Origin of the sequence: Sphingomonas sp., assembly GCF_035714405.1 — a bacterium.
In the GTDB taxonomy this organism is placed as follows: Bacteria; Pseudomonadota; Alphaproteobacteria; order Sphingomonadales; family Sphingomonadaceae; genus Sphingomonas.
In genome coordinates this window covers 1-51,250 of record NZ_DASTMA010000027.1, presented here as the reverse complement: position 1 = coordinate 51,250, position 51,250 = coordinate 1, and the positions used below count along the sequence as shown (strand labels likewise).

The window sequence follows — 51,250 nt, the reverse complement described above, 5'->3', positions numbered from 1 at the left end:
GAGCATTTCACCTATCGCGCCGAGGGGCACTCGACCTCGGACGATCCGACCGCCTATCGCTCGGCCGGTGAGCCCACCGCCTGGCCGCTCGGCGACCCCATCCAGCGGTTGAAGGATCACCTGGTGGCGCTCGGCGAATGGGACGATGCCCGCCACGCCGCGCAGGATCTGGAACTCGCCGAGATGGTGCGCGCGGCGCAGAAGGAGGCGGAGAAGAACGGCGTGCTCGGCCACGGCCTCCACCACCACCCGTTCGAGACGATGTTCGAGGGCGTGTTCGAGGAGATGCCCTGGCATCTGAAGGAACAACAGGCGCAGATGCTCGCCGAGCGCAAGGCGGCGGGTCTCTGATGGCGCGCATGAACATGATCCAGGCGATCAACTCCGCGCTCGACGTGATGATGGAGCGCGATGCGACCGTCACCGTGATGGGCGAGGACGTCGGCTATTTCGGCGGGGTGTTCCGCGCGACGGCGGGATTGCAGAAGAAATACGGCAAGACCCGCGTGTTCGACACGCCGATCACCGAAACCGGCATCATCGGCGTCGCGATCGGGATGGGCGCCTATGGCCTCAGGCCGGTGCCGGAAATCCAGTTCGCGGATTATATCTATCCGGCACTCGACCAGTTGGTGAGCGAGGCCGCACGGCTGCGCTATCGCTCGGCGGGCGAGTTTACGGCACCCATCACCGTGCGATCGCCGTTCGGCGGCGGCATCTTCGGCGGTCAGACGCACAGCCAGTCGCCCGAAGGCATCTTCACCCACGTGTCGGGCATCAAGACGGTCATCCCGTCCACGCCATACGACGCCAAGGGGCTGTTGATCGCCGCGATCGAGGACAATGACCCGGTTCTCTTCTTCGAACCCAAGCGCATCTATAATGGCCCATTCGACGGCCACTACGACCGGCCCGCGCGCAACTGGTCGCAGCATCCCGCCGGCGAGGTGCCCGAGGGTCACTATCGCGTCGATCTGGGGACGGCGGCGGTCGCGCGGGCAGGCGAGGCGCTGACGATCCTCGCTTATGGCACGATGGTGCATGTCGCGGCCGCGACCGTCGAGGAGATGGGCATCGACGCCGAAATCCTCGACCTGCGCACGCTGGTGCCACTCGACATCCAGGCGATCGAGGCATCCGTGAAGAAAACCGGCCGCTGTATCGTGATACACGAGGCGACGCGCACCAGCGGCTTTGGCGCGGAGTTGGTCGCGCAGGTGCAGGAACGCTGCTTCCATCACCTCGAGGCGCCGATCGAGCGCGTCACCGGCTTCGACACGCCCTATCCCCATAGCCTCGAATGGGCCTATTTTCCCGGTCCCGTCCGCATCGGCGAGGCCCTCAAGAAGCTCATGAAGGACTGATCGCGTGGCTCGTTTTACGTTCAAGCTGCCCGACATCGGCGAAGGCATCGCCGAGGCCGAGATCGTCGCCTGGCATGTCGCCGTCGGCGACCGGATCGAAGAAGACCAGAACGTCGCCGACATGATGACCGACAAGGCGACGGTCGAGATGGAGTCGCCCGTTTCGGGCATCGTCGTCGAGCTGGCCGGCGAAGTCGGCGACCAGGTCGCGATCGGCGCCGCACTGGTGGTGATCGAGACGGATGCAGTCGCTGAGGACAACGCGACGAGGCCGACGGAGCCCTCGCTGGCGGACGAGGTGGCCGAGCAGCTCGGGGTCGAGGGCGAGGCGGAGTTCGAGGCGGAAAACCCGGGGGTGGAGGAGGTCACGGAAGCTTCCCTCCCGCTTGCGGGAGGGGTTGGGGGAGGGGATGTGGAGCGATCCGCCTCCGTGCCGACAACCCCTCCCCGAACCCCTCCCGCAGGCGGGAGGGGAGATCACAACCCCGTCCTCGCCTCCCCCGCCGTCCGCCAGCGCGCCAAGGAACTCGGCGTCGACCTCGCCCAGGTGAAGACCGACGCCGACCGCGTCCGCCACGCCGACCTCGACGCGTTCCTCCGCTACGGCGCCGGCCAGGGCTATCATGCCCCGCACGCCAGCCGCGCGCGCGCCGACGAGCAGGTCCGCGTCATAGGCATGCGCCGCCGCATTGCCGAGAACATGGCCGCGTCCAAGCGCCGCATCCCGCATTTCACCTATGTCGACGAGATCGACGTGACCGAGCTGGAGCGCGTCCGCGCCGATCTGAACGACAACCGGGGGCAGCGGCCGAAGCTGACCATGCTGCCGCTGCTGATCGTCGCAATCTGCCGTTCGCTGCCGGAGTTTCCGATGCTCAACGCGCGTTACGACGACGAGGCGGGCGTGGTGACGCGCTCCGGTCGCGTCCATCTCGGCATGGCCGCGCAGACCGAGGCCGGACTGACCGTTCCCGTCATCCGCGACGCGCAGGACATGAACGTCTGGCAGCTCGCGACCGAGATCGGGCGGCTGGCGGACGCGGCGCGCGCCAACAAGCTCAAGCCCGATGAGCTGGGCAGCGGCACCATCACCGTCACCTCACTGGGGCCGCTCGGCGGCATCGCGACGACGCCGGTCATCAACCGCCCGGAAGTCGCGATCATCGGCCCGAACAAGATTGTCGAGCGCCCTGTCTTCACCGGCCGGGGAGACGAGATCCGCCGCGCCAAGCTGATGAACCTGTCGATCAGCTGCGACCACCGTGTCGTCGACGGCTGGGACGCGGCGAGCTACGTCCAGGCGCTCAAGAAGCTGCTGGAAACGCCGGTGCTGCTGTTCGCGGACTAAGGTAGCAGGTAGCAGGTAGCAGGCGGAAGGAAGCATCTTCCCCGGCGAAGGCCGGGGTCCAGTTGCGAGATGCTGAGTGCGTTAAGGTTGACCTTCACCACGCAATCCGTGGCAACTGGACCCCGGCCATGCGCCGGGGAAGATGCCGTACCCGCCCCTACCCCTTCCGCGCCTTCTGCAGCGATCCGGCAATGCGCCGCGCCAGCGCGCGGGGCGTGAAGCGGATCGACTCTGCCATCACCGCGTTCATCGCGCCCGAGATCTTCACCGCCTGATTGGCCTTGAGCGCCGCGAGGCCGTCGCGCACCACCGCCTCGGGGCCGCTCGCCAGCTTCGTGAACAGCGGCATGTCGGTCATGCCGGCGCGGCCGGCGAACTCGGTGTTGGTGGGGCCTGGGCAGAGCGCGGCGACGTGGATGCCGTGTTCGCGCACCTCTTCGTGCAGCGCCTCGGAGAAGCTGAGCACGAACGCCTTGGACGCATAATAGACCGCCATCCACGGCCCTGGCTGAAACGCGGCGGTCGACGCCACGTTGAGGATGCCGCCGCCTTTTCGTGCGATCATGCCGGGCAGCACCGCGCGGGCGAGCGCCACCAGCGCCCGGCAGTTGATGTCGATCACGCCGAGCTGCGCGTCCGGGTCGAGCGCGGCGACCGGTCCGCGCAAGCCATAGCCGGCGTTGTTGATCAGCGTGTCGACGGTGAGCCCGGCGGCGGCGATGTCCGCGATCAGCCGGGCGGGGGCCGCGGGCTCAGTCAGGTCGGCAGCGATTATGTGACTGGCGGTGCCGTGCTTCCCGCGCAGCTCTGCGGCGAGCGCCTCCAGCCGGTCGGCACGACGCGCGGTGAGGATCAGGTCGCTTCCGTCCGCCGCAAGCGCCCGGGCAAAGCCTTCACCCAGTCCCGCGGAGGCGCCGGTAATGAGGGCGGTGGTCATGCTTGGCTCTCCCATCGCCATCCTACGCTTGCCCGCCGGCTTGTCACCCGCAAAGGCTGGCACATGACCTCCGCTTCGACCAAGACCGGCCTGCTCCAGGGGATCGCCGCCTATCTGATCTGGGGGCTGCTGCCGTTATACTTCCAGCTGCTGCGTGAAGTGCCGGCGGCGCAGGTGGTCGGGCATCGCGTCCTTTGGTCGGTGCTGCTGCTGATCGGGCTGGTGGTGACGTTGGGTCGCGTGGCCGCGATCCGGGCGGCGGCGAACCGGCGCACGCTGCTGCTGCTCGGCGTCAGTGCGCTGCTCATCTCGATCAACTGGATCGTGTACGTCTGGGCGGTCGCCAATGCGCATGTGCTGGAGGCGAGCTTGGGCTATTTCATCAATCCGCTGGTCAACGTGGCGCTAGGCGCCGCGGTGCTGCGCGAGCGGGTGCGGCCGGTACAGATGGCCGCGGTCGGACTGGCCGCAGCGGGCGTACTGGCGATGGCGACGGGCGGGGGCGCGCTGTGGATCTCGCTGACCTTGGCACTGAGCTTCGGCAGTTATGGGCTGATCCGCAAGGTGGTGGCGATCGACGCGTTGGGCGGACTGACGATCGAGACGCTGCTGCTGGCGCCGTTCGCGGCGGCGGTGCTGGCATGGAGCTGGACGAACGGCGCGGCGGCTTGGGGCGAGAGCTGGGCGACCGACGTGCTGCTCGCGGTGGCGGGGGTGATCACCGCGGTCCCGCTGCTGCTGTTCGCGTCCGCCGCGCGCCGGCTGCGCTACGCGACGCTGGGCCTGCTCCAGTATCTGGCGCCGTCGCTGGTCTTCCTGCAGGCGGTGTTCCTGTTCGGCGAGCCGCTGCGCACCGTTCACCTCGTCACCTTCGGCCTGATCTGGGCCGGGTGTGCGGTGTATGCGTGGGATTCGGTGCGGGCGGCGCGGGAAGAGGGCGCCGGCAAAGCCGCCACCTGACGTCGAGCGGGCTTTGCCCGCCGGCCGGGCTGGCGCGTCTCGCGGCCTGCCACGCTGCCCGCGTGCGCCCGGCGCCTCACACCAGCTCGAACAGTCCCGCCGCGCCCATGCCGCCGGCCGTGCACATCGAGACGACGACCCAGCGCACCCCGCGCTTGCGGCCTTCGATCAAAGCATGGCCGACCAGCCGGCTGCCGGTCATGCCGAAGGGATGGCCGACCGCGATCGCGCCGCCATTGACGTTGTACTTGTCGGGGTCGATGCCGAGCTTGTCCCGGCAGTACAGGCACTGCGACGCGAACGCTTCGTTCAGCTCCCACAGGCCGATGTCGGCGACCGACAGGCGAGCGCGCTCGAGCAGCTTGGGGATCGCAAAGATCGGGCCGATGCCCATCTCTTCCGGGCCGCAGCCCGCGGCCTGGAAACCACGGTATACCCCGAGGATCTCCTTGCCTTCGGCCTCGGCCATTGCGCGGTCCATGACGATCTGCGCGGCGGCGCCGTCGGACAGCTGGCTGGCGTTGCCGGCGGTGACGTTCTGGCCGGGCCCGGTGAAGTCGCCGCCGGCCCAGACGGTCTTGAGGCCAGCTAGCGCCTCGTAGGTGGTGCCGGGGCGGATGCCCTCGTCCTGGGTGAGCGTCACCGTCTCGGTGCCGGTCCGTGTTCCGGCCTTGTCGAAAAGCGCTTTTTCGACGGTGATCGGCACGATTTCCTCCGCAAAGGCGCCGCGCACGAGGCCAGCGGCGGCGCGCTGCTGGCTTTCGGCGGCGTAGCGGTCCTGCGCCTCGCGGCTGATGCCATAGCGTTCGGCGACGATCTCGGCGGTCTCGATCATGGGGATGTACGCGGCCGGTTCCCTGTCGGTGACGCTGGTGTTTACATGGCGCGGCGCGTCCTTGGTGACGGTGAAGCTGATCGACTCCATGCCGCCCGCCAGGCCGACATCGATGTCGCCGGCGATAATCGAGCGCGCCGCCAGCGCGACGGCGGTGAGACCCGATCCGCATTTGCGGTCCAGCGTGAACGCGGGAACGGTCTGCGGCAGGCCGCCGGCGAACAGCGCCATGCGCCCGGCATTTCCGCCTTGCGTGCCCCATTGGTTGCCGACGCCCCAGAAGACGTCGTCGATCCGCGCCGGATCGATGCCGGCGCGTTCGACGGCGGCGTTCATGACGTGGCCGGCGAGCGCGGGCGCCTCCGTCGCGTTGAAGGCACCGCGATAGGCCTTGCCGATGCCGGTACGGGCGGTTGAGACGATCGCGGCTTCGCGCATGGACAGACCTTTCCGAGCTTGGGTATGCGGCCGATGTAGCGGCGTCGGGCACGGGAGAGAAGATGACGGTCACCACCACGCGCGAGGGCCATGTCGCCGTCGTCACCTTCGCGAAGCCGCCGCACAACTTCGCCGATCTGGCGCTGATCGAGGGCATCGGCACCGCGTTCACGGCTGCCGACGACGACCGCGACGTGCGCGCCATCGTGCTCCGCTCCGACGGCCGCGTGTTCTGCGCCGGCGCCGACCTCGCCAACAGCAACCCGGTCGCCGCAGGTGCGGCCGCGGCGGGAGAACGCAACCCCTTCTACGTCGCGGCGGCGAAGCTGTTCGCGATCAAGACGCCGGTCGTCGCCTCGGTGCAGGGCGCCGCCGTCGGCGCGGGGCTCGGCTTGGCGCTGGTCGCCGACTTCCGCATCGCCACTCCGGCGGCGCGGTTCGTGGCGAATTTCGTCCAGCTCGGCTTTCACCCCGGCTTCGGCATTTCGGCGGTGCTGGAGCGGGTGGTCGGCCGCCAGCGCGCAGGCCTGATGCTGCTCACCGGTCGGCGGATCGGCGGCGAGCAGGCGGCGGAGTGGGGGCTGGCCGATCAGCTGGTCGATGCGGACGCGCTCGACGGTGCGGCACTGGCGCTGGCGCACGAAATCGCGTCGGGTGCGCCGCTGGCGGTGCGCTCGACGCGGGCGACGATCCGCGGCGACCTCCAAGCGCTGGTCGAGCGCCAGACCGACCACGAACTGGCGGAGCAGCAATGGCTGCAGAACACCGCCGACTATGCCGAAGGGGTACGCGCCGTGAACGAGCGCCGGCCCGGGCGTTTCACCGGGGCGTAGCCGTGCTGGTCTATGGCGATGCGCAGGCGACGATCGCGCCGCGCGTGGCGCTGGCGGAGATCGCGGCGGCGCTGGGCGATCTGAACGCGAGCCCGGCGGGGTTGGCCCGCCATGCGGCGACGGTGGAGCAGTTCATCGCGCTGGCCGGCCTGGCCCAGGGCCTCGCGGACGTCGAAGCAGCGGCCGCCGGTTATGACGAGCTGTCCGACGCGCAGGCGCAGCTCCTGGACGGCTTGCGGCTGCTCGCGATCGACATCGATCGGTCATGGCGCAGCGGTTTCGCCCGACAGCCCGCGACCGAGCTCGCGCCGCTCGCCTCCCTGACGGCGCTGCCATGGCCCGACACCATCGTCGTCAAGCGGTGCGAAGGCTACGCCTTCTACGGCACCTACCCCGAGACCTTCCTCGACGCGGCGCGGGGCCTTCCCGCCGACAGCGTCGTGATCGGGCTGCGCAGCATCGGCACAGGCCTGGCACCGCTGGTCGCCGCCGCCGCAGGCACCCGGACGATCCTGACCGTGCGACCGACCAACCATCCGTTCGCGCGCTCGATCACGGCCGGACCGGCGCTGGAGACCGCGATCAGGAGCTGGGCGCACCGGCCCTTTGTCATCGTGGACGAAGGCCCCGGCCTGTCCGGCAGTTCGTTCGGCGGCACGGCGGACTGGCTGGAGAGCCTCGGTGTCGCGCCGCACGCGATCATCTTCATGCCCAGCCACACGGGCGATCTCGGCGACAGGGCAGCGCCTGTGCACCGGACGCGATGGACCGCCGCCGACCGCCGGGTGCGCGATTTCGAGCAGCTGTTCGCGCCGGGGGCGGTCATGCCCGTGCCGGACTGGTTCGCGGACATCACCGGCGAACTCCGCGATGAGCCTGTCGACTGGTCGGGCGGGCAATGGACAGCGGCGCGTAGGGAGGTCGCGACCTGGCCGTCGCGGGAGGTCCGGAAATATCTGCTGGCCGGGACCGAAGGCAGGTTCCTGGTTAAGTTCGCAGGACTGGACAGTGCCGCGCGCGCGAAGTTCGCCCGCGCCCGGCTTCTTCACGACGGCGGCTTCGGCGCCGAGCCGCTGGCGATGCGCTACGGCTTCGTCATCGAGCGGTACGTCGACGGCGAGCCGTTGCATGCTGTGCCAGTGGAGCACCTGATCGACTATCTGCGTTTCCGCCGGGACTGCCTGCCGGCTCACGCCCGGGGCGCAGGGCTATCGAAGTTGCGGGCGACGGCGATCCACAATCTCCGGCTGGTCGCTCCCGCCGCCGCCACCGAGCTCGCCGCGCGCTGGAGCGAGGACCGGGTAGACGCGCTGCGGACCGCCGTCGTGCCGGTCCATGTCGATGCGCGGCTGCATCGGTGGGAATGGCTGAACGCCGGCGGGCGCATCGTGAAGACCGACGCGGTCGATCATTCCGAGGCGCATGACCTGGTCGGCTGTCAGGACATCCTGTGGGACGTCGCCGGCGCGGCCGTCGAGCTGCTCGACACGGAGGCGGATCGGGCGGCACTGGCACAGGCATTCGTCGACGGCTCGCCTGATCGCCGCGATCTGCTCGCGCTGATGGGAGTCTGTTACCTGGCCTTCCAGATGGGCTGGTGGTCGATGAGCGGCACCGACGCGGGCGAGGCGCTGGGCCGCAGGTATCGCGACAAGCTGATCGCGCTGTTGACCGACGGCCCTCGCTGCGGATGACGCGTCCCGCTCCCCTGGCCACGCCCGACGGACGCTACATCGTCTTGCGTGGACAGTTGTGGCGCACCGCCGATCCGACGCTGTCCGAGGCCGAGCGGCAGCGGCTTGTGCAGGCGTTGATGGATGCACGCCGAGCCGTGGGGGCGGCGTTGCGGTCCGGAGATGCCGAGGCGGAGGCAAGCGCCCGCGCAGCGGTCCACACCGCCAAGCTCGCCCTCGGCGAACGTGGGCCGGTATGGTGGACGGATGGCGCGCCGGACCAGAACCGACACATGGCGAAGAACAGCAGCTACGCGGCATGGTGGGCGGCACTACAGCCTCAGCCTTAGCCAAGTCCCTTTTGCGCGCTAGAACTCGTCCTCCGGCGGGCGTCGCTCCTCGCGGGGTGGCGGACCTTCTTCCTCACGGCGGCGCTCCTCGCGCGGGCCGATCGAGATGCCGTCGCGGTCGAGGCGCAGGTCGATGCCCAGCCCCTCCAGCTCGCCCGTGACATCCGGCAGCAGCGGCTCGGTTTCATTCTCCGACTCGGCCTCCGCATCGGCCGCTTCCGCCGCAGCCGCGGCGCGCGCGCCGGCACGCGTCTGCACACCCAGCGCCTGGCCCATAAAGTCGCGCCAGATCCGCGCGGGCACGCCGCCGCCGTGCAACCCTGGATTGGGGGTGTTGTCGTCATTGCCGACCCAGACGCCGACCACCAGATCCTTGGCCCAGCCGACGAACAGCGCGTCGCGCCCGTCCTGCGTGGTGCCGGTCTTGCCCCAGGCGGGCACCGACAGCGCCGCTTCCATGCCGGTGCCGCGGTTGAGCGAGGAGTCGAGCAGCGCCTTCATTCCTTCCTCGACCTCATCGTCCATCCCCCGTTGACGGCCGGTGAAGGCCTCCAGCCAGCCCGGCTCCTTGGCGTCGAGCACGCCATGCGTGCGGACCGGGTAACGGCCGTCGGCGACCGCGGCATAGGCGGCGGTCAGCTCGAGCAGCGAAACGGTGGAGGTGCCGAGCGAGATTGTCGCCTCGTTAGCGATCGGCGTCGAGATGCCGAGGTCGCGCGCCGCCTTGATCACGGCCTTGACCCCGACCTGCTGCGTCAGCCGCGCGGCGCAGACGTTGCACGACCGGGCGAAGGCACGTTGCAGGCTGATCTCGCCCAGATAGCGGCCGTCGTCGTTCTTCGGCTTCCACCCGGCGAAATCGAGCGGCGAATCCTCCACCGTCGAGCTCGGCGTCATGCCGCTGCGCAGCGCCGCCAGATAGACGAACAGCTTGAACGCCGATCCCGGCTGGCGGCGCGCCTGGGTGGCGCGATTGAAGCTCGATTTGCGATAGTCCTTGCCGCCGACCATCGCGACGACGCGGCCGTCCGGGCGCATCGCCACCAGCGCCACCTGCGCCTCGCGCAGCCCTGCGCGCTTCACCGCCGCCTCGGCAGCGCGCTGCATATCGCGGTCGAGCGTGGTGCGCACGGTCGACTCGCTCTTGACCTCGCCCGCCGCGTCGCGCGCCTCCGGCAACACCCAATCGGCGAAGTAGGTGCCGCTGGGCAGCTGCGCGGGTCTAGTCGCGAGCACGCGCTGCGGCTGCACCGCCCTCGCCTCTCCGGGGGTCAGGAAGCCCGCATCGGCCATCGCTGCGACCACCACTGCCTGCCGCTTGCGCGCGCCCGCCAGATTGCCGGTGGGCGCGAGCCGCGACGGCGCCTTGACCAGCCCCGCCAGCATCGCCGCCTGGCCGACGTTCAGCCGCTCCGGCGTCCGCCCGAAATAATGTTTGGCGGCGGCGCGCATGCCATAGACGTTGTCGCCGAAATAGACGTTCGACAGGTAGCGCGACAGGATCTCGTTCTTGGTCAGCCAAGCCTCCAGCCAGAAGGCGATCATTACCTCGCGCAGCTTGCGCGCGGCGGTGCGGTCGGAGTCGAGAAAGGCGTTCTTGGCGAGCTGCTGCGTGATCGTCGAGCCGCCCTGCCGCACCCCGCCGGCACCCAGGTTCGACCAGGCGGCGCGCGCGATCCCCTTCGGGCTGATCCCCCAATGCGAATAGAAGCCGCGATCTTCGATCGCCAGGAACGCCTCGCGGACGTGCGGCGGCAGCTTCGATGCATCGACGGGCTTGCCGATCACGGCGCCGCGCCGGGCGATCGGCGTGCCGTCGGCGGCGGTCAGCGTGATCGACGGCGGGGTCGGCGGCTGCAGCGAGCGCGACAAGGGCGCGGTGAACGCCAGCCAGACGATCGCCACCACCAACAGGACGATAGCGACACCCAGTCCCCGCATGAACCAGCGCATCCACGGCCGTCGGGGCACACGGGCGGGTTCCAGATCGGGGTAGAAGGGCGCGTCCGCGTCCGGCTCGGGATAGGGGCGGTCGTTCCCCAGTGCCCGGTCATAAGCGTAGCGCAACCGTGCAGTCGGGCGATCGAGGTCGAGATCGGGGCGCATGGGTGGGTGAGGGTCGCTCCAGCGGTCGGTCACGCGTGTATTACCGTTCTAAGACAGCCGGGGCAAGCGGAGGGAACATAGGGCTGCATGGCTCCAGGGCAAAGCCGAAATCCTCTCCGTTTCTCGGGGAGGGGAACCGCTCGCGTAGCGAGTGGCGGAGGGGGCGGGCCGCAGGCGGTTCGCATGTGGAGGCGCCCCTCCGTCAGCCTTCGGCTGCCACCTCCCCGTGAACGGGGAGGACTTTGGCGCTAAGACTCAGCCACCGGGCCATCACGTCCAGCTCGGCCTCCAACTCGTGCATCGTTTCGGGCGGCGCGCCGGGCTCCAGATGCACCGCCTGCACCAGCAGCCGTCCAGCCTGGCGGTCGGCCTTCAGGTCAACCCGCGCGACCAGCCGGTCGCGGAGCAGGAAGGGCAGCACATAATAGCCGTGCACCCGCTTGTGCGCAGGCGTGTAGATCTCCAGCCGGTAGCGGAAACCGAACAGCCGCTCCGTCCGCGTGCGCTCCCATACCAGCGGATCGAACGGGGCGAGCAGCGCGCGGCCTTCTACCCGCCGCGGCCGCCTGGCGTTGCGGTGGAGCCAGGCCCGGTCCGTCCAGCCCGGCACAGCGGCCGGCAGCAGCACGCCGTCCGCCGCGAGTGCCGTCACCGCCGCCGCGCTCTCGGCGGGTTTGAGGCGGAAATAGTCGCGCAGCTCTGACTCGGTGGCGATGCCGAGCGCCCGCGCCGATCGTTCGACCAGCGCCTTCTGAGCGTCGGCGGGCGGGGGCGTCGGCAGCGCCAGCACCGCGGCCGGAATCACCCGTTCGGGAAGGTCGTAGACGCGCTCGAAGCTGCCCCGCCGCGTCCCGGTGGTGACGTGGCCGGCCCAGAACAGCCATTCGAGCACTCGCTTGGCCTCGCTCCACGTCCACCAGCCGCCGGGCGCCTGGCGTTGCTCGACGTCGGAGGCGGCGAGCGGACCGTCGCGCACGATGCGGTCGAGCAGCGCCATCGCCTCGGCGCGGCGCTCGCCCGCATAGGCGCGCAAGGAACCCCAGCCGATTTCGCCGCGATCGGCCGCCGCCATTCGCCAGCGTAGATGCGGGTGCAGGTCGAGCGGCAGCAGCGACGCCTCGTGCGCCCAATATTCGAACATGCGCCGTTCGCGCTTCGGACCCCAGGCGAGCCGGTCGAGCAGCGCCGTGTCGTAGGCGCCTGCCCTCGAGAAGGCAGGCAGGTAGTGCGCCCGTGCGATCACGTTGACGCTGTCGATCTGGTGCAGCTGCGTGGTGGCGATCGTGCGCAGCAGATGCGCGGGCGTGACCCGCTCCGGCCGCACACGCGCGAGGCCCTGCGCGGCCACCGCCACGCGTCGCGCCTGCGCCAAGGTCAATCGCTCGGTCATCGCCCGGAGTCGTTGACCGCACGGCGGGCGTCCGTAAAGCCCGCGGCCATGCGCTTCTTCTCCGACAACGCCGCCGCGGTGCATCCGCGCGTGCTCGCCGCGCTGGGCGAGGCCAACACGCTCGACACCGCCTATGACGGCGACCGCTGGTCCAAGGCGCTGGACGGGCAGTTGGGCGCGCTGTTCGAGACGGCGGTGCGCGTGTTGTGGGTGCCGACCGGCACCGCTGCCAACTGCCTGGCGCTGGGCGCACTGTGCCCGCCCTGGGGCGGGGTGATCTGTCACCGCGACGCCCACATCCAGAATGACGAGGCGGGCGCGCCGGAGTTCTACACGCATGGCGCAAAGCTGATGCCGGGGGAGGGCGCGGGCGCCAAGCTGACGCCGGACGCCATCGCGGCGGTGGCCGACGCGGTGGTCAACGACATCCATCGGGTCCAGCCGCACGCGGTCTCGATCACCAACGCCACCGAATATGGCCTGGTGTACCGCCCGGACGAGGTCGCCGCGATCGGCGAGCTGTGCCGCGCGCGCGGGCTGGGCCTGCATATGGACGGCGCGCGTTTTGCCAATGCGGTGGCGTTCACCGGCGCGTCGCCTGCGGAGCTGACGTGGCGGGCGGGCGTGGATGCGCTGTCGTTCGGGTTCGTCAAGAATGGCGGCATGAGCGCGGAGGCGCTGGTGTTCTTTCGGCCCGAGCTCGCTGCCGAAACGCTGCGCCGCCGCAAGCGGGCAGGCCTGCTGCTGAGCAAGGGCCGCTATCTCGCCGCGCAGATCCTGGCGATGGTCAAGGATGACCTTTGGCTCGGATGCGGGCGGGCCGCGAACGCACGGGCGGCGACGTTGGCGCAAGCCGGGGCCAGCCGTCTGATCCATTCGGTGGAGGCGAACGAGGTGTTCCTGCACGCGACGACCGAGGAGGCGGCGGCGCTGCGGGCACAAGGCTTCGACTTCTACGACTGGGCGCCGGGCGAGATCAGGCTGGTGACGGCGTGGGACAGCGACGAGGAGGCGGTGGCGCGACTCGCCAGGGCCATCGGGGCGTTGTGAACACGCCGGAGGCCCCGCGCCCCAACTCCACGCGTCTGACGATCCTGCTGCCGTTCGCGGTCGTGACGCTGATCTGGGGCTCGACCTGGCTGGTCATCCGCGACCAGCTGGGTGTCGTGCCTCCTGGATGGTCGGTGACCTATCGCTTCATCATCGCGGCGCTGGCGATGGGTGCATTCGCGCTGTTCAAGCGTGAGAGCTTCCGATTGGACCGGACAGGGTGGGCGTTCGCGGGCGCGATCGGGCTGTTTCAGTTCTGCGGTAACTTCAACCTGGTCTATCGGGCGGAGGCGTTCATCACCTCCGGGCTGGTCGCGGTGCTCTTTGCGTGCCTGCTGATCCCCAATGCGCTGCTCGCGCGCGTCTTCCTCGGCCAGCGGCTCGGCCGGCAGTTGTTGGTCGGCTCCGCCATCGCCTTGGGCGGCATCGCGCTGCTGCTGCTCCACGAGGCACGCTCCAGCACCGGCGGGCCGCAGGCGTTGTTCGCCGGCATCGCCTTTACCGTGGCGGGCATCCTCTCCGCCTCGACTGCCAATGTGCTGCAGGCGACGGAGACGGCGAAGCGCTATCCGATGTACGCGACGCTCGCGATCGCGATGGCGCTGGGCGCGCTGATCGACGCCGCCTTCGCCTGGGTGCTCCACGGCCCGCCGGTGATCGAAACACGCATGGGGTACTGGCTAGGTGTCGCCTACCTCGCGATCTTCGCCAGCGCGCTCGCCTTCCCGCTCTACTATCAGGTGCTGCGCGTGATCGGTCCGGCCAAGGTGGCCTATTCGGGCGTGATCGTGCCGGTGATCGCGATGGCGCTGTCGACGCTGTTCGAGGGCTATCGCTGGACGCCGCTCGCCGTCGGTGGCGCGGTGCTGGCGGCAATCGGGCTGGTGGTGGCGCTGACCGCGCGCAGGCCCGCGCGGTAATCCGGATAGCAGGGCGACCAGCCGAGCACGCGGTGGGCCTTCTGCGCTGAGACCCGGCGGTTCTCGAGATGAAAGCTCCGCGCCATCGGTGACAGCCGCTCGAGCGCGACGATCGGCGGGGGTGGGACGTCGAGCAGGTCGGACGCGAATTCTATCACGCTATCGTGCGAGGCGGGCAGGCCATCGGCGAGGTTATAGGCACCGGCGGGCGCCTCGAACCCCGCGACCACGCCGGCGGCCAGATCCTCGACATGAATGCGGCTGAACACGCCATCACCGCCGACCCGGTGGGCCTCGCCCGTGCGGACCCGGTCGAGCGCGGAGCGGGCCGGTCCGTAGATGCCGGGCAGCCGGAACACGCGCGCGTTGAGCGCCAGCCAGGCGAGGTCCGCCGCCGCGCGTGCGGGCCGCCGCCCGCCGACGCTTGCGGTCTCGTCCACCCAGGCGCCGCCGGTGTCGCCATAAACCCCGGTCGAGGAGAGATAGCCGAGCCACTTGCCGCTAAGGCGGTCACCATAGGTGGTGAGGACGGGCTCGGCCTCGGCTTGGGGCGGGACCGAGGACAGGACATGCGTGGCGGCGGCCAGCGCGGGCAGGACCGCGTCGGCATCGTCGAAGCGGAGCGTGGCACTGCGGCCGTCACGCGTCGTGGCGGTGACGATCGCGCCTTGCTCGGCGGCCAGCGCCGCGATCCGCTTGGCCGAGTAGCCGAGGCCGAAGATCAGGAGGCGCATCTTCGATCCTCCCCATTCACGGGGAGGGGGGCCGCTCGCCCACTTGGGCGAGTGGTGTAGGGGCCTGGCCGCGAGCGGATTGCTTGTGGAGAGGCCCCTCCGTCAGCCGCCAGGGCGGCTGTCACCTCCCCATTACAGGGGAGAATCGGCATCACCGCGCCATCGGACCACGAAACGCCGTTCCGAAATAATCGCCCCGCACCCACCTCGGCCGGTCGGTCGCGTTCGCCAGTGCCCGCGCGATGGCGTAGTTGACCCGCACGAAGCCGCGGGTCGCGGTCCAGTCGATCGGCAGGCCGATCTCATCGGACGGGCGATGATAATGATTCTTGAGGAACCGCTCCCACGCCGCCTTGCCCGGGCCACCATAGCCGGTCACCAGAAATACCGACGGCACCCCCTGGCGCACCCAGCTGTAATGATCGGAGCGCGTGAAGATCGCCTCCTCCGGCGACGGGTCGGGGGCGAGCCTGTAGCCCTCCGCCCGCGCCGCTGCCGCCGCGACCGGGCCGATCGTCGAGCGGTCGGCGCCATAGGCGGTGAGGTCGGTGAACTTGTAGGTCAACAGCGGCATGTCGAGGTTGACGTTCGCCACCACCGTCCGCGCCGAGGCGAGCGGGTTGCTGGCGAGATAGTCGGAGCCGATCAGCCCCTTCTCTTCCGCCGTCACCGCCGCGAACAGCAGCGAGCGTTTCGGCCGCTCGCCCGACTTCTGGAAGGCGCGCGCGACCTCCAGCATCGACGCGATGCCGATCGCGTTGTCCATCGCGCCGTTGTTGATGCCGTCCCCTTCGACCGGCCGGGTCACGCCGACATGGTCGAGATGTCCCGACAGCACGATGTGCTCTGCGTCGAACCTGGCATCGCTGCCGGGCAGGCGGCCAACGACATTGGCGCTCCTGATCCGCTCGACGGTGTAGCGTTGCGACGTTGCGATGCTCGCGGCGAGCGGCCCGGTCGGCACCGCGCGACCGGCCGTGTCGGCAGCGAGGACGTCGGCCCAGCGGATGCGCGAGCCCGCGAACAGCTTGGCGGCACCGGCATAGCCGATCACACCCAGCCCCGGTGCGCCCTCGTCGCGCGGGCGCCCGTCCGCGCCGACCCAGGTCACCGCGCGCGCGTCCCAATCCTCCGCCTGTCGCGAGAAGGGCAGGCGCGCATGGATCTGCGACGATTCGATCATCAGCACGCCCGTCGCGCCGCGCGCGCGGGCCAGCTTGGCGCGGTCTACGCGGTTGCCGAGATGCGCGGCGACCTCGCTGTTGCCGCCCTTGGGCCCCGACTGGAACATCGCGACGATCTTGCCGCGCACGTCCAGCCCGCGATAATCGTCGCGGCCGGTCGATGGATCGACGACGCCATAGCCGGCGAACACCACCGGCCCCGCCACGTCCAGTCGCTCGACGCCGGTGGTACGGCGCAGCGTCCAGTCGGTGTTGAACACCAGCGCCGTCGTGCGGCCGGCGACGGTCATCGTCATGGTTGGCTGTCCGGTGGGGCGTGAGACCATCATCGGCACCTGCTGGAACCAGCTGCCGTTGGGGCCGGCCGGTTCCAACCCGGCCTTCATCATCTCCGCCGCGACGTACTCGGCGGCGATGTCATAGTCGGGCGTCCCGGCCTCACGTCCCCGGAGCGCGTCGGAGGCGAGGAACGCGACATGCGCCTTCAACGCCGCTTCCTCTGGCGGCAGCGGGTCGGCGGCCAGGCCGGGGGTAGCGGCGAGCACCGAAGCGGCGGCGAGCTTGAAGAAGGCGTTCATCGTGCCATCGGTCCCTTGTACAGCGTGCCGAAATAGTCGCCCTTGTTCCACACCGGCCGGGCGGGGCCGTCGGCGATCTCGCGGGCGATGCGATAGTTGACGTCGACGAAGCGCACGCCCTGATCCCACAGGATCGGCTGTTGCGCGAGCTCGTCGCAGGGACGGTGGTAACATTTGCCCATGAAGTCGGCGACCGCCTTGGCCCCAGCGCCCTTCTGGCCCGGCCACAGGAATACCGACGGCACGCCCTTCTGCACGAAGCGGAAATGGTCGGAGCGAACGAAGATGCCCTCACGCGGCATCGGATCGGGCGACAGACCGACGCCAGCCGATTCCACCGCGCGCCGGACGATCGGACCCAGCGTCGAGCGCTCCGCGCCGAACACGACCATGTCCTCGAACCGATAGGTCAGGATCGGCATGTCCAGATTGACGTTGGCGACGATGCGTTCGAGCGGCACGGTCGGGTGGTTGGCAAAATAGTCGGAGCCGACCAGGCCCTTCTCCTCGGCCGTCACCGCCAGGAACATGATCGTGCGGCGGGGCGCTTGCCCCGAGGCTGTGAAGCGTTTCGCCTCCTCGATCAGGCTGGCGATGCCGATCGCATTGTCGAGCGCGCCGTTGTTGATCTTGTCCTCGCCGCGCGTCGATACGCCGATATGGTCAAGGTGCGCCGACAGGATCACGACCTCGCGCCCGACCTTGGGATCGCTGCCGGGGATGATGCCGACGACGTTGCTGCTCGCTGCCTTCTCGAAGCTGGTCCGCGTCTCCACCGTCAGTACGCCGGCGGGCCTGAGCGTCGGATAGCGCGCCTTGTCGCCGAGCGCCGCGGCGGCGGTGACCTTCGCCCAGTCGGCGCCGAACAGCTTCGCGGCGCCCGTTGCGGACAGCGTGCCCAGCGTCGGCGCGCCGGGTGCCTCGACCTTGGCGGTGCCGTCGGGATTGGCCCAGCCGATCCGCGCCGGTCCGCGCGCCGGGACGGGCGCAGCGGGCTGCACCGCCGGCTGCGGCCCCCGGGTCGCGCCGGGCGTCGCCGTCGGGGCGGCGGCCGGGCGGACCGGGGTCGTGCGGGTGGAGACGGTAATCATCCCCACTGCGCCATGCGCCTGCGCGTTCTTGCCTTTGGTGCCGCCGCTCGCGAAAAAGGCATACTCCTCGCCGCCGAACCCTGCTGGCGCGCCGTTCACCACCGCGACGATCTTGCCGCGCACGTCGACGTTCCTGTAGTCGTCATGGCCGTATTGCGGCGCGGTGACGCCGTGGCCGACGAACACGACGGGCGCGCTGACCCGGGTCACCGCCTTGGCGCCATTGGCACTGGCGGTGAAATCGTCGCCCGCCAGCAGCGGCTGCGCCGTGCCGCCACGCGGCGTCCAGGCAAAGCTACCCGGCCCGTCGAGCCGATAGGCGGCGAACGGCACCTGTTGCAGATAACCGCCCGCATCGCCGCCCGGCTTCAGCCCGGCGGCATAGAATTGCGCGGCGACATATTGCGCTGCGATGTCATATTCCGGGCTTCCCGCTTCGCGCCCGCGCATCGCGTCGGACGCAAGGAACAGGACATGCGCCTTCATCGCCGCCTGATCGGCAGGCAGCGGCTTCGTCAGCGCGGCGTTGACCGCCTCGGGCGTGTCCTGCGCGGTCGCTGCGCCGGTGAGCAGGGCCAGCATCAGCGCGGCGGAAAAACGAAGCATCCTCGGTCCTTATCGTGTTTGTAAGATCGGTAGCATGGGCGAGTAGTTCTGCAATCCTCCCCTGCTCGGGAAGGTGGCGCGCGAAGCGCGTGACGGAGGGGTGTCCCCTCTCGACAGCGGGACACCCCTCCACCACCGACGCAAGCGTCGGCGGCCTCCCTCCGCTTGCAGGGGAGGATTTAGGTGCAACCATCCTTGCCCGTAGCTATTCGGGCCGCATGGACATGCAGCAGAGCCTCGCGACACCCGCCGTCATTCGCCGCGAGGACTATACGCCACCCGCCTGGCTCGTTCCCGAAGTGGCGCTCGACTTCCGGCTCGATCCGGCGCGCACGCGAGTGAAGGCGACGCTCCACGTCACCCGCAGCGCCGTTGACGCACCGCTGCGCCTCGAGGGCGACGGCCTGACGCCGCTTTCGGTCAGCGTCGACGGGGTCGCGATCAACGACTGGCGGATGGAGGGCGACCAGCTGGTCATCCCGCTGTCCGGCGACGCCCACACCGTCGAGACCGAGGTCGAGATCGCGCCCGAAGCTAACACGCAGCTGATGGGGCTCTATGCCTCGGGCGGAAATCTCTGCACGCAATGCGAGGCGGAAGGGTTCCGCCGCATCACCTTCTTCCCCGATCGCCCCGACGTGCTCAGCCGCTACCGCGTGCGGATGAGCGCCGACAAGGCGCGCTTTCCCGTGCTGCTGGCGAACGGCGATCCGATCGCGCAGGGCAACAATGACGACGGCACCCACTGGGCGGAGTGGCACGATCCGTTCCCTAAGCCCTCCTATCTGTTCGCGCTGGTCGCCGGCGACCTTGCCTGTAACTGCAGCGAGTTCACCACGGTGTCCGGCCGCACCGTTCAGCTCGGCATCTGGGTGCGCGAGCCCGATCTGCCCAAAACCACGCACGCCCTCGACGCGCTCAAGCTGGCGATGGCGTGGGACGAGCGGATCTATGGCCGCGAGTACGACCTCGACGTCTTCAACATCGTCGCGGTGGATGATTTCAACTTCGGCGCGATGGAGAACAAGGGGCTGAACATCTTCAACAGCCGCTATATCCTCGCCGATCCAGACACCGCGACCGACTATGATTACGACAGCATCGCGACCGTGGTCGCGCACGAATATTTCCATAATTGGTCGGGCAATCGCGTCACCTGCCGCGACTGGTTCCAGCTGTCGCTGAAGGAGGGCTTCACCGTCTTTCGCGACCAGGGCTTCTCCGCCGATCAGGGCAGCGCCGCGGTCAAGCGCATCGAGGACGTCCGGGGCTTGCGCGCCTCGCAGTTTCCGGAGGACTCGGGCCCGCTCGCGCATCCCGTGCGACCGGACGAATATCAGGAGATCAGCAACTTCTACACCGCGACCATCTACAACAAGGGCGCGGAGCTGATCCGGATGATGGCGACGATCCTGGGGCCGCAGCGGTTCCGCGCCGCGACCGACCTGTATTTCGACCGCAATGACGGGACGGCGGCGACCTGCGAGGACTTCGTGGCCTGCATGGAGGCCGCGGGCGGAGTTGACCTATCCCAGTTCCGGCTATGGTACAGCCAGGCGGGCACGCCGCGCGTCGCGGCCAGCCTTTCTCACGACAACGGCCGGGCGACGCTGCGCTTGGCCCAGCACATGGCGCCGACACCGGGTCAGCCGACCAAGCAGCCGATGGTACTGCCGTTGCGCATCAAGCTGTTCGGCGGGGAGACCGGGCGGCCGCTCGCCGCCGAGCAGCTCGTCATGCTCGACGAGGCTAACGAGACGATCGTGTTCGACGGCATCGGCGAGCGGCCGGTGCTGTCGATCAATCGCGGCTTCTCCGCGCCGGTGATCGTCGAGAGCGATCGCTCCGCGGCCGATCTCGCCTTCCTGTCCGCGCATGACGACGATCCCTTGGCCCGATACGAGGCGACGCAGCAGCTGATGCTCGACACGCTGGTGGCCGCCACCATTGGGGGCCGCGCCGACCACGAGGCGGTCGTTAAGGCCGTGTCCGCGACACTGGCCGACCCCGATCTCGACCCCGCCTTCATCGCCGAGGCGGTGCTGCTGCCCGCCGAAAGCTTCATCGGCGACCAGCTGGCGGTTGTCGATCCCGAGGCGATCCACCGTGCGCGTGAAGGTCTGCGCCGCGAGCTCGGCCGCCGCCTGGATGGGCAGTGGCGTGAGGCCTATGATGGCCGGCGCGAGCCCTTCGCCTACACGCCGGCGGCCAAGGGGCTGCGGCGGCTGCGTAACGTCGCGCTCGGCTACATCGCGGCAAGCGAGGCAGGGGACGCCGACAAGCTCGCCTTCACGCAGTTCGGCGCGGCGGACAACATGACCGACCGGCAGGCTGCGCTGACGGCGCTGGCGAACGGCGACGGCACCGAGCGCGTCGCGGCGCTGGACATCTTCTACAACCGCTACGCCGACAACGCGCTGGTGCTCGACAAGTGGTTCCAGACGCAGGCACTGTCCGCGCGCGACGATACCGCGGCGACGGTGGCGGAGCTGCTGCGGCACCCGGATTTCACGCTCGCCAACCCGAACCGCGCGCGTGCGCTGATCGGCGCGTTCGGGGTCAACCAGCGCGCGTTCAACGCCGCCGACGGTTCGGGCTACCGGCTGCTCGCCGACCAGTTGATCGCGCTCGACCGCATCAACCCGCAGACCGCCGCCAAGCTACTGCCGCCGCTCGCGCGCTGGAAGCGCTACGACGGCACACGCGCGGCGCTGATGCGCGCCGAGCTGGAGCGGATCATCGGCGTGGCGGGGCTGAGCAAGGATCTGTTCGAACAGGCGTCGAAGAGCTTGGAGGGGTAGAAACAGGCTGGCCCAGTGCGAAAACAAGAGGGGTTTGGCTACCAACCTGCGTTCGCCCTGAGCGAAGTCGAAGGGTGTGTGTTGCCAGTGTGCTTCGACTACGCTCAGCACGAACGGAGACTTTAGCTAAATCAACCAAGCCAGTCGGGCTCAGAACAGTCGGCCGCCGTTCGGCACGGGCAGGTCGGGGTGGACCAGCACGACGTGGCCAGCGGCGTCCGGAAAGCCCAGGCACAGCACCTCCGACATCATCGGTCCGATCTGCCGGGCGGGGAAGTTGACCACCGCCGCGACCTGACGCCCGACCAGCACCTCGGGCGTATAGTGCTGCGTCACCTGCGCCGACGACCGCTTGCGCCCGATCGCTCCACCGAAGTCGATCACCAGCTTGATCGCCGGCTTGCGCGCCTCGGGGAAGGGCTCGGCTGCGACCACCGTGCCGACGCGGATGTCGACACGGTGGAAGTCGTCGATGCCGATCGGCTCAGAAATCGACATTGTCGTAATGGCTCGGCGGCGACACCAGCTCCATGCGTTCGCTCAATAGCGGCCGGAAGCTCGGCCGGCTCTTCAGCCCGCGATACCAGCGCGCGGTCTGCTCGTGGCCCTTCCAGTCGATGCCACCGAGATAATCGGTGACCGAGATCTGCGCGGCCGCCGCCAAATCGGCCAGGCTCATCGTCGCACCCCCCAGCCACTGGCGGTGGTCGAGCAGATAGTCGGTATAGTCGAGGTGCTTGATCGCGGCCTTCATCGCCTCGCGCAGCATCCGGGCGTCTGGGGATTGCTTCAGCGCCACGCGCTTTTCCATGCGTTCGTAGAGCAGCGGTCCGGTCACCTCGCGGAAGAACTGCGTGTCGAACCAGGTCACCAGCCGCCGCACCTCGGCGCGGTTGACGGCGGTGCCGTTGATCATCGCCGCCTTGTCGACCGTCTCCTCCAGATATTCGCAGATCGCCATCGAATCGATCAGCAGGATGTTGCGGCCGGCATCGACCATCACCGGCGTCTGCCCGGCCGGATTCATGTCCAGGAATTCGTCGCGCCGGGCCCAGGGCGATTCGCGCACCAGCTCATAGCCGATGCCCTTCTCGCCGAGCAGCAGGCGCACCTTGCGGCTGAACGGGCACAGGGGAAATTGGAACAGCTGCCACATGGTGCAAGCTGTTAGGCGAGCCGGAAGTCTGCGCAACGGCAATTTGTCACCACTTCCCGTTTGTTCGAATCCTGAAGGACTTTACCCCGTTCGCACCTGGCGAAGTCGAAGCCTGTCCTGAGCGCCTGCCTTGCAGGCAGACGAAGGGGGCATGTGCTTCGACTTCGCCCAGCACGAACGATAGGAAGGCCCGGTGCAGGCCGTCCTTTTCCTCCTCCTCGCGGCCGCACTCGCCAGCATCGCGCGGCGCTGGTCCTGGGCCGCGCCGCTTGCGATCCTCGCCGCCGCCTGGGCGGGGACGACGCTGCCCGATCTCGACCTGTCGCTGGAGCTAGGCCATCGCAGCGGCCTGACGCACAGCGTCCTGCCCGCGGCCGTGGTGTGCTGGCGGCGGCGCTGGTGGGCGGTGGCGGCGGGGCTCGCGCTTGGCATTGGGCTGCGTTTGTCGGCAGACCTGTTCCCCAATGCGATGCGTGGCTTCGCGACGGTCAAGCTACCGGGTGAGGGGTCGATCGGGGCGGAGGCGTCCTACCTCTGGTTCGCGGTCAATGCCGCGCTGGCGCTGACCGTCGGCGCATGGCTGGCCTGCGCGGTGACGCCGCCGAAGGTCGCAGGCGCCGTGCTGGGAGCGACGGCGCTGAAGGGGGTGCTGTATCTCTACCGCACCGATGGCGGCTGGTGGGCGTTGTTGCTGTTCGCCGGTGCCGCCGGATTCGCCGCAAGGCTCGCGCGGCGTTCAGCTCAGTAGCGTTCCGTGTCGCCTAGCGCGCCGAGCAGCGGCGCAAGTGCTGCCTCCAGCCGGTCGGCGGTCCGCTTGATCTCCCGCGCCTGCGCCGCTGCGCCGCCGGCGACGACCGCCGCGGTGCCCATCGCGCGCTTGGTGTCGCGGTACAGCCGCTCCTCGAAACGCGGATCGTCGCGTCGCGCAAGATCGCGCAGCGTGTCATCGGGCCGAACGCTCGGATCGAGCGCCGCCGCCCCGCCGACACGGGTGTCGAGCACGATCCCGACCAGCTGCGTCAGCGCGCGCGCGGCGGCCTCCTGCATCAGCGGATTGCCGAGCGCCGCAGCCGCCTGTTCCGGCGTCGGACGCGCCGGCTCGCGCGCCACTGCGGGCGCGGCGACGATCAGGGCAATGAGGGCAAGAGCGATACGCATCGCAGTCTCCGGCACGAACGGACTCGAAAAGCGCCGCCCATATAACAGCTTAGGGCCCGATTTCCAAGATTGACCTATTCCGCCGCGACGAGCTCCAGCGTGTCGTCGAGCGGCTGTGACAGCCGGCCCAGCATCTCCTTGGGCACCACCTGCCAGAAGCGGCCGACCGCGCGGTCCCAATCCTCGAGCAGCGCGCGCGACCATTTGCTGTCGGTGGCGCTCGCATGCTCCGCCACCAGGTCGCGCAACATACCCTCCCAATGCACCGACGCGAGCCGCTGCAGGACGATGCTCTCGGGGTTGATGCGGCGGGCGAAGCTGTCGTCAGCGTCGTAGACGAAGGCCATGCCGCCGGTCATCCCGGCGCCGAAATTCTGCCCGACGGTGCCCAGCACCACCGCGACCCCGCCAGTCATGTATTCGCAACCATTGGCGCCACAGCCCTCGACGACGACGGTCGCGCCCGAGTTCCTGACGGCGAACCGCTCGCCCGCCTGACCCGCCGCAAGCAGCTTGCCCGAGGTGGCGCCGTACAGCACGGTGTTACCGACGATCGTGTTGTCCTGGCTCGCCAGCGGGCTCGACACCGCCGGCCGCACAACGATGATACCACCCGACAGTCCTTTGCCGACATAGTCGTTGGCATCGCCGAATACCTCCAGGCGTACGCCCTTGACCAGGAACGCGCCGAGTGACTGACCCGCCGAGCCGCGCAGCCGCACCGTGACATGACCGTCGGCAAGCTTGTCCTGCCCGAACTTGGCAACGATCTCGCTCGACAGCCGCGTTCCCACGGCGCGATGGACGTTGCGCACCGAATAGGTCAGCTGCATCTTCTCACGGCGCGTGAAGACGTTGGCCGCATCCTTGATCATCTGCGCATCAAGGCTGTCAGGCACCGCGTTGCGGAAGGTCGCGAGCGAGAAGCGTCGCTCTGCGTCGCTCGCGTCGACTTTGGCCAGGATTGGATTGAGGTCGAGGTCGTCGAGATGCTCCGCGCCGCGGCTGACCTGGCGCAGCAGCTCGGTCCGCCCGATCACCTCGTCGAGGCTGCGTACCCCCAGCTTGGCCAGGATATCGCGCACCTCCTCGGCGATGAAGGTCATCAGGTTGATGACCTTTTCCGGCGTGCCCGTGAACTTCGCGCGCAGCTTCGCATCCTGCGTACAGACGCCGACGGGGCAAGTGTTGGAATGGCATTGCCGGACCATGATGCAGCCCATCGCGACCAGGCTCAGCGTCCCGATCCCGAATTCCTCCGCGCCCAGGATCGCAGCGATCACGACGTCACGTCCCGTCTTCAGCCCGCCGTCGGCGCGCAGCCGGATGCGGCCGCGCAGGCCGTTCAGGGTGAGCGTCTGGTTGACCTCGGAAAGCCCCATTTCCCAGGGCGTGCCGGCATATTTGATGCTGGTCTGCGGAGATGCCGCAGTCCCACCGACATGGCCCGACACGAGGATCACGTCGGCATGCGCCTTGGCGACACCCGCCGCGACCGTGCCGATCCCGGCCGAGCTGACCAGCTTGACGCAGACGCGCGCGCGCGGGTTGATCTGCTTCAGATCGTAGATGAGCTGCGCCAGATCCTCGATCGAGTAGATGTCGTGGTGCGGCGGCGGCGAGATCAGCGTCACGCCCGGGGTCGCATGGCGCAGCTTGGCGATATATTCGGTCACCTTGAAGCCGGGCAGCTGTCCGCCCTCGCCGGGTTTGGCACCCTGCGCGACCTTGATCTCGATCTCCTCGCAGGCATTCAGATACTCGGCGGTGACGCCGAAACGGCCACTGGCGATCTGCTTGATGGTCGAATTGGCATTGTCGCCGTTGTCGCGCGGACGGAAGCGGTCGCGATCCTCGCCTCCCTCGCCCGATACGGCCTTGGCACCGATCCGGTTCATCGCGATGGCGAGCGTCTCGTGTGCTTCCGGCCCCAGCGCGCCCAGCGACATGCCAGGCGTAACGAAGCGCTTGCGGATCTCCGTGATCGCCTCGACCTGATCGGGCTGTACCCCTTCATCCGGGAAGTTGAACTGGAGCAGGTCGCGAAGATAGATCGGCGGCAGATCGGCGACGCCTCGGCTGAACTGCAGATATTGCGTATAGCTGTCGGTCGCGACCGCGGTCTGCAGCAGGTGCATTAGCTGCGCCGAATAGGCATGCGCCTCGCCGCCATGGCGCTGGCGATAGAAGCCGCCGATCGGCAGCGTCGCCACCGCGTTGTCAAAGGCGGCCTCGTGCCGCTCGAAGGCGTTGAGATGGAGCGACGCATAGCCCTCGCCCGAAATCTTGGCGGGCATGCCGGGGAACAAGTCATTGACCAGCGCGCGGCTGAGCCCGACCGCCTCGAAATTATAACCGCCGCGATACGAAGAGATCACCGCGATCCCCATCTTGGACAGGATCTTGAGCAGCCCGTCCTCGATCGCGGTGCGATGCCGCGCCAGGCATTGCTGGAGCGTCAGACCGCCGAACAGCCCACGGGCGTGGCGATCGGCGATCGCGGCCTCGGTCAGATAGGCGTTCACCGTAGTGGCGCCGACCCCGATCAGCACGGCGTAATAGTGCGTGTCGAGACATTCCGCGGTGCGGATGTTGATCGAGGCGTAGGAGCGCAGGCCCCGGCGCACGAGGTGCGTATGCACCGCCGCCGCCGCGAGTACGCCGGCGATGGCGACGCTCCCCTCGGACACGTTCTCGTCGGTCAGGAACAGCTCGCTCTTGCCCTGACGGACCGCCTGCTCGGCCTCGTCGCGGATGCGCGCGATCGCGGCACGCAGCGTCTCGGGCCCGCCCCCCGCTTCGAACGTACAGTCGATCGTCGCGGCCGTGCGGCGGAAATGGGTGGCGAGCCGATCCCAGTCGGCGCCCGTCAACACCGGCGAATCGAGCACCAGCACCCGCTCGCGCCGTTCCTCCGTATCGAGGATGTTGGCGAGATTGCCGAACCTGGTCTTGAGCGACATCACATGCCGCTCGCGCAGACTGTCGATCGGCGGGTTGGTCACCTGGCTGAAATTCTGGCGGAAGAACTGGCTGATCAACCGCGGCTTGTCGGAAATGACGGCGAGCGGCGTGTCGTCGCCCATCGAGCCGATCGCCTCCTTGCCGCCCTCCACCATCGGCGCAAGGATCAGCTCCATGTCCTCCAGCGTCTGCCCCGCTGCGACCTGACGGCGCGCGAGCTCCGCGCGGGGATAGCTGACAACGGTATCGCTGGCGGGGAGGTCGGCCAGCGTCAGGAACTCGCCGATACGGGCACCGTAATCAGCTTCGGCAGCGATCCGGTCCTTGACCGCGCGGTCCTCAAGCACGACGCCCTCGTCGAGGTCGACGGCGATCATCTGCCCCGGTCCCAGCCGGCCCTTTGCCACGATCGTGCTCTCGGGCACGACCACCATGCCGCTTTCGGAGCCGACGATCAGCAATCCATCCGACGTTCGTGTGTAGCGCAGCGGACGCAGCGCGTTGCGGTCCATCCCCGCCACAGCCCAGCGCCCGTCGGTCATCGCCAGCGCTGCCGGCCCGTCCCATGGCTCCATCACGGAGGCGAGATAGCGGTACATCGCCGCATGGCTCTCAGGCGTGTCGCCATTCTCGACCAGTGATTCGGGAACGAGCATCAGCTTGGCGGTGGGCGCGTCGCGGCCGGAGCGGCAGATCGCCTCGAACACCGCATCCAGCGCCGCGGTGTCGCTGGCGCCCGCCGGGATGACCGGCTTGATGTCCTCCGAATGCTCGCCGAATGCGATCGATGCCATCCGGATCTCGTGGCTGAGCATCCAGTTCTTGTTGCCGCGGATCGTGTTGATCTCGCCATTGTGGGCGAGGCAGCGGAACGGCTGCGCCAGCCACCATTGCGGGAAGGTGTTGGTCGAATAACGCTGATGAAAAATCGCGACGCGGCTGGTGAAACGCTGATCGGTCAGGTCAGGGTAGAAGACCGAGAGGCTCTCCGCCAGGAACAGCCCCTTGTAGACGATCGAGCGGCACGACAGCGAGCAGATGTAGAAACCCTGGATCTGCGCCGCGATCACCCGCTTTTCGATGCGGCGGCGGACCAGGTACAGCGTCTTCTCGAACTCGCCCGCGTCCTGCTCCTCGGGCGAAGGGCCGGCGATCATGATCTGCTCGATCTCGGGCCGGGTCAGCTGCGCCTTTGCTCCGATCACGCCGACATCGACCGGCACCTGCCGCCAGCCATAGATGGTGTAGCCGGCGTCGATGATCGCGCTCTCGACGATCGTCCGGCACGCCTCCTGCGCGCCGAGATCGGTGCGCGGCAGGAAGATCATGCCGACCGCCAACCGGTTCGGACGGACCTTGTGCCCGGACGCGGCGATCGCGTCGTCGAAAAAGCGCACCGGCAGGTCCAGGTGCAGCCCCGCGCCGTCGCCGGTCTTGCCGTCGGCGTCGACAGCGCCGCGGTGCCACACCGCTTTCAACGCATCGATCGCCGACTGCACGACCCGGCGCGACGGCTTGCCGTCGGTCGCGGCGATCAGACCGACGCCGCATGCGTCGGATTCGAACTCGGGCCGGTACATGCCCTCGGCGGCAAGGCGTTCGCGCTGGTCGATCATGCCGCCACCTTCGTGTTCGCCGCGCGCGCCTTCAGCCACTTATGCATGTTGGCCGACACGTCGCGGCCGTCGCGCACCGCCCACACCACCAGGCTGGCGCCGCGGACGATGTCGCCGGCCGCGAACACGCCATCGAGGCTGGTCATCAGCGTCTTGCCGTCGGCCAATACCGTACCCCAGCGGGTGACGCCCAACTCCGGCGCACCGAACAGCGTCGGCAGGTCCTCGGCATCGAAGCCCAGCGCCTTGATGACCATGTCCGCGCGCACGGTGGCGTCGCCGCCGGGCTCCGGCTCGGGGGCGCGGCGGCCGCTGGCGTCGGGGACGCCCAGCCGCATCCGGCGCAGGCTCACCTCGCCCTCGCAGACCTCGACGGGGGCGGAGAGCCAGACGAAATCGACGCCCTCTTCCTCCGCGTTGGTCACCTCACGCTGGCTGCCGGGCATGTTGGCGCGGTCGCGCCGATACAGGCACTTCACGCTCGCGGCGCCCTGCCGGACGGCGGTCCGGACGCAATCCATCGCGGTGTCGCCGCCGCCGATCACGACGACATGCTTGCCCTCGGCCGACAGCGAGCCGTCGTCGAACGCGGGAACGGCGTCGCCGAAGCTCTTGCGGTTGGAGGCGGTGAGATAGTCGAGCGCGGCGACCGCGCGCTCGGCGCCGGGCACATCAACGTGGCGCGCCTTGTACACGCCCGTCGCGATCAGCACCGCGTCGTGGCGTTGGCGCAGTTCATCGAGCGTCGCATCCTCGCCGACCGCGAAGCCGTGGTGGAAGACGATGCCGCCGTCGCGCAGCCGCTCGACGCGACGCATCACTACCGGCTTCTCCAGCTTGAAGCCCGGAATGCCATAGGTCAGCAGCCCGCCCGCGCGGTCATGCCGATCATAGACATGCACCGCGTAACCGTGGTTGCGCAGATACTCCGCTGCGGTCAGCCCGGCCGGCCCTGCGCCGATGATGCCGACCGACTGCCCGCGCGCCGGTCCGACTGCGACCGGTTCGACCCAGCCTTCCTCCCACGCCTTGTCGGTGATGAACTTCTCGACCGAGCCGATCGTCACCGCGCCGTGGCCGGAGAACTCGATCACGCAATTGCCCTCGCACAGCCGGTCCTGCGGGCAGATGCGACCGCAAATCTCCGGCATGGTCGAGGTCGCGTTGCTGAGCTCGTATGCCTCGCGCAGCCGCCCCTCCGCCGTCAGCCGCAGCCAGTCGGGAATGTGCTGATGGAGCGGACAATGCACGGTGCAGTACGGCACGCCGCATTGCGAGCAGCGACCGGACTGTTCGGCCGCATCGGGCGCCGCATAGCGCGCCGCGATCTCCGCGAAGTCGTCGGCACGATCGCCGGGCGCGCGCTTGGCCGGATAGGCCTGCTCGCGAAGGACGAACTGTAGCATAGGTTCGATGGCCATGCAGCTTCATACCGGCAGGCCGACAAAGCTACTAGTCAGCATCACTTACCTAATCTAGTAGCCATTCGTCCTATAGAAGAGCCTTGCCCCAAAGCGTTAGCAGAAATGGGTCCGGTATGAGACTATCGAAGGTTCAGCACTGCTAGGGCAGTTGTGCCCGCAACGATTCGGTACCACGCAAAGGGCGCAAAGCCATGTCGGGTCACCACGGCCATGAAGCCCTTCACGACAATCAATGCCACTATAAACGATATAACTGCACCAATGCCGATCAGCTGCAGGTCGGCGAGCGTGATCGCGTCCCGATGCTTAACCAGCTGCAGCACCGTCGCCCCCGACAGCGTCGGCAGCGCGAGGAAAAAGGAAAAGTCCGCCGCTGTCCGCCGGTCGATGCCCAGCGCCATGGCCCCCATGATCGTCGCGCCCGAGCGGCTGACGCCCGGCACCATCGCAAGGCACTGCACCAATCCGATCTTGACCGACTGCGACACGGTCACGCCCGAAATGCCGAGTACATTCTCAGTCCTGGCGAAGCGCTCCACCACCAGGATCGCGACACCGCCGACGATCAATGCCCAGGCGACCACCGTGGCACTCTCCAGCATTGCCTCGATCTGGTCGTCGAACAGCAACCCCAGCACCACCGCCGGGATGAACGCCAGCAACAGGTTGCGCACAAAGGCGACCGAGCCGGGATCCCAGCGCAGCAGCCCTTTACCCACCGCCAGAAAGGTGCGCCAGTACAGCACCACGATGGCCATGATCGCACCCGGCTGGATTGCGATGTTGAACACCGCCCAGCGTTGCGGGTCATAACCCAGCAACTCGGTCGCCAGCACCAGATGCCCGGTCGAGGACACCGGCAGGAACTCGGTCACGCCTTCGACGATGCCTAGCAGGATAGCGGTCAGGACGTCGTTCACGCGGAAGCGTCTTGCGTCGTCGCGGCGCGGCGCGCGAAGCGGCCCTGGCGGCGATAGCGCACCAGCCAGGCGGGAGCGACCGAGGCCATCGGCGTGGGCTCGATTCCGAACGCCTCCAACCCCGCTGCGCCCGCTGCCACGACGTTGTCCCGCTGCAGCATCAGCCACTGGTCGCGCGTGATCGGTGCACCCGGCAGGAACCCCGCCGACGCGATCAGCGAGCCTGCAAAATCGGGCAGTTCGACGAAGCTCGGTGTACGGTTGGTCTCCGCCGCTAGCCAGCGCAGGAGCTCTGCCATGGTCGGCGTGTCCGGCCCGCCGAGCTCGAATACTTGGCCCCCGAAGCGATCCGGCTGCGTCGCTGCCAGCGCGATCGCCTCCGCCACATCGCCGACGAATACCGGCTGAAAACGTACACCCGGGCGGAGCACCGGCACCACGGGCGTCTTGGTCATCATCGCGGCGAAGCGGTTGAGGAACTGATCCTCCTGCCCGAACACGGTCGAGGGCCGCAGGATCGTCGCGTTGGGGAACGCGGCGCGCACCGCGTCCTCGCCCGCGCCCTTGCTTTGCGCGTAGCGCGCGGCGCCGGCGGCATCTGCGCCGATCGCGGAAACATGGACCAGTGCTGCGACGCCAGCTGCAGCGGCGGCCTCCGCGATCGCGCGCGCGCCGTCGACATGGACGGCGTTCATGTCGCGGCCGAACGTGCCGACCAGATTGACCACGCTGTCGGCGCCCTCGACGGCGGCCGCCACCGTGTCGGGCCGGGTAATGTCGGCGGCGACGAACTGTTTCTGCCCGAGGCCGCCCAGCAGCTTGAGGTGAAAGGCGCGGCGGGGATCGCGTTCGGCGAACCGCACGCGCGCGCCGCTCCGCATCAGCGCCTGCGCGGCATAGCGGCCGATAAAGCCACTCCCGCCGAACAGCGTTACCAGCCTGTCGCGCATGTTTTCGTCCTTGTCGTACTGGGCGCTCCTGCCTTCCCCTGCATCGGTTGACAAGGCGCGAGCCCCTCCCGTAGAGGCGCCAGCCTACCCGAGCTTTCAGCTCCCGTGCCCAGATGGCGGAATTGGTAGACGCACCAGCTTCAGGTGCTGGCGATCGCAAGGTCGTGGAGGTTCGAGTCCTCTTCTGGGCACCATTTACCTGTTCGCGGATGGCCGCCAACAGTTGAAAAAACCACGGAAATCTGCCACAAAACAGCTCGACATGGTCGCTGCTGTTCGCTGCCGTTCGCCCGAATTCGGGGGCTTTCTGGGGCTAAGGTGGGGGCCATTGGAAATGGCTCTTCTGGAGTGGCCCCCATGCCCCTGACTGACCTGGCGATCCGTACGGCTAAAGCTGGTCCCAAGCCGCGGAAAATGAGCGATGATCGTGGGCTCTTTCTCCTGGTACAGCCCTCTGGCGGGAAACTGTGGCCGCTGAAATACCGAATGGCGGGCAAGGAGAAGAAGCTTTCGCTCGGCAGATATCCCGACGTCGCGCTGAAGGATGCGCGGGAGCGAAGCGCAGCAGCACGCAAGCTTATCGCGGATGGGGTCGACCCGTCAGAAAAAAAGCGGCTGGACCGGCTCAACGCGGAATTGCAGGTGGCGACCACGTTCAAGGCAGTAGCCGACGAGTACATCATCAAGACGGAGCGGGAGGGAGCAGCTTCGGGAAGGACCCAAACCCGGCCATTCACGCTGGCATTGTGACTTCCTCAGTTCAGACGCTCGTTCATCTCGCCAGCACCAACCTCGCGGTGACGCGAATGCTACCGTTCGCCTACGCACATCGTGCAAGCACCGCGAGACCTCCCCGAAGCATATGATCGGCAGCAGACGCGCCCATTGCCTAACATGCGGACGCCACCTACAATGCTGTCTCCAATCGGGGGGTTGATGATGCGTTATGATCGGGCTTTCGGTGCTCTGCTGCTTGCAGGAGCGGCTTCGCTCAGTTTCGCGCAGACTCCGGCAAGACCAGGCACTCCGAACTCTCCGGCGTCAACTCCGCCAGCCACTGCCGATCGTCCTGAGAAGACGCCATCGGGGGCGACCTTTACGGCCCCAGGCGGCTGGACCATCAACTCCAAGCCCAAGCTCGTGGAGCTGGTCGCACCTGAGGGCGACTTCGGGGCCGCGCTGATCGATGTCGGCTCTGCTGCGAACGCCACGGCCGCCACCGCCGCCGCTTGGCAAGCTTGGAGGCCGGCACAGACTCGGCCGCCTAAGCTCGTAACCGCACGTCCCCCGCGCAATGGCTGGGAAGAGCGCCAGGTCATCGATTACGAAGTCTCTCCCAACGAGAAGCGCGCCCTGTTCGCCGTTGCCTTTCGGAAGGGCAACGCGTGGACGGTCGCGCTTGCCGATGGGTCGGAGGCAACCGCGGAGAAGAGGCTGGCGGCGATTGGCCTTGTACAACAGAGCCTGCGTCCCGGCGGCTACGCGCGCGAGACCTTCGCCGGACGCACTGCTCACCCGATGGACGCGGCTCGCACCGCCGCGCTGCGCCAATTTATGGAGCAGTCGATGCAGGAGCTGGGTATTCCCGGCGCTGCCTTCGCGCTCACAACGCGCGAGAAGACGATCTATTCGACAGGCCTGGGAGTGCGGCTGCTCGGAGATCCCACCCGGGTCGACAGCGACAGCGAGTTCGCCATCGCCTCGAACACCAAGGGCATGGCGACATTGCTTCTCGCCAAACTGGTCGATGAGGGCAAGCTCGCCTGGGAGCAGCCGGTGACTCAGGTCTATCCGTCATTCAAGCTCGGCAGCGAGCAGGTGACGAAGGGGGTTCTCGTCCGGCATCTCGTGTGCGCCTGCACCGGCCTGCCCCGCAAGGATATGCAGGTGTTGTTGAACTCGGACCCTAACGCTTCGGCGTCCGACACGTTCTCGCAGCTCGCCGCCACCGCGCCCACCAGCGGGTTCGGCGAGGTGTTTCAGTACAACAACCTGATGGCCTCGGCGGCTGGCTACGTCGGCGGGCATCTTGCCTTCCCCGGCATGGATCTTGACCGTGGCTTCGCCCGCGCGATGGACGAGAAAGTGTGGGGTCCGCTGGGAATGACCCGGACCACGCTAGATTTCGCGAAGGCCACCCGCGGTAATTGGGCGCGGCCGCATGCGGACGCCATCAGCGGCGAACCCGAGCCGATCCTGGGCGCGGGGATGAAGCTCAACTATGCGTTCACGCGTTACGGCGCTGCCGGCGGAGCATGGTCCACGGCAAATGACCTGATCAAATATGTTCGCTTCGAGCTCAACGAGGGCAAGCTGGACGACGGTCGGCAATATGTCTCGTCCAGGAACCTGCTGCAGCGGCGCGCGGCAAACGTGCCGGTCGGCGAGGACCGCGTGTACGGCATGGGTATGCAGGTCGACCGGGACTATGGCGTCGACGTCGTGCACCATGGCGGCAGCCTTGGCGGTTACAAGAGTAACGTCTTCATCATCCCGTCGGCCAATCTTGGGGCGGTGATCCTAACGAATTCGGACAACGGACAAGCGTTGCTGCGGCCCTTCATGCGTAGAGTGCTGGAGCTGGTATACGACGGGAAGCCGGAAGCGGCGGGCGACGTGTCGGCATCCGCCAAGCGGCTCCGCGCCGAAATCGCGAAAGAGCGCGAGCGTGTCTCCGTCACGCCCGATGCTAAGGCCGTAGCGGCATTGGCTCCGGCTTATGTCAATGCCAATCTCGGCCGAGTGACGGTTACCCGAAAGGGTGATGGCGTCACGTTCGACTTCCGCACGATGGGCTCGCCGATGGGGACCCGGCGAAACGACGATGGTACGACGAGCTTCGTGGCACTGGACCCGACTCTTCTGTTCTTTCCCTTGGTCGTCGGCAGCAAGGACGGCAAGCGCACGTTGATCGCGCGGGATAGTCAACATGAGTATGTGTTCGTCGAGAGCTGACCTAGCACATCAATGCTCGCTCCGAAGAGCAAGGCTTAACCTACCTCGCCGGTCAAACAGACCCAATTGTGGACGCTCAGACCGTGTTAGCGCCTGACCCAAAGCTGACATCCGTTCATGTGTATCATCCGACTTACTTAAACCGCCTGCTTTGCGGGTCGAGCGTGGCCCTGCTCTCGCCAGAGCCGCCCTCCAAACTTCCTCACTTCAGCGAACCAGAGCACTGTGCTCGCCATTGTGCCTGACAGACTATCATGGCTGTGTTATGCCTCTTTATCGTCGCTTCCATCAGGCATAGCGACGGCTGAGAGACCGTGAGTGCTCCCGCTTAGTCCGGGAGATAATCATGCCGATCACTCGTGCTCATCATCGTCAGCGTGCTCGATCTGAGCAGGGCATGGCGGACGCATCAGCCACCAACATGGCGCGCATCATCCACACGAAACTAGCAGATCTCCATTCTGCCGCCGCCGACAATCGCGCTGACAAGTCGGTGCTCAACGAAGAGGGGCGCTGACCCATGGAGACCATTCTTGAACACGCAGACGCGCTGCCGCCGCGAACACGTGACGCATTGCTTGACGCGACACCGCTCTCGCCTGAGCTGCTGCGGCGCATCGACGCCTATTGGCGGGCCGCCAACTACCTGTCGGTCGGTCAGATTTACCTGCGCGCCAACCCGCTGCTGGAGCGGCCGCTGGTCCTGATGGACGTCAAGCCCCGGCTGCTCGGGCACTGGGGTACGACGCCGGGCCTGAACCTCATCTACGTCCACCTCAACCGGCTGATCGTCGAACACGATCTCGACATGATCTACGTGATCGGGCCCGGTCACGGCGGGCCTGGCATCGTCGCGCATACCTATTTGGAGGGCTCGTACACCGAGCTGTATCCAGCGATCGAACGCAGCCGTGGTGGGCTGGAGCGGCTGTTCCGGCAGTTCTCCTGGCCCGGCGGCATCCCCAGCCACGTCGCACCGGAAACACCGGGATCGATCCACGAGGGTGGCGAACTCGGCTACTCGCTGGCGCACGCTTATGGGGCCGCGTTCGACAACCCGGACCTGATCGTCGCCTGCGTGGTCGGCGATGGCGAAGCAGAAACCGGGCCGCTGGCCGCGTCTTGGCATTCCAACAAGTTCCTGAACCCTGCGCACGACGGCGCGGTGCTGCCTATACTGCACCTAAACGGCTTCAAGATCGCCAATCCGACGGTGCTGGCGCGGATCGGGCGCGATGAACTGACCGATCTGCTGCGCGGCTATGGCCACGAGCCGTTCTTCGTCGAAGGCGACGATCCCGCGTCCGTGCATCAACAGCTCGCCGCCACGCTGGATACCGTGCTGGGCAGGATCAGGACGATCCAAGCCGACGCACGCAGGGCCGACGGCGGAGAAGCTCTCCGCCCAAGCTGGCCGGTGATCGTGCTGCGCACGCCCAAGGGCTGGACCGGTCCCAAGGAGGTCGACGGCAAGCCGGTCGAGGGCACCTGGCGCGCGCATCAGGTGCCGATCGCCAGCTTCGCCGACCCGGAGCACCTGACCCAGCTCGAAGCCTGGATGCGCAGCTACAGGCCCGAGGAGCTCTTCGATGCCAGCGGCAAGCTGATCGAGGACCTGGCCGCACTCGCGCCGACCGGACATCGTCGGATGGGTTCGAACCCACACGCCAATGGGGGCTTACGCCTGCCGCTGGCGATGCCCCGCTTCCGCGATCATGCGATGAAAGTGTCGTCGCCGGGCGCTGTGCGCGGGGAAGCAACTCGCGTCCTCGGCGGCTTCCTGCGCGAGGTGATGCGGCTGAGCTTACCCGCCGCCAACTTTCGCCTGTTCGGTCCCGACGAGACCGCGTCGAACCGGCTCGACGCGGTGTTCGAGGTGTCCGGCAAGGCATGGATGGCCGACTGCGAGCCGGTCGACGAGCACCTGTCCTCCTCCGGACGCGTCATGGAGGTGCTGAGCGAGCATCTCTGCCAAGGCTGGCTGGAGGGCTACCTCCTCACCGGCCGCCACGGCTTCTTCTCCTGCTACGAAGCCTTCATCCACATCGTCGATTCCATGGTGAACCAGCATGCCAAGTGGCTGAAGGTCAGTGCCAAGATCCCGTGGCGCAAGCCGATCGCGTCGCTGAACTATCTGCTCACCAGCCATGTCTGGCGGCAGGACCACAACGGGCTGTCGCACCAAGACCCCGGCTTCATCGACCACATCGCCAACAAGAAGTCGAATGTTGCGCGCATCTATCTGCCGCCGGACGCGAACTGCCTGCTGTCGGTGGCGGATCACTGCTTGCGCAGCCGTGGCTACATCAACCTGATCGTTGCGGGAAAGCAGCCCGAGTGGCAGTGGCTCAACGTCGACGATGCGGTCGTCCACTGCACGGCGGGCGCAGGCATCTGGGAGTGGGCGAGCGACGACGGCGAGCCGGACGTGGTGATGGCCTGCGCCGGTGATGTGCCGACGGTAGAAGCGCTTGCGGCAGTAATGCTGTTGCGCGAGTACGTGCCGGACATCCGCATCCGCGTCGTCAACGTCGTCGACCTGATGGTGCTGCAGTCCGAAACTGAGCATCCGCATGCGCTTTCGGACCGCGACTTTGATGCGCTGTTCACGGCCGAAAAGCCGGTGATCTTCGCCTTCCATGGCTATCCGGCGATGATCCACAAGCTCACCTACCGCCGCCGCAACCATGCGAACATGCACGTGCGCGGCTACAAGGAGGAGGGCACGACGACGACGCCGTTCGACATGGTCGTGCTCAACGACCTGGATCGCTACCGGCTCGCGCTCGACGCGATCCGGCGCGTGCCCCGCCTGGCCGACCGGGTCGACGTTGAAACCGCGCGCTATTGGACAACGATAGAGCGGCACAAGCTCTACGTCGCTGAGCATGGCGACGACATGCCGGAAGTTCGCGACTGGCGATGGGCGCGGTGACGACGCGCGTCCTGACGCTCAACGGGGGCTCGTCCTCGGTGAAGTTTGGCGTGTTCGATGTAACCGCTGTGACTGTCGAGGTGTCCGTCGGCGGCGTCGATCGAGCGGACGCCGGCGCCGACCTCTTTGCGCAGATCGGCGATATGCAGTTCGATGCGGTCGGCCACCGTATTGTCCATGGTGGCGTGGACCTCTTCGCGCCGATGCTGATCGACGCTGGCGTCCTCACCCGGCTTGAACGGGCGACCGCCTTTGCGCCGCTCCACGGGCGTGCGGCCCTGACACTCATCGGACTAGCCGCGGCGCGCTACCCCGGCGTGCCGCAGGTCGCCTGTTTCGATACCGGCTTCCACCAAGGCCTCCCCGCCTTGGCCGCCACCCTCCCGCTTCCTGCGGACCTGCGCGCGCCGGGGCTGAGGCGCTACGGCTTCCACGGCCTCTCGTGCGAGTCCATCGTCGCACAACTGGGCGATGCCATACCCGAGCGGCTGATCATCGCGCACTTGGGCAGCGGCGCGAGCGTGACGGCGGTGCGCAGCGGCCGATCGATGGACACCAGCATGGGCCTGACACCGTCCGGCGGCGTCGTCATGGCAACGCGGACCGGCGACATGGATCCGGGTGTGCTGCTCCATCTGTTGCGGGAGCACGGCCTGGACGCCAACACGCTGGGGGAGGTGATCGACCGCCGCTCGGGGCTGCTCGGCCTGTCCGGCCTGTCGGCCGACCTGCGCGAGCTGCGCGCCACCGACAATCCCGCCGCGGCACTGGCCGTCGGCATCTTCTGCAGATCCGTCGCCAAGCAGATCGCGGCCATGCTCGTGGTGCTCGGCGGCGCGGACCTGATCGTCTTCACCGGCGGCATTGGCGAGCACGACGCCGACACTCGAGCGGCGATCTGCGCTGATCTCGCCTTTGCCGGGCCGATTCCCACCCGGACGCTGCCTTCTCAAGAGGGCGCGCAGATCGCCCGGCATGTTCATGAGGTGATGACGCGATGACCCTGCGAACAGCCCGCTCTATCGTGATCGCCGGCGTGCTGGCGCTGGCCTGTCCCGGCATCGCGACCGGCCAGGCGACGCCGTCGGCGACGGTTGTCCCGACCGATGGTGCGATCGAGGCGCTGCGTCCGGGCCAGTATTTCTGGGCTCCCCAACTTGCGCCCGACGGGCCAGTGATGGTGATCGTTAGCCTGACGACGCAGCGCGCCTATGCCTATCGCAACGGCGTGCCGATCGGGGTGTCAACCGTATCGAGTGGTAAAAAGGATCATGTCACGCCGACCGGCATCTTCACCGTCCTGCAAAAGGCGGTGCACCACAAGTCTAACCTGTATGCGAATGCGCCGATGCCGTTCATGCAACGGCTGACCTGGGACGGCATCGCGCTGCATGCCGGCAACCTCCCCGGCTATCCCGCGTCGCATGGCTGCATCCGCCTGCCGCTCGCCTTCGCCAAATTGCTCTACGGCATCTCCGCACGCGGCATGACGGTGGTCGTCACAGACGACGCGGAAGTGCCTATAGTCGCTCCTGCGCCCAACCTGCTCGCCGCTTCAGTTGCTGCCGAAGCAGCGGCTGCAGAGTTCGTCTGGCGCCCGGAACGAAGCCCCGTCGGTCCCGTCTCGATAGTGGTCAGCGGCCAGGACAATCGCATCGTCGTCCTGCGCAACGGCGTCGAGATCGGATCGGGCAAAGTCCGCACCGATGCACCGATAGGGCAGACGGCAGCCTTCTCTTTCCTCGGCCAGAGTCCGGCGGGCGAACGCTGGCTCCGGCTCCCGCTTCCAGGCGAGCCGGCGCACTCAGATGCAGAGATGACGGCGGTCGAGCGTGCCGGTGGCGATGTTCCAGACGGCCTGCGCCGGGCGATCGCATCCGTGCTGACGCCCGGCACGACCTTGCTGGTCACCCGTGCCTCGCTTCGCAGCAGCGGCGTCGGCCGCAAGCTGACCGTGGTCAAGGACGGCAGCCGTTGACGCAGCACGCCACCGTTTGTCGCCGAAGTCGCTCGACGGATCGGCGCGATCCGAAGGCGTGATGATCACGGAGCTTCTGCTTGCTACCTTCATGGTGTCGCTGACGGTCGCGATCCACGGCGCCGGATTGCATGGGCTCGCGAAATTGGTGCGACTAGAGGCCCGCCAAGAGGCGCACGAGCACATCGATCCCCTGTCGCTTCGAGGCTACTCCGTGACGCTGCTGGCCATCTTTGGGCTGTTTGCGCTCCATGGTGCCGAGATCTGGCTCTACGCCTTCCTGTATGTGGGTCTCGGTGCGGTTGAGGGCCTGCGCGAGGCGGTCTACTTTTCGACCATTACCTATGGCGCGATCGGGTATAGCGACGCGGTCATGGCCGAGCGCTGGCGGCTGGTGTCCGCGATCGAGGGTATCAACGGCATCATCCTGCTCGGCTGGTCGACAGCGTTCTTCATTACGGTAGTCGCCCGGTTGCGACGCATCTGATTAGCTAGGGTGTCGGACCAACTGCATCTGAGAGCGCCATTTTTATCCAGCGCTTGAAACCAAAGATCGCAACCTGTGATTTACTGTGCCGCGGCTACCTACAATATCCTGCTCTAGGGAGATGACCTTTGGGACATTCTTCTCTCGATCCCGCTTTTGGCGAGCGTCGACCGTGGAATGAGGGGCGGCTCCAAGGCGCTAAACGCGCCCTGAAGCAGCAGCAGGTCTGGGCGATACGCTTCTGGCTTGATCAGCACCGTCGGCTGCGTGATCGGGCACTGTTCGACTTAGCGATCGACAGCAAATTGCGCGGTTGCGACGTGGTCAAGGTGCGGATTGGTGATCTGGTGTCCGGCGGGCGTATCCGCGATCGAGCCGTTGTCGTCCAGCAGAAGACCAGGCGGGCGGTTCAGTTCGAGCTGATGGAGGCTGCGCGAAAGACCATGCGCGCATGGCTGGAGCGCCGGGGCGGCACACTCAACGACTACGTCTTTCCGAGCCGGAACGACTACATGGCCCACATGAGCACGCGGCAGTATGCCCGCTTGGTCCACGAGTGGGTGACCGGCATCGGCTTGCCGCCGCAGGAGTACGGAACCCACTCGCTCCGACGGACCAAAGCTTCCATCATCTACAAGGCCACGGGCAACCTGCGTGCCGTTCAAATCCTGCTCGGCCATGCTAAGATTGACAGTACGGTGCGCTACCTCGGCGTCGACGTAGAGGACGCTCTCGAACTAGCGGAGCGCACTGAAGTCTGAGCAGACCCAGAAGCGGACGCTCACGCGACGGACGCAGCTTCCCGGAACTAGCCGCTGGTTCATGTGCGGCTCCGCGCCACCGCTTGAGCCAATCGACATGGTTCACACGGCATGTGCGAGTGTCTAGCGTGCGGCCGGATGACCTGAGATGGGAACACGACCCGATGATGATCCGGAGGCTGGCAGCAACGCTCTCGCTCGTTGCCTTGCTCTGCCAGCCTGCCCATGCACAACAGGCCGCGGTTCCGCTCCCTGCCCGGGACGAGTTCGCGCCAGCTCGCGCGATCATCGCCGATGTCCAGAAGATCGTGACGCCCAACGGTATCGACGAGACGCTGGTTCTCGAGCTCGGCGGCGCGCGGCAGGTTGTAAATATTCGCGGCGCGGACCGCTTTAACCCGATCCTGATCTACATTCACGGCGGGCCAGGTTCCGTCGAAATGCCGATGGCCTGGAGCTTCCAGCATCCCTGGGAGGACTTCTTCACGGTGGTCCAGTGGGATCAGAGGGGCGCGGGCCGCTCCTTTCCGCTCAACGACCTTGCCGTTATCGCGCCCACCCTGCGGCTGGAGCGGTATCGCGACGATGCGATCGCCCTGATCGAGCAGCTCTGTGCACGCTTTGGACAACCGAAGGTGTTCGTCCTGGGCCACAGTTTCGGTTCGGCGGTGGGGCTCGCCCTCGCGCAGACGCCACCTGATCTGCTTCATGCCTATATCGGCATGGGCCAGCTCATCGACTTCCGTGAAAACGAGCGGGTCGGCATGCGGCAGACGCTGGCCATCGCGCGAGAACGGGGCGACGTCGATGCCGTACGCGCCATCATGGCGCTTCAGCCCTACCCCCACGGGGCCCCCTTCACCATCGAGCAGGCAGACGCCTGGCGGAAGTATGCCAACCGCTATGGATCGCTCGCCGGTCTGCGGCCTGACGCCGACTTCTACTTCAATTCAACGAAGCTTTCGCCCCTCTACACTCCTGCGGACCTGGCATCCTGGGCGAAAGGCAGTGCCTTCACCGCGACGACGCTCTGGCCGAGGCTGGCAGACGTATCGTTCACCTCTCTCCGGCGGCTCAACGTTCCGGTCGCCTTCCTGCTCGGCCGACGCGACAAGACCACGCCGTCCGAAATTGCTTCTCGCTGGCTGAACAGAGTTGCCGCGCCGAGCCGCACCTTATGTTGGCTCGAAAACTCAGGTTATCTGCCCATGATTGAGGAGCCGGGCCGGGCCGGACCCTGGCTGCACTATTGCTGGTACGATCTCTTGCCCATCCGCGAGAGGGGGGCGTCGTCAGCATCAATGCGGGTTGCTCTCGACTGCCTGCCAGCGGGTAGCTGACGCTCAGCCGCGCGGCGATACAGACCCACAAAGCGCCATTCGGGGCGCCCTGTCGGCTCCCCAGCTTCTGCCGTCGGTTCATCTCCACAGCTATGCCCCTGTAAGCCCAATCCAGACGGTTACTCCGCCAGATCGCGTGGCAAGCGAAGACACTTGGTCGCTGAACGGCCCGCACTTTCGGCGGCGGTCAGAACTTCTTCACGCAGCGCGCGTTCGATCGTGTCGGCAAGGGTTTCCAGGCGGTACGGTTTGGTGATCACGGGGAAACCCTCGCTCCCGGTCTCTGCGATCCGATCGGAGTAGCCGGTAGTAAGCACGATCGCTGCATTGAGGCCGCGGCGGCGCAGCTCCAGCGCAAGTTCGATTCCGCTCATCTCGGGCATCACGACATCGGTGAAAACAAGGTCGAAGTGCCCCGCTGCGGCGAGCTTCAGCGCCTCCTGTGCCGACGAGGCGCGCGCGACGTCATGACCCAATTCCCCAAGCAGCGTTTCGGCGAAGGCGCCGACTTCTTCATTGTCATCAACAACCAGCAAGCGTCGCCGCGTGGGGGGGCTCGTCGCGTGAGCCTGGCGCAGCTGCTGTCGCCCCAGCTTCCTCTCGCTACACGGCAGGAGGATGGTGACGGTCGTCCCCTTGCCCGGCGCACTGTCGATCGTCACGTCGCCGCCTGACTGTGACGCAAAGCCATATACCTGGCTGAGGCCGAGACCTGTGCCCTTGCCCACCCCCTTTGTGGTGAAGAAGGGCTCGAACACGCGGCTTACGATCTCAGGATCCATGCCGCCGCCCGTGTCGGAAACCGCGATCGCCACCGCCTTGCGAACCTCGTTGAGGCGCCCAGTATATGTCCGGATTGTGAGCGTGCCGCCCGAAGGCATCGCGTCGCGGGCGTTGACCGCGACGTTGAGGATCGCCGACTCTAGTTGCGCAGGGTCAGCCTCGACGATGCAGCCGTCGGCTTCGAATTCGGTGACGACGCTGACGCCCGTACCCAGACTGCGTTCAAAGATTTCGGACATGCTGGCGATGCGTTCGTTGACGTCCATCACCTCGGGCTTGAGTGGTTGGCGACGAGCAAAGGCGAGTAGCTGGCTGGTTAGCGATGCGGCGCGCGCTGCGGTCTGCGCGATCGCGCCGGCGAAACGCATTCGTTTGACTTCGTCCAACCCTGGGCGCTGAAGAAGGTCGGCCGAACCCTGGATCACGGTCAGTAGGTTGTTGAAGTCGTGAGCGATACCGCCGGTGAGCTGGCCCAGCGCCTGCATCTTCTGCGCCTGCCGGAGCTGTTCCTCCGCCTTTTCGCGTTCGGCGATCTGAACCGTCAGCGCTTCGTTCATCTGACCTAGAGCGGCCGCGCGTTCGCCGAGCTGACGATTTGCGCGTCGAAGCGCATTGGCCGCGAGCCCGAGAATGCCGGCAATCAGCGCTGCCATGACGACGAACAGTCCGATCAGCGAGTAGCGCGCAACGCGTCGGGCGACCGGCTCCTCGGCCCGGACGAGACGGACCGTGCCAAGCCGTCCGCCGTCGTTCGCCACCGACACCACGACCTTGATCACGCCACTGCCGCCAACGTTGTCGCGGGAGAAACCAGCGAACAGCCGACCTCCACGATCGAACACCATTGCTTCTCGGATTTCAGGGTTTGCGCGCAGCGCGTTCACTACCTCCTGTGCAACCTGTCGATCCGAGAAGTCGAGTGCCGCGACGACACTGGCGCTCAAGATTTCGGCCTGGACGCGCGTGCTACCTTCCTGCTCGGTTCGATAGCTGCGTGCACTCTGAAAAATGATGGCCAACCCCGCGATCAGCAGCAGCAGCGCGAACCCGCCCGCGAAGAGCGGCAGCTGCGTCCAACGCTCGGCGGCGAGGCGCAGCCGTTTCACTGGCTCCGGCTCCGTACCGATAGCGCGATCGCGAGCAGACGTGCGCTGATGCTGAGCCCGACCCGCGCCGCCTGAATGTCGTCGATGTGAAAGCTGACCCGGCCACCCGCCAGCCCGAAATGGATCATCCCACGCGTCGATCCGTCGCGGCTGTCGGTCACCGTCAGTACCGGCCTGTCCTTGAGCATCGCCAATGCTCGCGGAGCAGCGCTACCGCGCAGGAAGGCGACATGACAGCCATCAAGCCCCCCGGCGCGACGCACGACCATCGCGTGGTCGCCCATGCTCTGGCCCGCGACCGCCTCGTCGATCAGGCGACCGAAGGGATCGCTGCCGACGATGCAAATCTGCAACGGCTCGCGCGCGCGCAAGGTGCCCGCAGGCCAATCCACATAGCGGGCGATCTTGGGCAGGTAGGCGGCCTTGACGGCGGCTTCGCTTACCTGCGCAACCGCCAGGCCGGGGGTGAACGCCAGGCCGACAGAAAGCGCCGCCAAGAGGAGTCGCGCAGCGATCATCAAAAGGTGAGGCGGGCGCCCGCGAGCACCGTCCGTTCGACCCGCTGCGCACGTTTGACGTCGTTGGCTTCGAGATGATCCTCATTCAGGAGGTTGCTACCGGCGACGAACAGCTCGACCAGGTCTGTCGCTCGCCAGCCCAGCCGCGCATCGGCCTCGACATAGGCCGGGGTGGCAAAGCGCGAGAGCCGGTCGACGACGCGCAACCCCCCGTCGACGGAGAGGCGGGACGTCACGTCGAACGTCGACCTTGCGACGATGCTGTAGCTCGGGTTGTTGCCTGCCGATTCCCCGTTGGTCAGGTCACGGCGACCACCGCGGACTTCGAAGTCCTCGACCAAGGTCGAAGCCCCGAGCCGCAGCCGCCAGCGGGCCGCCGCCTGCATCGTCGCCCAGGCTTCGAGGCCGTAGCTTGTTCCAAAAAGGCTGTTCTGCAGGCGGATGGGCAGCCCCCCCGCCGGGCCAGTGAACTCCGTCGTTCGCAAGTCGTCGTACCGGTTGACGAAGCCGCTGACCGACAGCGAAAGCCACGCGGCCGGCTGTCCCCGGTATCCGCCTTCTAAAGCAGTAAGCTTTTCCGTCGTAAACGCCGGAGAGGTCGCGAGCAGCGGCAGATTGACGAGCTGGCGATCGATCCTGCTTGGCGTGCGCACGGCCCGCGAGACCGCGCCCCAAATCAGCGTATCACTAGAAGGCGCCCACGCCACCCGCACACTTGGAAGCACCTGGAGCCCTGTAAAGCTCGATTGTTCAAGCTTGACGCCAGCGGTCAGGAACAGATCATCGGCAATCGCGAGCTTGTCTTGGACAAAAGCGTTGCCGATCCACAGCCGCTTACGTTCGGGGTCGAGCAGGAAGGCGTTCAACCGATTCTCGAACAGGTCGCGCGTGGTGCGCAGCCCGCCACCCGCGACCAGCTCATGGCGGCCGACGGTAACGTTGATCTGTCCCTCGACGTCCAGCGTCTGAAGTTCATCTCGTACCCTGGTGAACGTACGACGGTACTGGTCGTAATAGGCCTGGAGCTGGAACGAAGTGTTCTCGCCCGCCCGGCGGCTCCAACGCAGCACGACGTTCTGACCACTTTCGCCATCATGGGTGCCCGTCGCGACATCGGTGCCGAAGTGATCGGCAGAGATTGTGAATCGGCGGTCCTCCGCCCCGAAGTCTCCGCGCAGCCCGATCTGATAGCCGCTGAAGCGATCGTCAACGACGCCGCCCGGTCCGCTCGGCTGCTCTGCGCGGCTGAAATAGTTGCCGTAGACCCTTATCGCGCCACTATTCACTGCCGTGCCGTAGCGCAGCGCGGCAGAGTGCTGATTGGCGGCGACCGTGCCGCGCGCCATGCCGCCCACAGTTTCGAGCGCGGACCTCGTCTGAATGTTGATCACGCCGTTCACGGCATTTGGCCCGTAAAGCGTGCCGCCAGGGCCGCTCACCACCTCGATCTGATCGATGTCCTCAAGCAGCGGCTGGTGCAGCTCCCAGAAGACGCTAGAGGCTAATGGCGAGTAGATCGTGCGCCCGTCGATCAGTGCGAGCATCTTGTTGGCAGTTTCCACGCCGTTGAAGCCACGCGCGCTCACCGAGAACTGCCGCGCGTCGATGCGCTGTACGACCAGGTTAGGTGCCTGGCGCAACACCTCGGGTATCGACTGTGCCGCTGAACGGACGATGTCCTCGTTCGTGATGACATAAATAGCGGCGGGCGCACCGCTCAGCGTCTCGCCGCGTTTGGACACGGTCGTGACCTCGACCCTCGCGAGCTCCTCGATCGATAACGTCTTGAGCTCAGCAACCCGCGCATAGTCCTGCGCTGCCAGAGGCGTCCCGCTGCCGGCGAGCGCCACGCCGAGCATTGCACGTTCCCATCCTCGAACCATTGAGTCCCCGTTTTCTCTAGCAGGTCGAGCGCATTTTCTTGTTCGCGTCCATCGGGACGATCCGTATCGCTGTCAAATGGGCTTCACGACCCACTCCCGGTCATTCAGCGGCACCTAGACCCTCCCCGAAAGCGGCTGTTCCTTGAGCGCGGTCGGCGTTGCGGACTGCGGACGGGTTGTTGTCGGGCGCGACGCTCGTCTGTTACGCTGGGCCATGGCAACGCAGCAACGCACGATCGATTACCTGATTGAACAGGCGACCAGCGCGGGCACAGTGTCGGCCAAACTGATGTTCGGCGAGTACGGCCTGTACGTGGACGGCAAAATGATTGGGTCGGTCTGCGAGGATCAGCTCTTCGTGAAGCCGACGGCATCGGGCCGCGTCCATGCCGAACCGGTATCGGAGGCGCCGCCGTATCCGGGCGCCAAACCGCAGATGCTGATCGAAGCCGACCGGTGCGACCATGCCGAATGGCTTGGCGAACTCCTGCGCGTCACGGCGGCCGAGCTGCCGGCACCCAAGCCGCGGAAACCGAAGGGGGGGGCGTAAGGACCCGCGGAGGAGGAGACCCACAATCAGACATCGAAGCTGGCTCATGTCGCCCCGACTTCGGACGTCCGTTCAGGTTCGAAGATAAAGCTTTCTTGATCGTACCTGGGTAGTCCAAATGGAACTAGGCAGCTCAGCGCAAGGGCTGACGGGATCGGCAGGGGTAGGCCGTTGGAAGCGTGGGATGCGGCACTCGTTCGCGAATGGCTGGAAAGCCGCTTAGAGGCTGCAAGGCTTGACCAGGCTGCCGCGGACAAACGCGGGTACGCGGCTCACGACGATTACGACAAGGCTGCCGCCGAGGAATGGGTCTGCCGGGTTCTGAAGACCGGTGGACGTGCCGATGATCAGGGGGCTTTTGCTTCGCGGCTGAAGTAGCTGCTCGCGCAGGATGAGTATCGCGCAACGGGCATTCATGACGAGCGACGCTTCGAGCGGTACGTCCGAGCCAGTCTTCGCAAGCTCGCCAAGATGACCAAAGCCAATGACGGGTTCGCAAACACCTTGCGCTATCAGGACTGATATCCCGCCGCGTGAGCTGAGCGCCGTACGAAAGCCGAGTAGAGCATGGGCCGCAAACATTTGAAATACGACTCCTACTCAGACCCATCGGGCGAGGAGAGCGCTCCCGCAGCGGGGGTGGCCTGCTGGCTCTGCAGTCGGCCTACTGGCAAGACCATCGTCTGGCACCATCCCGTGCCGAAAAGCCGGGGCGGGCGCGACACCGTTCCCATGCACCCAATCTGTCAGCAGACGCTGATGGCCAACTTTACCAATTCCGAGTTGCAGCGCCACGGGCATGATGTCGATGCGCTGTTGGCCAATCCGAACGTGCGCAAGTTCGTCGACTGGGTAGCGAAAAAGGACCCGGACTTCACCGCGACCACGGCCAAGAAGCAGCGCTGAGCCGGCGGTACCGCTGCCCGACGATATAGCCCACCTTATCTCCTGCTGCTCGTTCTCCCCGGTCGGGAGTTCCGGACCGCCGCAGTGCTGCTGTTCTCTGCCTCTTCCTGAGCGAGCTTCCGCCACCGCTCGAAGCGCGCGGGATCGAGACTTCCCGCCGCCACCGCGGCGTGAATGGCGCATCCGGGCTCGTCAGTATGGGTGCAATTTGCAAAACGGCAGTCCAGGGCCACGGCCGTGACGTCGTCGAATACCTCGCTCACGCCAGAGGCGACTTCGGACATCTGGAGCTCGCGCATGCCGGGCGTATCCACCAGCCAGCCGCCGCCGGAGTCGCCAGCGATGCGGTGCATCTCGCGGACGGTGGTCGTGTGCAGACCCTTGCCGTCGTCCTCGCGCACGGCTTGCGTTGCGATGTTGTTCGAGCCCATCAACGTGTTGATGAGGGTGGACTTGCCGACACCGGAAGACCCCACGAGAGCGACCGTTTCTCCGATGCCGCAATGGGATGCGAGGCGAGCGACGCTGCTCGGGTCGCGCCCGTTGACCAGTTCCACCCGCAATCCCGCCTGGAGGGCTCGCGCGGCCTCGATGAAGCGTTCAGGCGCCCGCGACAGGTCGGCCTTTGTCAGCACGAGTACAGGGCGCACGCCAGCTTCGTGAGTGAGAACGAGGTAGCGTTCGAGACGCGCTATGTTGAAATCCTGGTCGCAAGAGCTGACGACAAAGAGCGTGTCGACGTTTGCGGCGATGAGCTGGACCCGGCGGTCGTCTCCCGGAGCAGGCCTCTTGATCAGGCTCGCCCGATCAAGAATGCGCACGATGTTTCGAGTGTTTCGTTCGATCAGCAACCAATCGCCAACCGTGGGCCTGTCCTCTGCTCCTCGTTGGTCGGCGAAGCTCGACGAGATCGATTCTTCGAATTCACCGTCCGACACCGTCACCCTGCCGCGATGAACCGATGTCACGCGGACAGGCTGCGTGTTCTGGCACTCCTCCGCGGAGACCTGCTCGTTGTAAAAGTCTGTCCAGCCGAGCTCGGCGAGGGTGAAAGCGGGCACGTGTGTCATCCCGTCAGCAAGCCTAGAAACCGTCTGCCTCCTCCGCATTCGGCATGTCCTGCCCTCCTGCCCGCTTGTCGGACTTGGCCTGCGCCTTCTTCGCAGACTCGATCGCCTTGGTCCTCTCGCGCTCGCGGCGCTCGAAGTCGTAGTTCGGCTTGCGTGGTATGTCGGTCGCTCCGCTTCGATGTTCCGGTTAAGCGGAACGCTCGACCTCACAACCCTCCCTCTCCGGCTACACCGGTCTCTCGTTCGCGGCTAGATCCTCAGCAACCGCCTTGCACCGTAAGTGCCCGACACCTCAGTTGCCTTCGGCATCGACCGTGAAAACCACCGGCTTGCCGCGTGACATCGGCTCCCATCCGGCCGCCATAGCGGCGCGCGCGCACCTGGAGATTGTCGCGTCATCGAGCTGGAGACGACCACGCGGCAATCCCTTCAACAGCCGCTTGGGTGCTGGAAATTCGAGCAATGCTTCGCGCTTGGCACCCCGCTGGAGAAGGGAAATCGTCATTCCCTTCCAACCCGCTTGATCAGACAGATGCGGTTCGCTCTGGAGGTGCCAGTCATATGTTAGACCATCGACATCGACGGTGCCGGCATAGCTTCGGGACTTCGACATATGAGGGATCCTACCATGCCAACACTGCCAAGGCACGGATTCGGGGTTGCCGACCTGTGAACAGCATGCCTCAGGTCAGCCTGATACAGCGTAGACTCTAGCTTAGGGTGGCGGAGTTTACGAACATAGCGCGTCCATGCCGACCCAATCGCGGACGTTCCCCGCGCCCGAACGGCATCCTAGAAGCAGACACTTGTTCATTCGTCACGACTGACGTTTGGGCTACAAGATCACTGTCGAACTTGGAAACCAGTAATCGCACGTAGCGTAATAGGGCTGCGCGATACGCCTTCGTTGAATACTTGAAGCGCGCAACGGTGACTGCTAGTCTACTGCCGTGCTGGGAAAGAAACCTTGAAGCAGGATCCGCCGTCAGGTCGGCGCCCGCTGATTAGCTTGCCTCCGAGCTGACTGGCAAGTGACGTCACAACTCGCATGCCAAGGCTTTGGCTCGCTGCCGCTGAATCGAAATCCTTCGGCAGATCTCGACCTTCGTCAGAGACGATAAGCGAGTGATGATTGTTCTCAATCTCGTAGCGGACCTCGATCACACCCTCACCGTGCTTGGCGGCGTTCGTGACCAGTTCGTTGACTAGCAAACCGATTGGCTGGACCAAGGTTGTGGGAACATCGCCCTCCTCGCCGACGACATCAATCTGTTTGCCTAAGATTGACTCGAGCTCCGCGCATAGCCGGCGAAGGAAGGCGATACATGAAGCCTGGTCGGTAGCCTCCGCGTAGAAATGGCGATGCACCTGCGCGACTGCGGCAACGCGATTGGCGGCAAGCCGGAGATGATCAACCGCCTCAGAGTCTTTGAGAGATCGGCTCTGCATCGACAGGAGGCCAGACACGAACTGGAGGCTGTTCATGACGCGATGATCGATCTCCTTGGCCATTAGCTCAGCCTGAGTGACTGCGCGGCGAGCGGAGAGCTGCACCTCAATCTGGTCCATCACGATGGCGGCGAGGTCCTTCAGATCGTCTATCTCGGACTGATCGATGGGCCTGGCTTCCTTATCGATGATGCACAGCGTCCCGAGGTTGTGACCATCGTGCGTGGTCAATGGAACGCCGGCATAGAAGCGTAGTCCGAAGTCGCCAGCCACCAGCGGATTGGCGAGCGAGCGAGCATCGATGCTTGCATCTGTGAGGATGTGGGGATCGTTCGACAGGATCGCTGACGCGCAAAGACCGGGATCACGCCCGATCTGCTCAACTGGTAGTCCGTGGTGCGACTTGAACCAGATCCGATCCTGATCGACGATACTGATGATGGAGATCGGCACCCCGAAGCGCCGGGCAGCGAGCGCTGTGATACGATCGAACGCGCCGTCAGGGGGCGTATCCAATATGCTGTAGCGCCGCACTGCCGCCAGACGGCTCGGCTCGGTTGCCGGAATGACTGAAGTGCCGGCCATGGCAACGTCCGATGCGTTAGCTGGAGATGTCCACGGCGGACAGCCTGAGGCCGGACTATGAACCATAAGAGTCGCGACCGGCAAGCGGCCCGCTGTGCGATTGATCCGGATCAACAATGGGTTAGCCGCGTTCATGGCATCTCCGAGGAAACCGTCTGATGTGCCACGTTCTGATTATCGAGGATGAGCCGCTGGTCGCGATGACTATACAGGACATCCTAGCCGCCGAAGGCGCAACTTCGTTCGAGATTGCTGCCACGCAGAATGCCGCAGTGTCCGCTGCCACAGCGAACACCCCGAACTTGATAACGTCTGACGTGAAGCTGCTGGAGGGGACAGGCCCGGCCGCGGTCGCCGAAATTCACAAGCGCCTGGGTCCGATACCAGTGGTCTTCATCACCGGATCGCCTGAGGAATGCAAGCCGTGCAATCCACCCGGAGCGATCGTGCCCAAGCCCTTTACAGAGCGAGCGGTTATCGCGGCGGTTCACGAACTCGGGCCAATCTCGTAGCCGCACTCGATCAACCGGTGGTCGCGCAGGCGATTTGTTTTTCCGC

General features: G+C 66.7%; 44 protein-coding genes and 1 tRNA gene. 24 read left to right on the top strand and 21 right to left on the bottom strand.

The window, feature by feature from the left end:
* From VFQ64_RS14915 to VFQ64_RS14905, 3 genes are all read left to right on the top strand, one after another.
* Positions 1–351: thiamine pyrophosphate-dependent enzyme (locus VFQ64_RS14915; protein ID WP_325104139.1), on the top strand; the 351-nt coding region annotated here is incomplete at its 5' end.
* An 8-nt stretch (positions 352–359) separates the two neighbouring features.
* The gene (locus VFQ64_RS14910) at positions 360–1,364 is read left to right on the top strand and encodes an alpha-ketoacid dehydrogenase subunit beta (RefSeq protein ID WP_325104140.1); all 1,005 of its coding nucleotides are present in this window, start codon (positions 360–362) and stop codon (positions 1,362–1,364) included.
* A 4-nt stretch (positions 1,365–1,368) separates the two neighbouring features.
* On the top strand, positions 1,369–2,712 hold the full coding sequence (locus VFQ64_RS14905; protein ID WP_325104138.1) for a dihydrolipoamide acetyltransferase family protein: 1,344 nt from the start codon (positions 1,369–1,371) through the stop codon (positions 2,710–2,712).
* Between the two features lie 157 nt (positions 2,713–2,869).
* Here VFQ64_RS14905 and VFQ64_RS14900 read toward each other — a convergent pair whose 3' ends face one another.
* Complete coding sequence (locus tag VFQ64_RS14900) at positions 2,870–3,649, bottom strand: SDR family oxidoreductase (RefSeq protein WP_325104137.1); 780 nt, start codon at positions 3,647–3,649, stop codon at positions 2,870–2,872.
* Between the two features lie 63 nt (positions 3,650–3,712).
* Here VFQ64_RS14900 and rarD point away from each other — a divergent pair, with 63 nt between their 5' ends.
* Positions 3,713–4,609 (top strand): EamA family transporter RarD, encoded by an 897-nt coding sequence (gene rarD, locus VFQ64_RS14895; RefSeq protein WP_325104136.1) that lies wholly within the window; start codon positions 3,713–3,715, stop codon positions 4,607–4,609.
* Positions 4,610–4,685: 76 nt separating this feature from the next.
* On the opposite strand, the gene VFQ64_RS14890 is transcribed toward rarD, so the two are convergent.
* The gene (locus VFQ64_RS14890) at positions 4,686–5,882 is read right to left on the bottom strand and encodes an acetyl-CoA C-acyltransferase (RefSeq protein WP_325104135.1); all 1,197 of its coding nucleotides are present in this window, start codon (positions 5,880–5,882) and stop codon (positions 4,686–4,688) included.
* 62 nt (positions 5,883–5,944) lie between these two features.
* Between VFQ64_RS14890 and VFQ64_RS14885 the strand changes: the two genes are divergently transcribed.
* From VFQ64_RS14885 to VFQ64_RS14875, 3 genes are read left to right on the top strand one after another with little or no spacing between them, the layout of a single operon-like run.
* A complete protein-coding gene (locus VFQ64_RS14885; RefSeq protein WP_325104134.1) occupies positions 5,945–6,715 on the top strand; it encodes an enoyl-CoA hydratase/isomerase family protein in 771 nt (256 codons plus the stop codon).
* 2 nt (positions 6,716–6,717) lie between these two features.
* The gene (locus tag VFQ64_RS14880; protein ID WP_325104133.1) at positions 6,718–8,409 is read left to right on the top strand and encodes a hypothetical protein; all 1,692 of its coding nucleotides are present in this window, start codon (positions 6,718–6,720) and stop codon (positions 8,407–8,409) included.
* Entirely contained in the window at positions 8,406–8,738 is a 333-nt protein-coding gene (locus VFQ64_RS14875; RefSeq protein ID WP_325104132.1) for a hypothetical protein, read from the top strand. Before VFQ64_RS14880 ends, VFQ64_RS14875 begins: the two co-directional genes overlap by 4 nt.
* An 18-nt stretch (positions 8,739–8,756) precedes the next feature.
* Here VFQ64_RS14875 and VFQ64_RS14870 read toward each other — a convergent pair whose 3' ends face one another.
* Positions 8,757–10,877, bottom strand: a complete 2,121-nt coding sequence (locus VFQ64_RS14870) for a transglycosylase domain-containing protein (protein ID WP_325104131.1) — start codon at positions 10,875–10,877, stop codon at positions 8,757–8,759.
* A gap of 169 nt (positions 10,878–11,046) precedes the next feature.
* The gene (locus VFQ64_RS14865; protein WP_325104130.1) at positions 11,047–12,234 is read right to left on the bottom strand and encodes a winged helix-turn-helix domain-containing protein; all 1,188 of its coding nucleotides are present in this window, start codon (positions 12,232–12,234) and stop codon (positions 11,047–11,049) included.
* A 48-nt stretch (positions 12,235–12,282) separates the two neighbouring features.
* Between VFQ64_RS14865 and VFQ64_RS14860 the strand changes: the two genes are divergently transcribed.
* Both VFQ64_RS14860 and VFQ64_RS14855 read left to right on the top strand, forming a co-directional pair.
* On the top strand, positions 12,283–13,284 hold the full coding sequence (locus VFQ64_RS14860; RefSeq protein WP_325104129.1) for a threonine aldolase family protein: 1,002 nt from the start codon (positions 12,283–12,285) through the stop codon (positions 13,282–13,284).
* The gene (locus tag VFQ64_RS14855; RefSeq protein WP_325104128.1) at positions 13,281–14,204 is read left to right on the top strand and encodes a DMT family transporter; all 924 of its coding nucleotides are present in this window, start codon (positions 13,281–13,283) and stop codon (positions 14,202–14,204) included. Before VFQ64_RS14860 ends, VFQ64_RS14855 begins: the two co-directional genes overlap by 4 nt.
* Here VFQ64_RS14855 and VFQ64_RS14850 read toward each other — a convergent pair.
* The 3 genes from VFQ64_RS14850 to VFQ64_RS14840 form a co-directional block, all read right to left on the bottom strand.
* Entirely contained in the window at positions 14,114–14,938 is an 825-nt protein-coding gene (locus VFQ64_RS14850) for an NAD(P)-dependent oxidoreductase (RefSeq protein WP_325104127.1), read from the bottom strand. The genes VFQ64_RS14855 and VFQ64_RS14850 overlap by 91 nt on opposite strands.
* A 151-nt stretch (positions 14,939–15,089) precedes the next feature.
* Positions 15,090–16,700: a M20/M25/M40 family metallo-hydrolase gene (locus tag VFQ64_RS14845; protein ID WP_325104126.1), complete on the bottom strand. Its 1,611-nt coding sequence runs from the start codon at positions 16,698–16,700 to the stop codon at positions 15,090–15,092.
* On the bottom strand, positions 16,697–18,397 hold the full coding sequence (locus VFQ64_RS14840) for a M28 family peptidase (protein WP_325104125.1): 1,701 nt from the start codon (positions 18,395–18,397) through the stop codon (positions 16,697–16,699). Before VFQ64_RS14840 ends, VFQ64_RS14845 begins: the two co-directional genes overlap by 4 nt.
* 218 nt (positions 18,398–18,615) lie before the next feature.
* On the opposite strand from VFQ64_RS14840, the gene pepN reads away from it, so the two are divergent.
* Entirely contained in the window at positions 18,616–21,198 is a 2,583-nt protein-coding gene (gene pepN / locus VFQ64_RS14835; RefSeq protein WP_325104124.1) for an aminopeptidase N, read from the top strand.
* Between the two features lie 150 nt (positions 21,199–21,348).
* Here the strand turns inward: pepN and VFQ64_RS14830 are convergent, their stop codons facing one another.
* Complete coding sequence (locus VFQ64_RS14830; RefSeq protein WP_325104123.1) at positions 21,349–21,696, bottom strand: tRNA-binding protein; 348 nt, start codon at positions 21,694–21,696, stop codon at positions 21,349–21,351.
* Positions 21,683–22,354: a glutathione S-transferase family protein gene (locus VFQ64_RS14825; RefSeq protein ID WP_325104122.1), complete on the bottom strand. Its 672-nt coding sequence runs from the start codon at positions 22,352–22,354 to the stop codon at positions 21,683–21,685. The genes VFQ64_RS14830 and VFQ64_RS14825 overlap by 14 nt, the downstream gene beginning before the upstream one ends.
* 193 nt (positions 22,355–22,547) lie before the next feature.
* On the opposite strand from VFQ64_RS14825, the gene VFQ64_RS14820 reads away from it, so the two are divergent.
* Positions 22,548–23,102, top strand: coding sequence for a hypothetical protein (locus VFQ64_RS14820; protein ID WP_325104121.1), 555 nt, complete (start codon positions 22,548–22,550; stop codon positions 23,100–23,102).
* Here the strand turns inward: VFQ64_RS14820 and VFQ64_RS14815 are convergent.
* From VFQ64_RS14815 to VFQ64_RS14795, 5 genes are all read right to left on the bottom strand, one after another.
* Positions 23,096–23,512, bottom strand: a complete 417-nt coding sequence (locus tag VFQ64_RS14815) for a hypothetical protein (protein WP_325104120.1) — start codon at positions 23,510–23,512, stop codon at positions 23,096–23,098. The genes VFQ64_RS14820 and VFQ64_RS14815 overlap by 7 nt on opposite strands.
* Before the next feature lie 74 nt (positions 23,513–23,586).
* Positions 23,587–28,092, bottom strand: a complete 4,506-nt coding sequence (gltB, locus tag VFQ64_RS14810) for a glutamate synthase large subunit (protein ID WP_325104119.1) — start codon at positions 28,090–28,092, stop codon at positions 23,587–23,589.
* Positions 28,089–29,513, bottom strand: a complete 1,425-nt coding sequence (locus VFQ64_RS14805; protein ID WP_325104118.1) for an NAD(P)-dependent oxidoreductase — start codon at positions 29,511–29,513, stop codon at positions 28,089–28,091. The genes gltB and VFQ64_RS14805 overlap by 4 nt, the downstream gene beginning before the upstream one ends.
* A gap of 122 nt (positions 29,514–29,635) precedes the next feature.
* Positions 29,636–30,436 carry an undecaprenyl-diphosphate phosphatase gene (locus tag VFQ64_RS14800; protein ID WP_325104117.1) on the bottom strand — a complete coding sequence of 267 codons (801 nt, stop codon included), beginning with the start codon at positions 30,434–30,436 and terminating at the stop codon, positions 29,636–29,638.
* Positions 30,433–31,386 carry a complex I NDUFA9 subunit family protein gene (locus tag VFQ64_RS14795; RefSeq protein ID WP_325104116.1) on the bottom strand — a complete coding sequence of 318 codons (954 nt, stop codon included), beginning with the start codon at positions 31,384–31,386 and terminating at the stop codon, positions 30,433–30,435. The genes VFQ64_RS14800 and VFQ64_RS14795 overlap by 4 nt, the downstream gene beginning before the upstream one ends.
* 107 nt (positions 31,387–31,493) lie before the next feature.
* Between VFQ64_RS14795 and VFQ64_RS14790 the strand changes: the two genes are divergently transcribed.
* The 10 genes from VFQ64_RS14790 to VFQ64_RS14745 all read left to right on the top strand — a co-directional run bounded on the left by VFQ64_RS14790 (position 31,494) and on the right by VFQ64_RS14745 (position 41,842).
* Positions 31,494–31,580, top strand: a tRNA-Leu gene (locus tag VFQ64_RS14790).
* A gap of 163 nt (positions 31,581–31,743) precedes the next feature.
* Positions 31,744–32,136 (top strand): Arm DNA-binding domain-containing protein, encoded by a 393-nt coding sequence (locus VFQ64_RS14785; protein ID WP_325104115.1) that lies wholly within the window; start codon positions 31,744–31,746, stop codon positions 32,134–32,136.
* Positions 32,137–32,322: 186 nt separating this feature from the next.
* Complete coding sequence (locus tag VFQ64_RS14780; RefSeq protein WP_325104114.1) at positions 32,323–34,341, top strand: serine hydrolase domain-containing protein; 2,019 nt, start codon at positions 32,323–32,325, stop codon at positions 34,339–34,341.
* A 346-nt stretch (positions 34,342–34,687) separates the two neighbouring features.
* A complete protein-coding gene (locus tag VFQ64_RS14775) occupies positions 34,688–34,858 on the top strand; it encodes a hypothetical protein (RefSeq protein ID WP_325104113.1) in 171 nt (56 codons plus the stop codon).
* A gap of 3 nt (positions 34,859–34,861) precedes the next feature.
* A complete protein-coding gene (locus VFQ64_RS14770) occupies positions 34,862–37,276 on the top strand; it encodes a phosphoketolase family protein (RefSeq protein WP_325104112.1) in 2,415 nt (804 codons plus the stop codon).
* Positions 37,264–38,277, top strand: a complete 1,014-nt coding sequence (locus VFQ64_RS14765) for an acetate kinase (protein WP_325104111.1) — start codon at positions 37,264–37,266, stop codon at positions 38,275–38,277. The genes VFQ64_RS14770 and VFQ64_RS14765 overlap by 13 nt, the downstream gene beginning before the upstream one ends.
* A complete protein-coding gene (locus VFQ64_RS14760; protein WP_325104110.1) occupies positions 38,274–39,254 on the top strand; it encodes a L,D-transpeptidase in 981 nt (326 codons plus the stop codon). Before VFQ64_RS14765 ends, VFQ64_RS14760 begins: the two co-directional genes overlap by 4 nt.
* A gap of 61 nt (positions 39,255–39,315) precedes the next feature.
* Positions 39,316–39,741, top strand: coding sequence for an ion channel (locus tag VFQ64_RS14755; RefSeq protein WP_325104109.1), 426 nt, complete (start codon positions 39,316–39,318; stop codon positions 39,739–39,741).
* A gap of 128 nt (positions 39,742–39,869) precedes the next feature.
* A complete protein-coding gene (locus tag VFQ64_RS14750; RefSeq protein ID WP_325104108.1) occupies positions 39,870–40,502 on the top strand; it encodes a tyrosine-type recombinase/integrase in 633 nt (210 codons plus the stop codon).
* A gap of 164 nt (positions 40,503–40,666) precedes the next feature.
* The gene (locus VFQ64_RS14745) at positions 40,667–41,842 is read left to right on the top strand and encodes an alpha/beta hydrolase (RefSeq protein ID WP_325104107.1); all 1,176 of its coding nucleotides are present in this window, start codon (positions 40,667–40,669) and stop codon (positions 41,840–41,842) included.
* Between the two features lie 119 nt (positions 41,843–41,961).
* On the opposite strand, the gene VFQ64_RS14740 is transcribed toward VFQ64_RS14745, so the two are convergent.
* Genes VFQ64_RS14740 through VFQ64_RS14730 form a run of 3 tightly spaced genes read right to left on the bottom strand, consistent with a single transcriptional unit; the run spans position 41,962 to position 46,108 of the window.
* A complete protein-coding gene (locus VFQ64_RS14740) occupies positions 41,962–43,731 on the bottom strand; it encodes an ATP-binding protein (RefSeq protein WP_325104106.1) in 1,770 nt (589 codons plus the stop codon).
* Positions 43,728–44,249 carry a YfiR family protein gene (locus VFQ64_RS14735; RefSeq protein WP_325104105.1) on the bottom strand — a complete coding sequence of 174 codons (522 nt, stop codon included), beginning with the start codon at positions 44,247–44,249 and terminating at the stop codon, positions 43,728–43,730. Before VFQ64_RS14735 ends, VFQ64_RS14740 begins: the two co-directional genes overlap by 4 nt.
* On the bottom strand, positions 44,249–46,108 hold the full coding sequence (locus VFQ64_RS14730; protein ID WP_325104104.1) for a TonB-dependent receptor plug domain-containing protein: 1,860 nt from the start codon (positions 46,106–46,108) through the stop codon (positions 44,249–44,251). The genes VFQ64_RS14735 and VFQ64_RS14730 overlap by 1 nt, the downstream gene beginning before the upstream one ends.
* 166 nt (positions 46,109–46,274) lie before the next feature.
* Between VFQ64_RS14730 and VFQ64_RS14725 the strand changes: the two genes are divergently transcribed.
* Positions 46,275–46,682, top strand: a complete 408-nt coding sequence (locus VFQ64_RS14725) for a TfoX/Sxy family protein (protein ID WP_325104103.1) — start codon at positions 46,275–46,277, stop codon at positions 46,680–46,682.
* Between the two features lie 219 nt (positions 46,683–46,901).
* Here the strand turns inward: VFQ64_RS14725 and VFQ64_RS14720 are convergent, their stop codons facing one another.
* Positions 46,902–47,264 carry a hypothetical protein gene (locus VFQ64_RS14720; RefSeq protein ID WP_325104102.1) on the bottom strand — a complete coding sequence of 121 codons (363 nt, stop codon included), beginning with the start codon at positions 47,262–47,264 and terminating at the stop codon, positions 46,902–46,904.
* Here VFQ64_RS14720 and VFQ64_RS14715 point away from each other — a divergent pair.
* Positions 47,250–47,588, top strand: coding sequence for a hypothetical protein (locus VFQ64_RS14715; protein WP_325104101.1), 339 nt, complete (start codon positions 47,250–47,252; stop codon positions 47,586–47,588). The genes VFQ64_RS14720 and VFQ64_RS14715 overlap by 15 nt on opposite strands.
* A gap of 35 nt (positions 47,589–47,623) precedes the next feature.
* On the opposite strand, the gene rsgA is transcribed toward VFQ64_RS14715, so the two are convergent.
* The 3 genes from rsgA to VFQ64_RS14700 all read right to left on the bottom strand — a co-directional run bounded on the left by rsgA (position 47,624) and on the right by VFQ64_RS14700 (position 50,692).
* Positions 47,624–48,649, bottom strand: coding sequence for a ribosome small subunit-dependent GTPase A (gene rsgA, locus VFQ64_RS14710; protein WP_325104100.1), 1,026 nt, complete (start codon positions 48,647–48,649; stop codon positions 47,624–47,626).
* 301 nt (positions 48,650–48,950) lie between these two features.
* Positions 48,951–49,271 carry a hypothetical protein gene (locus VFQ64_RS14705; RefSeq protein ID WP_325104099.1) on the bottom strand — a complete coding sequence of 107 codons (321 nt, stop codon included), beginning with the start codon at positions 49,269–49,271 and terminating at the stop codon, positions 48,951–48,953.
* A gap of 329 nt (positions 49,272–49,600) precedes the next feature.
* Entirely contained in the window at positions 49,601–50,692 is a 1,092-nt protein-coding gene (locus VFQ64_RS14700; RefSeq protein WP_325104098.1) for a sensor histidine kinase, read from the bottom strand.
* A 158-nt stretch (positions 50,693–50,850) separates the two neighbouring features.
* Between VFQ64_RS14700 and VFQ64_RS14695 the strand changes: the two genes are divergently transcribed.
* A complete protein-coding gene (locus tag VFQ64_RS14695; protein WP_325104097.1) occupies positions 50,851–51,204 on the top strand; it encodes a response regulator in 354 nt (117 codons plus the stop codon).
* Positions 51,205–51,250: the final 46 nt, after the last annotated feature.

What these genes read in the sequence shown, in the direction of transcription:
- VFQ64_RS14850 (WP_325104127.1), bottom strand. Translation starts at nt 14,938, where the DNA reads ATGCGCCTCCTGATCTTCGGCCTCGGCTACTCGGCCAAGCGGATCGCG.
- VFQ64_RS14700 (WP_325104098.1), bottom strand. Translation starts at nt 50,692, where the DNA reads ATGGCCGGCACTTCAGTCATTCCGGCAACCGAGCCGAGCCGTCTGGCG.
- rarD (WP_325104136.1), top strand. Translation starts at nt 3,713, where the DNA reads ATGACCTCCGCTTCGACCAAGACCGGCCTGCTCCAGGGGATCGCCGCC.
- VFQ64_RS14720 (WP_325104102.1), bottom strand. Translation starts at nt 47,264, where the DNA reads ATGTTTGCGGCCCATGCTCTACTCGGCTTTCGTACGGCGCTCAGCTCA.
- VFQ64_RS14825 (WP_325104122.1), bottom strand. Translation starts at nt 22,354, where the DNA reads ATGTGGCAGCTGTTCCAATTTCCCCTGTGCCCGTTCAGCCGCAAGGTG.
- VFQ64_RS14735 (WP_325104105.1), bottom strand. Translation starts at nt 44,249, where the DNA reads ATGATCGCTGCGCGACTCCTCTTGGCGGCGCTTTCTGTCGGCCTGGCG.
- VFQ64_RS14885 (WP_325104134.1), top strand. Translation starts at nt 5,945, where the DNA reads ATGACGGTCACCACCACGCGCGAGGGCCATGTCGCCGTCGTCACCTTC.
- VFQ64_RS14830 (WP_325104123.1), bottom strand. Translation starts at nt 21,696, where the DNA reads ATGTCGATTTCTGAGCCGATCGGCATCGACGACTTCCACCGTGTCGAC.
- VFQ64_RS14795 (WP_325104116.1), bottom strand. Translation starts at nt 31,386, where the DNA reads ATGCGCGACAGGCTGGTAACGCTGTTCGGCGGGAGTGGCTTTATCGGC.
- VFQ64_RS14770 (WP_325104112.1), top strand. Translation starts at nt 34,862, where the DNA reads ATGGAGACCATTCTTGAACACGCAGACGCGCTGCCGCCGCGAACACGT.
- VFQ64_RS14775 (WP_325104113.1), top strand. Translation starts at nt 34,688, where the DNA reads ATGCCGATCACTCGTGCTCATCATCGTCAGCGTGCTCGATCTGAGCAG.
- pepN (WP_325104124.1), top strand. Translation starts at nt 18,616, where the DNA reads ATGGACATGCAGCAGAGCCTCGCGACACCCGCCGTCATTCGCCGCGAG.
- VFQ64_RS14910 (WP_325104140.1), top strand. Translation starts at nt 360, where the DNA reads ATGAACATGATCCAGGCGATCAACTCCGCGCTCGACGTGATGATGGAG.
- VFQ64_RS14785 (WP_325104115.1), top strand. Translation starts at nt 31,744, where the DNA reads ATGCCCCTGACTGACCTGGCGATCCGTACGGCTAAAGCTGGTCCCAAG.
- VFQ64_RS14760 (WP_325104110.1), top strand. Translation starts at nt 38,274, where the DNA reads ATGACCCTGCGAACAGCCCGCTCTATCGTGATCGCCGGCGTGCTGGCG.
- VFQ64_RS14755 (WP_325104109.1), top strand. Translation starts at nt 39,316, where the DNA reads ATGATCACGGAGCTTCTGCTTGCTACCTTCATGGTGTCGCTGACGGTC.
- VFQ64_RS14840 (WP_325104125.1), bottom strand. Translation starts at nt 18,397, where the DNA reads ATGCTTCGTTTTTCCGCCGCGCTGATGCTGGCCCTGCTCACCGGCGCA.
- VFQ64_RS14745 (WP_325104107.1), top strand. Translation starts at nt 40,667, where the DNA reads ATGATGATCCGGAGGCTGGCAGCAACGCTCTCGCTCGTTGCCTTGCTC.
- VFQ64_RS14705 (WP_325104099.1), bottom strand. Translation starts at nt 49,271, where the DNA reads ATGTCGAAGTCCCGAAGCTATGCCGGCACCGTCGATGTCGATGGTCTA.
- VFQ64_RS14900 (WP_325104137.1), bottom strand. Translation starts at nt 3,649, where the DNA reads ATGACCACCGCCCTCATTACCGGCGCCTCCGCGGGACTGGGTGAAGGC.
- VFQ64_RS14765 (WP_325104111.1), top strand. Translation starts at nt 37,264, where the DNA reads ATGGGCGCGGTGACGACGCGCGTCCTGACGCTCAACGGGGGCTCGTCC.
- VFQ64_RS14845 (WP_325104126.1), bottom strand. Translation starts at nt 16,700, where the DNA reads ATGAACGCCTTCTTCAAGCTCGCCGCCGCTTCGGTGCTCGCCGCTACC.
- VFQ64_RS14875 (WP_325104132.1), top strand. Translation starts at nt 8,406, where the DNA reads ATGACGCGTCCCGCTCCCCTGGCCACGCCCGACGGACGCTACATCGTC.
- VFQ64_RS14890 (WP_325104135.1), bottom strand. Translation starts at nt 5,882, where the DNA reads ATGCGCGAAGCCGCGATCGTCTCAACCGCCCGTACCGGCATCGGCAAG.
- gltB (WP_325104119.1), bottom strand. Translation starts at nt 28,092, where the DNA reads ATGATCGACCAGCGCGAACGCCTTGCCGCCGAGGGCATGTACCGGCCC.
- VFQ64_RS14695 (WP_325104097.1), top strand. Translation starts at nt 50,851, where the DNA reads ATGTGCCACGTTCTGATTATCGAGGATGAGCCGCTGGTCGCGATGACT.
- VFQ64_RS14715 (WP_325104101.1), top strand. Translation starts at nt 47,250, where the DNA reads ATGGGCCGCAAACATTTGAAATACGACTCCTACTCAGACCCATCGGGC.
- VFQ64_RS14860 (WP_325104129.1), top strand. Translation starts at nt 12,283, where the DNA reads ATGCGCTTCTTCTCCGACAACGCCGCCGCGGTGCATCCGCGCGTGCTC.
- VFQ64_RS14865 (WP_325104130.1), bottom strand. Translation starts at nt 12,234, where the DNA reads ATGACCGAGCGATTGACCTTGGCGCAGGCGCGACGCGTGGCGGTGGCC.
- VFQ64_RS14730 (WP_325104104.1), bottom strand. Translation starts at nt 46,108, where the DNA reads ATGCTCGGCGTGGCGCTCGCCGGCAGCGGGACGCCTCTGGCAGCGCAG.
- VFQ64_RS14780 (WP_325104114.1), top strand. Translation starts at nt 32,323, where the DNA reads ATGATGCGTTATGATCGGGCTTTCGGTGCTCTGCTGCTTGCAGGAGCG.
- VFQ64_RS14815 (WP_325104120.1), bottom strand. Translation starts at nt 23,512, where the DNA reads ATGCGTATCGCTCTTGCCCTCATTGCCCTGATCGTCGCCGCGCCCGCA.
- VFQ64_RS14805 (WP_325104118.1), bottom strand. Translation starts at nt 29,513, where the DNA reads ATGGCCATCGAACCTATGCTACAGTTCGTCCTTCGCGAGCAGGCCTAT.